The sequence below is a fragment of the Nonomuraea composti genome (genome assembly GCF_012034275.1).
Taxonomy (GTDB): domain Bacteria; phylum Actinomycetota; class Actinomycetes; order Streptosporangiales; family Streptosporangiaceae; genus Nonomuraea; species Nonomuraea composti.
On record NZ_JAATEP010000069.1, the window covers coordinates 1 to 52,373 of the forward strand.

General features: G+C 73.8%; 43 protein-coding genes and 1 pseudogene. 13 read left to right on the plus strand and 31 right to left on the minus strand.

Features of this window, described 5'->3' with window-relative positions:
- Window positions 1-550 (plus strand): response regulator (locus HCN51_RS50555; protein ID WP_168019922.1); only part of this gene is annotated, 550 nt, incomplete at its 5' end.
- Between the two features lie 11 nt (window positions 551-561).
- Here HCN51_RS50555 and HCN51_RS50560 read toward each other — a convergent pair.
- Window positions 562-972, minus strand: coding sequence for a winged helix-turn-helix transcriptional regulator (locus HCN51_RS50560; protein WP_206068857.1), 411 nt, complete (start codon window positions 970-972; stop codon window positions 562-564).
- Between the two features lie 54 nt (window positions 973-1,026).
- On the minus strand, window positions 1,027-2,415 hold the full coding sequence (locus tag HCN51_RS50565; RefSeq protein ID WP_168019935.1) for a sensor histidine kinase: 1,389 nt from the start codon (window positions 2,413-2,415) through the stop codon (window positions 1,027-1,029).
- 275 nt (window positions 2,416-2,690) lie between these two features.
- Between HCN51_RS50565 and HCN51_RS50570 the strand changes: the two genes are divergently transcribed.
- Entirely contained in the window at window positions 2,691-4,811 is a 2,121-nt protein-coding gene (locus tag HCN51_RS50570; RefSeq protein WP_168019941.1) for a SpoIIE family protein phosphatase, read from the plus strand.
- A gap of 5 nt (window positions 4,812-4,816) precedes the next feature.
- On the opposite strand, the gene HCN51_RS50575 is transcribed toward HCN51_RS50570, so the two are convergent.
- The 14 genes from HCN51_RS50575 to HCN51_RS50640 all read right to left on the minus strand — a co-directional run bounded on the left by HCN51_RS50575 (window position 4,817) and on the right by HCN51_RS50640 (window position 19,120).
- A complete protein-coding gene (locus HCN51_RS50575) occupies window positions 4,817-5,689 on the minus strand; it encodes an aldehyde dehydrogenase family protein (protein WP_168019943.1) in 873 nt (290 codons plus the stop codon).
- A complete protein-coding gene (locus HCN51_RS50580; RefSeq protein ID WP_346434100.1) occupies window positions 5,682-7,103 on the minus strand; it encodes an aldehyde dehydrogenase family protein in 1,422 nt (473 codons plus the stop codon). The genes HCN51_RS50575 and HCN51_RS50580 overlap by 8 nt, the downstream gene beginning before the upstream one ends.
- 23 nt (window positions 7,104-7,126) lie before the next feature.
- Complete coding sequence (gene deoC, locus HCN51_RS50585) at window positions 7,127-8,059, minus strand: deoxyribose-phosphate aldolase (RefSeq protein WP_346434097.1); 933 nt, start codon at window positions 8,057-8,059, stop codon at window positions 7,127-7,129.
- Entirely contained in the window at window positions 8,052-9,059 is a 1,008-nt protein-coding gene (locus HCN51_RS50590; RefSeq protein WP_168019947.1) for an ABC transporter permease, read from the minus strand. Before HCN51_RS50590 ends, deoC begins: the two co-directional genes overlap by 8 nt.
- Window positions 9,056-10,546, minus strand: coding sequence for a sugar ABC transporter ATP-binding protein (locus HCN51_RS50595; protein ID WP_168019949.1), 1,491 nt, complete (start codon window positions 10,544-10,546; stop codon window positions 9,056-9,058). The genes HCN51_RS50590 and HCN51_RS50595 overlap by 4 nt, the downstream gene beginning before the upstream one ends.
- Window positions 10,543-11,481, minus strand: coding sequence for a sugar-binding transcriptional regulator (locus HCN51_RS50600; RefSeq protein ID WP_168019951.1), 939 nt, complete (start codon window positions 11,479-11,481; stop codon window positions 10,543-10,545). Before HCN51_RS50600 ends, HCN51_RS50595 begins: the two co-directional genes overlap by 4 nt.
- Window positions 11,478-12,983, minus strand: a complete 1,506-nt coding sequence (locus HCN51_RS50605) for an FGGY-family carbohydrate kinase (RefSeq protein ID WP_168019953.1) — start codon at window positions 12,981-12,983, stop codon at window positions 11,478-11,480. Before HCN51_RS50605 ends, HCN51_RS50600 begins: the two co-directional genes overlap by 4 nt.
- A 2-nt stretch (window positions 12,984-12,985) precedes the next feature.
- The gene (locus tag HCN51_RS50610) at window positions 12,986-14,041 is read right to left on the minus strand and encodes a galactitol-1-phosphate 5-dehydrogenase (protein WP_206068858.1); all 1,056 of its coding nucleotides are present in this window, start codon (window positions 14,039-14,041) and stop codon (window positions 12,986-12,988) included.
- Window positions 14,042-14,071: 30 nt separating this feature from the next.
- A complete protein-coding gene (locus tag HCN51_RS50615; RefSeq protein WP_168019962.1) occupies window positions 14,072-15,061 on the minus strand; it encodes a substrate-binding domain-containing protein in 990 nt (329 codons plus the stop codon).
- Between the two features lie 202 nt (window positions 15,062-15,263).
- Entirely contained in the window at window positions 15,264-16,052 is a 789-nt protein-coding gene (locus HCN51_RS50620; protein WP_168019964.1) for an SAM-dependent methyltransferase, read from the minus strand.
- 10 nt (window positions 16,053-16,062) lie between these two features.
- The gene (locus tag HCN51_RS50625) at window positions 16,063-16,890 is read right to left on the minus strand and encodes a universal stress protein (RefSeq protein ID WP_168019966.1); all 828 of its coding nucleotides are present in this window, start codon (window positions 16,888-16,890) and stop codon (window positions 16,063-16,065) included.
- A gap of 37 nt (window positions 16,891-16,927) precedes the next feature.
- Window positions 16,928-17,782, minus strand: a complete 855-nt coding sequence (locus HCN51_RS50630; protein ID WP_168019968.1) for a universal stress protein — start codon at window positions 17,780-17,782, stop codon at window positions 16,928-16,930.
- A gap of 135 nt (window positions 17,783-17,917) precedes the next feature.
- Window positions 17,918-18,223 carry a TetR/AcrR family transcriptional regulator gene (locus HCN51_RS50635; protein WP_346434098.1) on the minus strand — a complete coding sequence of 102 codons (306 nt, stop codon included), beginning with the start codon at window positions 18,221-18,223 and terminating at the stop codon, window positions 17,918-17,920.
- A gap of 60 nt (window positions 18,224-18,283) precedes the next feature.
- Window positions 18,284-19,120, minus strand: coding sequence for an EamA family transporter (locus tag HCN51_RS50640; RefSeq protein ID WP_168019972.1), 837 nt, complete (start codon window positions 19,118-19,120; stop codon window positions 18,284-18,286).
- 118 nt (window positions 19,121-19,238) lie between these two features.
- On the opposite strand from HCN51_RS50640, the gene HCN51_RS50645 reads away from it, so the two are divergent.
- Window positions 19,239-19,820, plus strand: a complete 582-nt coding sequence (locus tag HCN51_RS50645; protein WP_168019974.1) for a helix-turn-helix domain-containing protein — start codon at window positions 19,239-19,241, stop codon at window positions 19,818-19,820.
- Between the two features lie 28 nt (window positions 19,821-19,848).
- On the opposite strand, the gene HCN51_RS50650 is transcribed toward HCN51_RS50645, so the two are convergent.
- On the minus strand, window positions 19,849-20,526 hold the full coding sequence (locus HCN51_RS50650) for an SDR family NAD(P)-dependent oxidoreductase (RefSeq protein ID WP_168019976.1): 678 nt from the start codon (window positions 20,524-20,526) through the stop codon (window positions 19,849-19,851).
- A 10-nt stretch (window positions 20,527-20,536) separates the two neighbouring features.
- The gene (locus HCN51_RS50655; RefSeq protein WP_168019978.1) at window positions 20,537-22,246 is read right to left on the minus strand and encodes an IlvD/Edd family dehydratase; all 1,710 of its coding nucleotides are present in this window, start codon (window positions 22,244-22,246) and stop codon (window positions 20,537-20,539) included.
- Window positions 22,247-22,447: 201 nt separating this feature from the next.
- Between HCN51_RS50655 and HCN51_RS50660 the strand changes: the two genes are divergently transcribed.
- Complete coding sequence (locus HCN51_RS50660) at window positions 22,448-23,461, plus strand: zinc-dependent alcohol dehydrogenase (RefSeq protein WP_168019980.1); 1,014 nt, start codon at window positions 22,448-22,450, stop codon at window positions 23,459-23,461.
- A 13-nt stretch (window positions 23,462-23,474) separates the two neighbouring features.
- Here HCN51_RS50660 and HCN51_RS50665 read toward each other — a convergent pair whose 3' ends face one another.
- The 4 genes from HCN51_RS50665 to HCN51_RS50680 all read right to left on the minus strand — a co-directional run bounded on the left by HCN51_RS50665 (window position 23,475) and on the right by HCN51_RS50680 (window position 27,295).
- Complete coding sequence (locus tag HCN51_RS50665; protein WP_168019981.1) at window positions 23,475-24,386, minus strand: dioxygenase family protein; 912 nt, start codon at window positions 24,384-24,386, stop codon at window positions 23,475-23,477.
- 126 nt (window positions 24,387-24,512) lie between these two features.
- Window positions 24,513-25,535 carry a DUF4331 family protein gene (locus tag HCN51_RS50670; RefSeq protein ID WP_168019983.1) on the minus strand — a complete coding sequence of 341 codons (1,023 nt, stop codon included), beginning with the start codon at window positions 25,533-25,535 and terminating at the stop codon, window positions 24,513-24,515.
- Between the two features lie 58 nt (window positions 25,536-25,593).
- On the minus strand, window positions 25,594-26,490 hold the full coding sequence (locus HCN51_RS50675) for an SDR family oxidoreductase (RefSeq protein ID WP_168019985.1): 897 nt from the start codon (window positions 26,488-26,490) through the stop codon (window positions 25,594-25,596).
- Between the two features lie 49 nt (window positions 26,491-26,539).
- Complete coding sequence (locus tag HCN51_RS50680) at window positions 26,540-27,295, minus strand: SDR family oxidoreductase (protein WP_080037916.1); 756 nt, start codon at window positions 27,293-27,295, stop codon at window positions 26,540-26,542.
- A gap of 199 nt (window positions 27,296-27,494) precedes the next feature.
- Between HCN51_RS50680 and HCN51_RS50685 the strand changes: the two genes are divergently transcribed.
- Window positions 27,495-28,250, plus strand: coding sequence for an SDR family oxidoreductase (locus HCN51_RS50685; RefSeq protein ID WP_168019987.1), 756 nt, complete (start codon window positions 27,495-27,497; stop codon window positions 28,248-28,250).
- Window positions 28,251-28,256: 6 nt separating this feature from the next.
- Here HCN51_RS50685 and HCN51_RS50690 read toward each other — a convergent pair whose 3' ends face one another.
- Entirely contained in the window at window positions 28,257-31,193 is a 2,937-nt protein-coding gene (locus HCN51_RS50690; RefSeq protein ID WP_168019989.1) for an ATP-binding protein, read from the minus strand.
- Between the two features lie 198 nt (window positions 31,194-31,391).
- On the opposite strand from HCN51_RS50690, the gene HCN51_RS50695 reads away from it, so the two are divergent.
- A complete protein-coding gene (locus tag HCN51_RS50695) occupies window positions 31,392-34,112 on the plus strand; it encodes an AAA family ATPase (RefSeq protein WP_168019991.1) in 2,721 nt (906 codons plus the stop codon).
- Between the two features lie 139 nt (window positions 34,113-34,251).
- Here the strand turns inward: HCN51_RS50695 and HCN51_RS50700 are convergent, their stop codons facing one another.
- The 4 genes from HCN51_RS50700 to HCN51_RS62780 all read right to left on the minus strand — a co-directional run bounded on the left by HCN51_RS50700 (window position 34,252) and on the right by HCN51_RS62780 (window position 39,969).
- Complete coding sequence (locus HCN51_RS50700; protein WP_168019993.1) at window positions 34,252-36,291, minus strand: SpoIIE family protein phosphatase; 2,040 nt, start codon at window positions 36,289-36,291, stop codon at window positions 34,252-34,254.
- Between the two features lie 74 nt (window positions 36,292-36,365).
- Complete coding sequence (locus HCN51_RS50705) at window positions 36,366-38,873, minus strand: histidine kinase (RefSeq protein ID WP_168019995.1); 2,508 nt, start codon at window positions 38,871-38,873, stop codon at window positions 36,366-36,368.
- Complete coding sequence (locus HCN51_RS50710; protein ID WP_168019997.1) at window positions 38,843-39,226, minus strand: response regulator; 384 nt, start codon at window positions 39,224-39,226, stop codon at window positions 38,843-38,845. Before HCN51_RS50710 ends, HCN51_RS50705 begins: the two co-directional genes overlap by 31 nt.
- 50 nt (window positions 39,227-39,276) lie before the next feature.
- Complete coding sequence (locus HCN51_RS62780) at window positions 39,277-39,969, minus strand: response regulator transcription factor (protein WP_206068859.1); 693 nt, start codon at window positions 39,967-39,969, stop codon at window positions 39,277-39,279.
- A gap of 179 nt (window positions 39,970-40,148) precedes the next feature.
- Here HCN51_RS62780 and HCN51_RS50720 point away from each other — a divergent pair, with 179 nt between their 5' ends.
- From HCN51_RS50720 to HCN51_RS50735, 4 genes are all read left to right on the plus strand, one after another.
- Entirely contained in the window at window positions 40,149-40,412 is a 264-nt protein-coding gene (locus HCN51_RS50720; protein ID WP_168019999.1) for a hypothetical protein, read from the plus strand.
- Window positions 40,390-41,097, plus strand: a complete 708-nt coding sequence (locus HCN51_RS50725) for a hypothetical protein (RefSeq protein WP_168020001.1) — start codon at window positions 40,390-40,392, stop codon at window positions 41,095-41,097. The genes HCN51_RS50720 and HCN51_RS50725 overlap by 23 nt, the downstream gene beginning before the upstream one ends.
- A gap of 426 nt (window positions 41,098-41,523) precedes the next feature.
- Window positions 41,524-41,952 (plus strand): nucleoside deaminase, encoded by a 429-nt coding sequence (locus tag HCN51_RS50730; protein ID WP_168020003.1) that lies wholly within the window; start codon window positions 41,524-41,526, stop codon window positions 41,950-41,952.
- A gap of 296 nt (window positions 41,953-42,248) precedes the next feature.
- Window positions 42,249-43,565, plus strand: a complete 1,317-nt coding sequence (locus HCN51_RS50735; RefSeq protein WP_168020005.1) for a family 43 glycosylhydrolase — start codon at window positions 42,249-42,251, stop codon at window positions 43,563-43,565.
- 3 nt (window positions 43,566-43,568) lie between these two features.
- Here the strand turns inward: HCN51_RS50735 and HCN51_RS50740 are convergent, their stop codons facing one another.
- Complete coding sequence (locus HCN51_RS50740; protein ID WP_168020007.1) at window positions 43,569-44,537, minus strand: EamA family transporter; 969 nt, start codon at window positions 44,535-44,537, stop codon at window positions 43,569-43,571.
- Window positions 44,538-44,613: 76 nt separating this feature from the next.
- Here HCN51_RS50740 and HCN51_RS50745 point away from each other — a divergent pair, with 76 nt between their 5' ends.
- Window positions 44,614-45,117: a MarR family winged helix-turn-helix transcriptional regulator gene (locus HCN51_RS50745; RefSeq protein WP_346434099.1), complete on the plus strand. Its 504-nt coding sequence runs from the start codon at window positions 44,614-44,616 to the stop codon at window positions 45,115-45,117.
- Window positions 45,118-45,400: 283 nt separating this feature from the next.
- Here HCN51_RS50745 and HCN51_RS50750 read toward each other — a convergent pair.
- The 3 genes and pseudogenes from HCN51_RS50750 to uppS all read right to left on the minus strand — a co-directional run.
- A pseudogene (locus HCN51_RS50750) lies at window positions 45,401-46,225 on the minus strand (pentapeptide repeat-containing protein); the annotation flags it as partial.
- Between the two features lie 21 nt (window positions 46,226-46,246).
- Complete coding sequence (locus tag HCN51_RS50755) at window positions 46,247-47,017, minus strand: GNAT family N-acetyltransferase (RefSeq protein WP_168020011.1); 771 nt, start codon at window positions 47,015-47,017, stop codon at window positions 46,247-46,249.
- A 67-nt stretch (window positions 47,018-47,084) separates the two neighbouring features.
- Window positions 47,085-47,804 carry a polyprenyl diphosphate synthase gene (gene uppS, locus HCN51_RS50760; RefSeq protein WP_240974106.1) on the minus strand — a complete coding sequence of 240 codons (720 nt, stop codon included), beginning with the start codon at window positions 47,802-47,804 and terminating at the stop codon, window positions 47,085-47,087.
- A gap of 633 nt (window positions 47,805-48,437) precedes the next feature.
- On the opposite strand from uppS, the gene HCN51_RS50765 reads away from it, so the two are divergent.
- Together HCN51_RS50765 and HCN51_RS50770 are read left to right on the plus strand one after the other, a co-directional pair.
- The gene (locus HCN51_RS50765) at window positions 48,438-48,794 is read left to right on the plus strand and encodes a CU044_2847 family protein (protein ID WP_168020036.1); all 357 of its coding nucleotides are present in this window, start codon (window positions 48,438-48,440) and stop codon (window positions 48,792-48,794) included.
- A gap of 43 nt (window positions 48,795-48,837) precedes the next feature.
- Window positions 48,838-52,373, plus strand: a 3,536-nt coding sequence (locus tag HCN51_RS50770; RefSeq protein WP_168020037.1) for an nSTAND1 domain-containing NTPase, incomplete at its 3' end; no start/stop codon positions are given.

Consider the following 52,373-nt stretch of genomic DNA (forward strand, 5'->3'; position numbering starts at 1 on the left):
CGAGGTGCTGGGCGAGGCCGGTGACGGCGCGGAGGCCGTGGCCGTCGCGGAGCGGCTGCGGCCCGACGTGATCCTCATGGACCTGCGGATGCCGCGCGCCGACGGGGTCAGCGCCATCAAGGAGCTGGCGCGGCGGGGGGTGTCGGCGCGGGTGCTGGTGCTCACCACGTACGACACCGACAGCGACGTCCTGCCGGCCGTGGAGGCGGGTGCCACCGGCTACCTGCTGAAGGACGCGACGCGGGAGGAGCTGTTCCACGCGGTGGAGGCGGCGGCGCGCGGGCAGGCGGTGCTGTCTCCGGCCGTGGCGACCCGGCTCATGGGGCAGATGCGCCAGCCGGTCTCGGAGCCGCTGTCGCAGCGCGAGGTGGAGGTGCTGGAGCTGATCGCGCGGGGCTCGACGAACCGGGAGGCGGCCAAGGCGTTGTTCATCAGCGAGGCGACGGTCAAGACGCACCTGCTGCACGTGTACGCCAAGCTCGGCGTCAACGACCGGGCCGCGGCCGTGGCGGCCGCCTTCTCCCGCGGCTATCTGTCACCCCGCCGCTGAGGAAGCGCCCTTCAGTCGAGGCCGGCCGCCTGGTCGAAGGCGCGGCGGTTGGCGCGGATGGTGCCCTCGTGGTCGGCCGCCCACCGGGCGAGCGCCAGGACGGGCTCCGACAGGGTGCGGCCGAAGGGGGTGACCTCGTACTCGACCCTGGGCGGGATCTCCGGGAAGACCTTGCGCGTGACGAGCCCGTCGCGTTCGAGGTTGCGCAGCGTGAGCGACAGCATGCGGCGGGAGATGCCGGGCGCCGTGCGCAGCAGCTCGGTGAAGCGCATCGGCCCCTTGTCGAGCAGCCCGATGAGGATGAGGCTCCACTTGTCGCCGACCCGGTCGAGCACGGAACGCAGCACGTCGGGGTCGTGCTCGATGCACGCGCTGTGGCCCAGCGAACGCAGCACCCGGTCCGCCTCGGTCTGGTGCGACATGACTCCCCTTCCTGGCTCTCGCATGCTACATCGGTCACCAAAGGTGACCGACACCTAGTCCGCCAGGGGCAGGCGCAGGACCAGGCACGTTCCCCGGCGCGGCAGGTCCTCGACGGTGAGCGAGCCGTGGTGCGCGTGGGCGATCTCGCGGCAGATGGCCAGGCCGAGCCCGGTGCCCTTGGGGTCGCGGGCGCGCGACTCCGGCAGGCGGGCGAAGCGTTCGAAGACGAGCTCGCGGTGCTCGGGGGCGATGCCGGCGCCGTCGTCGGCGACCACCAGCACGCCGCTGCCGTCCTCGGCCCTGACGGCGACGGTGACGGCGGTGGTGGCGTGCCGCTGGGCGTTGTCCAGGAGGTTGGTCAGGAGCCGGCCCATCAGCAGCCGGTCGCACGCGACGAACACCTCGGGCTCCAGGTCGGCGTGCACGGGGACACGGCCGGGCGGGCGGCGCCCGATCTCGGCGCGGGCCAGCGCAGCCAGGTCGGTGCGCTCGTGCTCGGCGGCGCGGTCGGCGTCGAGGCGGGCCAGGGTGAGGATGTCGTCGGCGATGGCCTGCTGCCGTTCCACGTCGTTGAGCAGGTCTTTCGCCATGCCGGGCCAGTCGACCACGTCCGGGTCCATCAGCGCCTCCTCCAGGCGCAGGCGGGCGCCGGTGATGGGGGTGCGCAGGTCGTGGGAGGCCTCGGAGGTGAAGCGCCGCTCGCGTTGCAGGGCGGCCTCGAGCAGCTCCAGGGTGTCGTTGACGACGGTGGCCAGGTAGCGGATCTCGTCGTGGTGGGGCGGGACGGGCACGCGGTGCCCGAGGTCGGTCGCGGTGATCTCGGCGAGCTCGGCGGTCATGGCCTCGACGGGGCGCAGGGTGCGGCCGACGAGGTGGTGCGTGGTCAGGCCCACGACGACGAGGATGATCGCCGAGGCGGTCAGGAGCTGGGCGAGCAGCGTCTCGCTGACGTACCAGGGCGGGTCGGGCAGCACGCTGTAGGCGATCAGGTCGCCGGTGTGGGTGGGCACCCACATGGCCGCGACGAGCATGCACCGGCCGGGGAAGCCCGGCACGTCGCACAGCCGCCGGTCGGTGAAGGACGGCCGACGCGACGGCTCGAACGTGGCCATCCGCGGCTGGCCGAGCACCCGCAGGCTGGCCGAGACCACCTGCCCGGACGGATGGACGAGCTGGGTCGCGGCCACCTCCTCGACCTCGATGACCGGTGGCACGGGGCGGTGCGCGAACCGGTGCACCAGCTCCAGGTCGGCCCCGTAGACGTGCCTGAGCCGGTGGTCGGTCTCGTGGTTGTGCCGGTGGCTGAGGATCAGGGACACCGTGATCGCGCACAGCACCACCCCGACCATGGTGGCCAGCATGGTCATCCGGGCCCTGATGGACCATTCCGCCCGCCTGAGGCGGCGGGCGAGGCGCAGGAGCGGCCGGAGCAGACCCTTCATGATCTGCCGTCCCCTCATCCGCCCCGCGGAAGCACCCCATCCCGCTCTCCTTCCCGCGACCTGCGGGAACACGCCCCAAGGGGAGGCCAGATCCGGTGCCCTCCGGTCATCGGACGGCCTCCAGGGGGCAAGCGCCTCCCCTCAAAGACCCCCAAAGAGGACAAATAACGAGATATGCCCCCATGGGGGCTGCGTACCGTTGACGTATGTCGCATCGGCTGACAGCGGAAGGGCCGACGCCGGACGTCCGTGCCGGTCGGGACGCACCCCGTCCCATGACCCCCGCAGGAGACGTGGCGGCCGTCGACGAGGCCCTGGTCGAGGCGGCGGCCGAGACGGGCGCGCACCTCGCCGTGCTCTACCTGCTGCACGACGGCGACGACGTGCTGCTCATGGAGGCCGGGCTCGGGCTGCCGGCCTGGGGCTCCAGGCCATGGACGCGCATCAGGCTCGGCGCCGACGCCCCGGTGGTCGCCGCGGTCCGCCGCGACGAGCTGATCTGGGTGCCCGGCCCCGACGCCATGGCCCGCGAGTTCCCCGGCACGGCGCTCGCCATCCCCTACCCCTACGCCGTCGCCGCCGCCCCGATCCACGCCGGCGGGCGCGTCCGCGGCGTGTGGGCCCTGACCTGGCCCGCCGCCCACCCCGCCGACCTTTCCCCCGGGGAGCTCACCGTCATCAACCGCACCAGCCACCGCATCGGCCGCGCGCTGGAGGAGGCGGAGGCGAACGGCCGCCCGATCCGCGCCGTGGGCCAGCCGCGCGCCCTCGCCCCGCTCCCGCCCGCCCACCAGGACGACCAGCGCGCCCCGGCCGCGCTCGACTGCCTCGACCGCTTCACCGACGGCGTGGCCGCCATCGACATCGAGGGCCACATCACGTTCTGCAACCCCGCCGCGGCCGAGCTCCTGGGCCTGGACGGCACGCCGATGCAGGGCTGCCTGCTGTGGGACCGGGTGCCGTGGCTGCGCGACCCCATGTTCGAGGACCGCTGCCGCGCCGCGTCGATCGGCCAGCAACCGGCCGACCACCTCGCGAGCCATCCCGACGGCCGCCTCATCCGGATCCGGCTGTACCCGACGCCGACCGGCATCAGCCTGCACCTCACCCCCGCCGAGCCGGGCGGGCCCGGGCACGGCGACCCGATGCCCGCCGACGGGGCGCCGCCGCTGACCGACTCCCGCAACCTCCTGCACGTGGCCTCCACCCTGACCCGCGCGCTCGACGTGGGCGAAGTCGTCGACCTGGTCGCCGACCACGTCGCCCCCGTCTACGGCGTGCGCGCCATGGCCCTGCTGGTGGCCGAGGGCGGCAGGATGCGCATCGCCGGCGCCCACGGCTGCGCCCAGGAGGTGCTCGACCACCTCGACGGCCGGCCCGTCACCGCGCCCACCCCCGTGGAGCGGGTCCTGCGGACGGGGCTGCCGCTGTTCTTCGGCTCCCCTGAGGAGCTGCGGCACGAGGACCCGGGCTTCGCCCGCTCCGACGACACCGCCGCCTGGGCGCTGCTCCCGCTCACGGTGTCCGAGCAGCGGATCGGCACGTGCGTGTTCGGGTTCGCGCACGCGCACCGGTTCAGCGCGGGCGAACGCGCGGCGCTGAGCGCGCTGGCCGGCCTGATCGCGCAGGCGCTGGACCGGGCGCTGCTGTACGAGTCGAAGGACCGCCTGGCCCACACCCTCCAGACCGCCCTGCTGCCGGTCGCGCTGCCCGAGGTGCCGGGGCTGCTCACGGCGGCCAGGTACGTGCCCGCCACCCGCGGCGTCGGCATCGGCGGCGACTTCTACGACCTCATGGCCCTGGAGGACGGGTCGATCGCGGCCGTCATCGGCGACGTCCAGGGCCACAACATGACGGCGGCGGCCCTCATGGGCCAGGTGCGCACCGCCGTGCGCGCGTTCACCGGCACCGGCGCCGACCCGGGCGAGGTGCTGCGGCACGCCAACCGGCTGCTGATCGAGCTGGGCACCGACCTGTTCACCAGTTGCCTGCTCGCCCACGTGGACCTGCGCCTGCGCACCTTCTGCGCGGCCAGCGCCGGCCATCCGCCGCCGCTGCTGTGCGTGCCGGAGCGGCACACGGACGTCATCGACGTGCCGGCGGGCCCGCTGCTGGGCATCGACCCGGACGCGGAGTACCCGACGCTGAACGCGCCGTTCCCGCCGGAGGCCATCCTCGTCCTCTACACCGACGGCCTGGTGGAGGTGCCCGGCACCGACCTGGAGCACCGCATCGACACGCTCACCGAGCACCTGGCGCGGGCCTGCACGGAGCCGCTGCCGCAGCTCACCGACACGCTGCTCGGCCTGGCCCCGTCGAGCCACCAGCGGCACGCCGACGACATCGCCGTGCTGCTGCTGAAGCACGACCCGTCGACGGCGGCGCCGCCTTCCTGAGCCGGTCAGCGGCCGATCGGATGCCAGACCGTCTTGATCTCCAGGAAGGGCCGGATCCGGGTGAGGCCCGGGTCGGGGTCGGTCCAGTCGTCGTCGGGCCTGGGGCGCAGGACACGTTTGAGCGTGGTCGCCGCCAGCTCCTCCAGCTCGGCCGCCAGGTCGCCGGCGCCGGCCAGGTCGAGGGCGTTGACGTCGGCGTGGCCGGCCAGCGGCGGGGCCAGCTCGGCCAGGCGGCCGGTGAGGACGTTGGCGACGCCGCCCGGCAGGTCGGAGGTGGCCAGCGCCTCGGCGAGCGTGATCGCGGGCAGCGGGGCGCGCTCGTCGGCGATCAGGACGGCCGTGTTGCCGGCGGCGATCACCGGGGCGAGCACCGCGACCAGCCCCAGCAGGGACGAGCCGGCGGGCGCGAGCACGCCCACGACGCCGGTCGGCTCGGGCTCGGACAGGTTGAAGAAGGGGCCTGCCACGGGGTTCGCGCCGCCGAGCACCTGGCCGATCTTGTCGGTCCAGCCGGCGTAGTAGACCCACCGGTCCACGGCGGCCGACACCAGGGCGCGCGCCCGCGCGGCGCCGACGCCGTCGGCCGCGGCGACCTCGGCGGCGAACTGCTCGCGCCGCCCCTCCATCATCTCGGCGATCCGGTAGAGGATCTGGCCCCGGTTGTAGGCGGTGCGGCCCGACCAGCCGGGGAACGCCTTGCGCGCGGCCACGACGGCGTCGCGCACGTCCTTGCGCGAGGCGAGCGCGGCGTTGGCCAGGTGGGTTCCGTCCGCGGACGTCACGGGGTAGGACCTCCCGGATTCGGAGCGCGGGAACGCGCCGCCGACATAGAGCTTGTACGTCCTGAGAACCTCGACACGCGGCAGGATTTCAGTCAAGGTAGGCCTCCAAGCCGAGCAGCCCGCCCTCGCGGCCGTACCCGGACTCCTTGTAGCCGCCGAAGGGGCTGGCGGGGTCGAACACGTTGAAGGTGTTGGACCACACGACGCCGGCCCGCAGCCGGCTCGCGGTCCAGAGCATCAGGGAGCCCTTCTCGGTCCACACGCCGGCCGACAGCCCGTACGGCGTGTTGTTCGCCTTGGCGACGGCCTCCTCGGGGGTGCGGAAGGTGAGCACCGACAGGACGGGCCCGAAGATCTCCTCGCGGGCGATGCGGTGCGCCTGGGTGACGCCGGTGAACACGGTGGGAGGGAACCAGTAGCCGCGCTCGGGCAGCAGGCAGGCCGGCGACCAGCTCGTGGCGCCCTCGGCCGCGCCGGCGGCGGCCAGCTCGCGGATCCGGGCGAGCTGGGCGGCCGAGTTGATCGCCCCGATGTCGGTGTTCTTGTCCAGCGGGTCGCCCAGCCGCAGCCGTTCGACGCGGGTGCGCAGCCGGGCCAGCAGCTCCTCGGCGATCGACTCCTGCACGAGCAGCCGCGAGCCGGCGCAGCACACGTGGCCCTGGTTGAAGAAGATGCCGGTCACGATGCCCTCGACGGCCTGGTCGATGGCGGCGTCGTCGTAGACGATGTTGGCGCCCTTGCCGCCGAGCTCCAGGGTGAGCCGCTTGCGGGTGCCGGCGACCGCGCGGGCGATCTCCCGGCCCACCTCGGTGGAGCCGGTGAAGGCGACCTTGTCGGCGCCGGGGTGCGCGACCACGGCCCGGCCGGTGTCGCCGGCGCCGGTGACGATGTTGACGACGCCGGGCGGCAGCCCGGCCTCCTGGCAGATCTGCGCGAACGCCAGCGCCGTCAGCGGCGTGGTCTCGGCCGGTTTGAGCACGACGGTGTTGCCGGTGGCCAGCGCGGGGGCGACCTTCCACGCGAGCATGAGCAGCGGGAAGTTCCACGGGATGACCTGCGCGGCCACGCCGAGCGGCCGGGTGCCGAGCCCGGCGTGCCGGAGCTTGTCGGCCCAGCCGGCGTAGTAGAAGAAGTGCGCCGCGACGAGCGGCAGGTCGATGTCGCGCGTCTCCTTGATCGGTTTGCCGTTGTCGAGCGACTCCAGGACGGCCAGCTCGCGGGCCCGCTCCTGGATGATCCGCGCGATCCTGAACAGGTACTTGCCGCGCTCGGCGCCCGGCAGCGGCGACCACACCCGCTCGAACGCGCGCCGGGCCGCGGCGAAGGCCCGGTCCACGTCGGCGGCGCCGGCGACGGCCACCTCCGACAGGGGCTGCTCGTCGGCCGGGTTGACGGTGACGATGCGCTCGCCGCTCTCGGCCTCGACGAACTCGCCGTCGATGAACAGGTCGTACGACGGCCGGACGGACACGATGGCCCGTGACTCCGGCGCGGGCGCGTACTCGAAGATCTCCACGCCTCTCCTCGATCGATCTAGTCGATGGTGTAGTAGTCGGGCCCGGAGTAGTGGCCGGTGCCGAGCTTGGTGCGCTGCATGAGCAGGTCGTTGAGCAGCGTCGAGGCGCCGAGCCTGAACCAGGCGGGGTCCAGCCAGTCGTCCCCGGCGATCTCCTTGACCAGCACGAGGTAGCGCAGGGCGTCCTTGGTGGTGCGGATGCCGCCGGCCGGTTTCACGCCGGCCTGGCGTCCGGTGGCGGCGCGGTAGTCGCGCACGGCCTCCAGCATCACGAGCGTGACCGGCAGGGTGGCGGCGGGGGTGACCTTGCCGGTCGAGGTCTTGATGAAGTCGGCCCCGGCGTGCAGCGCCAGCCAGGACGCGCGGCGCACGTTGTCGTAGGTGACTAGCTCGCCGGTCTCCAGGATGACCTTCAGGTGGGCGGCGCCGCACTGCTCCTTGACGGCCACGATCTCGTCGAAGACCTTGCGGTAGTCGCCCGCGAGGAACGCTCCACGGTCGATGACCATGTCGATCTCGCTCGCGCCCGCCTCGACCGCCGCCCTGGTGTCGGCCAGCTTGACCTCCAGGGACGTGCGCCCGGCGGGGAAGCCGGTGGCGACCGAGGCCAGCCCCACCCCGGTGCCCTCCAGCGCCCGCGCGGCCACGGCCACCATGTCGGGGTAGACGCAGAGCGCGGCGACCGGCGGCACGCTCGCGTCGGCCGGGTCGGGCCGCACGGCCTTGGCGGCCAGCGCGCGCACCTTGCCGGGGGTGTCGGCGCCTTCGAGGGTGGTCAGGTCGACCATGCGGATGGCCAGGTCGATGGCCTGCCGTTTGGCCGTCGTCTTGATCGACCGGGTGGCCAGGTCGGCGGCCCGCCGCCGGACGCCGACCTCGTCGACGCCGGGCAGCCCGTGCAGGTAGGCACGCAACGAGCCGGGGAACGAGCCGGGAAGGGTGTCAGGCACGTGCGCCACGCCTCTCGATGAGCAGGTTCAGTACGAGGGCGACCAGCAGGATGAGACCGGTCACCACCATCTGGAAGAAGGAGCCGAGGCCGAGCAGGTTGCACAGGTTGCGCAGCACCGACAGCAGCAGCACCGCCACGAACGTGCCGAACACGCCGCCCCGCCCGCCGAACAGGTTGGTGCCGCCGAGCACGACGGCCGCGATCGCGTCCAGCTCCAGCCCGTTGAACGCGGTGGGCTGGCCCACGGTCAGCCGGGAGGTGAGCAGCACCCCGGCCAGCGCGGCCAGCGCACCCGACACGGCGAACACGGTCGTGATCACGCCGCGCACGGGCAGGCCGGACAGCCGCGCGGCCTCCTTGTTGCTGCCGACGGCGTAGACGTACTCGCCGAACGTGGTGCCGCGCAGCACCAGCGCGGCCAGCACGGTGATGGCCACGAAGATGATCCCGACGATCGGCACGTACCCGACGAACCCGCCGCCGAGGAGCTGGAACCCCTCCGACGCGCCCGCCTCGGCGGGCTTGCCGTCCGTCAGCAGGTACGTCAGCCCGCGCACCGCCGTCAGCCCGGCGAGCGTGGTCATGAACGACGGCAGCGACAGGTACGCCGACAGCCCGCCCATGAACGCGCCGAACACCGCGCCGGCCGCCACGCTGATCAGGATCGCCGGCACGACCGGCACGCCGGAGCCGAGCAGCAGCGCGATCGTCATCCCGCCGAACGCGGCCACGCTGCCCACGGACAGGTCGATGCCGGCCGTCAGCACGACCATGGTCATGCCGATGGCCACGATGCCGGTCAGCGACGACTGCTGGAGCAGGTTGGCGATGTTGCGGCCGGTCAGGAACTGCGGCGCCAGCAGTGAGGCGGCCACGCACAGCGCGAGGAAGACCAGCAGCAGGTTGGACTTGACGATGAGGTCGGCGCCGCGGCGCGATCGGGCGGCGCGCTCCTGCCCGGCGGCTCCTGCCACCGTGGATCCGAGTGATGCGGTCATGGTGTGGCTCCTGTGATGACGGTGTGCGCGATGACGTTCTCGGGGCTGACCCGGGGGTCGAAGTGCGCGACGTTGCGGCCCTCGTACAGGACCTGGATCCGGTCGGCGTTGGCGGTCAGCTCGTTGAGCTCGCTGCTGGCGAGCAGGACGGCCACGCCCTGGCCGGCGAGGTGGCGCACCTGGCGGTAGAGGTCGGCCTTGGCGCCGACGTCGAGGCCGCGGGTGGGCTCGTCCAGCAGCAGGACCCTGATGCCGCCGCGGGTGATCCACTTGGCGAGCACGACTTTCTGCTGGTTGCCGCCGGACAGCTGGCCGACGAGCTGTCCGGGGCCGGCCGCCCTGACGCCGAGCCCGTCGAGGGCGGGCCTGGTCAGGCGGCGGCCGAGGCGTCCGGGGAACAACCACGGCGGCTTGCCGAGGGCGCCGATGGCGGCGTTGCGGCTGACGGACAGGCCCAGCATCAGCCCCTGCTCCTTGCGGCTCTCCGGCACCAGGGCCAGCCCGGCGCGGACGGCGGCGGCCGGGCTCGCGACCTTGAGCGGGCGGCCGTCGAGCCGGGCCGTCACCTGGGCCTTGATGTCGCCGAACAGGGCGCGCAGCAGGGTCGTGCGGCCGGCGCCGCCGAGCCCGGCCAGCCCGACGACCTCGCCGGGCCGCACGTCGAGGCCGCGCACGTCCAGCAGGCCAGGCACGTGCACCCGCTCGACGCGCAGCAGCGGCTCGCCCTCGGGCGCGGGCCGGCCGGTGGCGCCGACGAGCTCTCCTCCCGCCTCGCCGATCATCGCCGCGACGAGCTCGTCCGGGTCGGTCGTGGCCAGGTCGTAGACGCCGGCGGCGCGGCCGTCGCGCAGCACCGTGGCGCGGTCGCCGATCTCCATGACCTCGTCCATGCGGTGCGAGATGAAGATGACCGAGCGGCCCTCGGCGGTGAGCGAGCGGATGACCTCGAACACGGCGAGCAGCTCGCTCTCGCCGAGCGTCGCGGACGGCTCGTCCATGACGATCACGCGGGCGTCGGCCGTCAGCGCCTTGGCGATGGCGGTGAGCTGCTGCGCCGCGATCGGCAGGTCGCCGACCCGGGCACCGACGGGGAAGCTCGCGCCGACCCGGTCGAGTGCCGCGCGGGCCAGCCCGGCCCGCTGCCGGCGGCGCACGAACGGGCCCAGCCGGGGTGCGCGGCCCAGCAGCAGGTTCTGGGCCACGGTGAGGTCGGGCAGCAGGTCGAGCTCCTGGTAGATGACGGCGATGCCGGCCGCCAGCCCGGCGTGCGGGGTGGCGGGCGCGTACGGCTGCCCGTCCAGGAGGATCGTGCCCTCGTCCGGCCGGTAGGAGCCGGCCAGGATCTTCATCAGCGTGCTCTTGCCGGCGCCGTTCTCGCCCAGCAGGCAGTGCACCTCGCCGGGGCGCACGCTCAGGTCGACGCCGTCGAGGGCGACGGTGCCGGGGAACCGCTTGACGATCCCGGCCATGCGCAAGCGCTCGGTCATGCCGCCTCCAGCAGGTGTCGGGCGTTCTGGTCGTCAGTGATGAGCACGTCGCACAGGCCGCTCGCCACCACGGCGCGGCACACGGCCCGCTTGGCCGTGCCGCTGACCAGCGCGATCGAGGTGGTGGCGGCGCGCAGCACGTCCAGGGACAGGCCGAGGGTGCGGCCGTCGAGGTCGGGGTCGACGATCTGCCCGCGCGCGTCGATGAAGCGGCCCAGCACGTCGCCGACCGCGCCGGCCCGCGCGAGCCTGGCCAGGTCGCCCGCGTCGATCTGGCCGGAGTCGACGAGCACCGAGTCGCTGCCCATGCCGCCGGGGCTGAACAGGAACAGGTCGGCCCGCGCGGCCAGGGCCAGCACGTCGGCCACGGCCCGGTCGCTCTCCAGCACCGCGCGGGTGCTCTGCTGCTCCAGGATCGCGGGGGCGGCCAGCAGCGTCGCGGTGCCGCCGCCGTGGTGGGCGATCAGGCTGGCCATGCTGTGGGCGCTGGTGGGCTGGCGGGAGCGGCTGAGCGCGCCGTTGATCTGCACCACGTGCACGCCGGCGGCCCAGCCCGGGGTCAGCCCGCCGGCCAGCCGGTCGAGCGTGCGCCCCCACGACACGCCGATCAGGCGGGGCGCGGGCCGCAGCTCCATCAAATGGTCGGCGCCGGCCGCGGCCACCCGCTCGCGGGCCTGCTCGGGGTCGTCGCCGCCGACCGACACGACGACGGCGTCCCGCAGCCCGAACCGCTCCTTGATCGACTGCTCCAGCGTGCGCACCCGGGAGCGCGGGTGCAGCACCTCGATGCGCACGATGCCGACCTCGCGCGCCTCGGCCAGCATCCGGCCCACCTTCCAGCGGGTCAGGTGCATGGCGTGGGCGATCTGCTCCTGGGTCTCGCCGGACTCGTAGTAGCGCACGGCCACCTGGTACAGCTGGTCGTCGTCCGTCATGACCGTGACCTCGCACTCAGCGTGTGGGAGATGCCCGCCGTCGCCGCGGTCGCCTCCAGGTAGTCGGCGTAGCCCGCCTGGTAGGCCTGCGCGTGCGCGGCGACCGGCTCCACCGTGCGGACCTTCGGCGTGTGCGCGGCGGCGGCCTCGTCCAGCGAGGCGTGCCGGCCCGAGCCGGCCGCGGCCAGCATCGAGCAGGCGCGCAGCGTCAGGTTGTCGCCCGCGACCAGCCGGACCGGGCGGCCGAGCACGTCGGCGGTGGTCTGCAGCCACAGCTCGTTGTGCTGGATGCCGCCCGACAGGAAGATCTCCTCCACGGGCACGCCGCCGCCGGTGAAGGAGTCGATGACCTGGCGGGTGCCGTACGCGACGCCTTCCACGGCCGCCCGGTAGACCTGCTCGGGGGTGCTGGCCAGGGTGAGCCCCAGCACCGCGCCCCGCAGGCGCGGGTCGCGCAGCGGGGTGCGGTTGCCCATGAAGTAGTCGAGCACGATCAGGCCGTGCTCGACCGGCGGCAGGTCCGCCGCCGCCCTGATCAGGCCGCCGATCTCCGCGCGCGTGCGGCCGATCAGCCCCTCACCGGTCCAGGCCAGCACCGATCCGGCGCTGACCTGCCCGCCCTCCACGAGCCACCGTCCGGTACGCAGCGCGTCCGGGTACGGCCCCCACACCGTGGGCGGGAAGACCGGCTCGGCGATCTCGGTGACGAACGCGTTGGAGGTGCCGCACACGATCGACACGTGGCCCTCGCGGGCGCCGCCGATGGCCAGCAGCGACAGGTGCGCGTCGATGCCGCCGGACACCACCGTGGCCGGGCCGCGCACGCCGAGCTCCTGGCGGGCCGCCGCGGCCAGCGGCCCGACCGGGTCGCCGACGGGCACGATCTCGTCGGGCAGCTTGGCGACCAGGTCGGCGACGCCGAGCAGGTCGTACAGGTCGTGCGGGAAGCCGGCGCCGCGCGGGTCGAAGTTGCTCTTGCAGACGGCGTTCATGCGGGACCCGGCCCAGCGGCCGGTGAGCCGCCACACCATGTAGTCCACCGCCTCGACGACGCGCGCCGCGGCCCGGTACGTCTCCGGCTCGTGCCTGGCCAGCCACATCGCCTTGGGCACCAGCCACTCCACGGCGTCGCAGCCGCCGGCGTAGCGCAGGACCGGGTGGCCGCTCGCGGCGGTCAGCGCCGACTCCTCGCCGGCCCGGCCGTCCATCCACAGCAGCGCCGGGCGCAGCGGGCGGCCGTGCTCGTCCAGGACGGCCACCGTCGAGGCCGTGGTCGCCACCGCGACCCCCTCGACCTGCGGGCCGCCCGCCTCGGCCAGCGCCCGCCGGGCCGCCGACACGCTCGCCCGCCACCAGTCGTCCGGGTCCTGCTCGGCCCAGCCGGGCCGGGGGAAGCGGGTCGGGTACGGCTGCGCGCCCGACCCCAGCAGCGCCCCCTCCGCGCCGTAGACCGCCGCGCGGGCGCCTTCGGTCCCCAGATCGAGGGCGAGGAAGGCCGTCATGCTCACTCCTCGTTCGGCAGGAAGAGAACCTTGGAGCTGAAGATGGACCGCTCCCCCAGGCCGGCCATGGTCTGCGGCAGGGCGTCCAGCCCCAGCTCGTGCGTGATCATGAACTTCCACGCCAGCTCGCCCGACGCCAGCGCCCGCGCCGCCACCCGCCACTCCTCGCCGGGGAACGGCGCGGAGAAGGAGTTCCAGGCGCCGTGCAGGGTCACCTCGCGGCGCAGGAACGAGCTGAACGTGGACTCCGGCAGCACCACCGGGTCGTGCGGGATGCCGATGAACACCGCCTCGCCGTGCCGGCCGGCCAGCGCCACCGCCTGATCGACGGTCGCCGGCACGCCCGCCGACTCGATCACCACGTCGTAGCCCTCGCCCACGAGGTCGGCGGCGGCCTGCGCGCCGGTCGCCGTGTGGGTGGCGCCCGCCTCGGCCGCCATGGCGGCCTTCTGCTCGTTCAGCTCGATGACCAGCACCTCGGCCGCCCCGGCGAGCCTGGCCCACTGGACGGCGAACAGCCCGATCGGGCCGGCGCCCACCACCGCGACCCGGCGCCCGCCGCGCATCTTCGTGCGCCACAGGGCGTGCAGCGCGATCGCCGCCGGGTCCAGCATGGCCGCCGCCCTCGGGTCGAGGCCGGCCGGCAGCACCATGAGGTTCCCGTCCGGGACGGTGACGTACTGGGCGTACGCGCCGTCGCGGCGGCTGCCGAAGTAGCCGTAGTTCTTGCACAGGCTGAAGTGGCCCTGGCTGCACGGGGCGCACTCGCGGCACGGGATCAGCGGCGGGACGGTGACCAGGTCGCCCTCCCGCACCCGGCCGGTCGCGGCCAGGCGGGCGCCGAGCCGGACGACGTGGCCGGAGAACTCGTGACCGCAGATGATCGGGAAGTGGTAGGCCACCCCCGGGTGGAGCATGCGGGCGATGTCCGAGCCGCACACGCCGCAGGCCGCCACGCGGACGAGTGCCTCGTCCGGGCCCGGCTCGGGCACGGGCACCTGCTCGACCCTGATGTCGCCGGGCGCGTGCAGCACCGCCGCCTTCATGGTTTCCGCCATGGTCGTACCTTTCGTTGGGAGCGCCTGGTCCTACTGCTTGAGCGCCTGGGCGAACTCGCCGTCCCCGACGTACTGCGCCGCGTTGTCCTGGTCGATCAGCGCGGTGCCGGCGTCGATGGACGGCTCCACCTGCTCGCCCTTCTGGACCTTCAGCACGGTCTCGACGGCCTTGGCGCCGAGGGAGATGGGGTCGTTGAGCGCGGTGGCGACGTACTGGCCGTCGGGGATCTGCTTGACGGCCTCCATGAGGCCGTCCACGCCGGAGACCAGCACCTTGTCCTTGCCGTTCTCCTTGAGCACCTGCAGCGCGCCGAGCGCCATGTCGTCGTTGTGCGCGTAGACGGCGGCGACGTCGGGGTGGACCTGGAGCAGGTCCTGCATCGCGGTGACGGCCTTGGAGCGCACGTAGTCCGAGTACGGGCCCTCGATGATCTTGATCTTGGGGTTGGCGGCGACGGCCTCGTGGAACCCGGCGCTGCGGTCGCGGGCCACCGCGCCGCCGGCGTCGCCGCGGATCTCGATGACCTTGCCGCCCTTGTCGCCGAGCTGCTCGGCCAGCCGCTTGCCGACGAGCGCGCCCATCGCCTTGTTGTCGCGGCCGACGTGCGTCACCGCGCCGTCCGGCACCGGCCGGTCCACGGTGACGACCGGCACGCCGGCCGCCTTGGCCGCCGCGATGCCCGGCTGCACGCCTTGAGGGTCGACCGGGTTGACGAGCAGGACGTCGACCTGGCGGGTGATGAGGTCCTGGATGTCGTTGTTCTGCTTGGTGACGTCGCCGCCCGCGTCGGCGAAGTAGAGCGTGGCGCCCGCCTGCTTGGCGGCGGCCTCGGCGCCCTCGCGGAGCTGGACGTAGAAGGGGGACTGCTGGGTCGCCTGGCTGAAGCCGATGGCGATCGGGCCGTCCTGCTTCTGCTCGCCCGCGGCGGTCGAGCCGCCGGGGGTGGTGGAGACGGAGCAGGCGGACAGAGCGGTGATCAGGAGGAGAGCGGGGATGTTGAGCAGCCGAAATCTACTCATAGGGGCCTCCGTATGTGACGTAGGTAACGCACCGTAAGTCGGGAATTAACCCCGTCGCAACACTTGAGCCCAAATTTGCTCATATGAGCAGTTCTCTGCCGACCTCTTACGTTTCCCCAGCTCACAGCCGTAACAGGAGGTATGGAGCGTTCCAAGTCGGCGGGTCAGCCCGTCCGGCGCCGAGCCGGACGGCGACCGAGCGTCAGGGTTTCCGGCCCACCCCGCAGAACGCCGCCATCCCCGCCATGAGGTCCAGCGCCGGGACGGAACCGTCCGGGCGCCACTCCGGCAGCGGCACCACGCCCGGCGGGACGAGCTCCAGCCCGTCCAGGAACCGCGCGATCTGCTCGGCCGAGCGCAGCACCACCCCCGTGCCGGAGGCCCGGTAGAACTCGGCCGCCTTCCTGAGCTGCGGCGAGTCGCCGATGTGGCTGATCACCAGGTACGACCCGGAGGGCACCGCGTCCAGCACCGTGCGCACGATCCGGCCGGCGTCCTCGTCCGGCACGAAGTGCAGCATCGCCAGCATCATGACCGCCACCGGCCGGTCGAGGCCGATCAGGGCGTCCGCCTCGGCCAGGATCGGCTCCGGGCGGTAGAGGTCGCCGTCCACCACGTGCGTGTTGCCGGTCGTGGCCAGCAGCGCCCGCGCGTGCGCCAGCGCCACCGCGTCGTTGTCGACGTAGACGACCTCGGCGTCCGGGCGCACCTTCTGTGCCACCTCGTGGACGTTCTCCATCGTCGGCAGCCCCGCCCCCAGGTCCAGGAAGCGCCCGATGCCCGCCTCGCCGGCCAGGAAGCGCACCACCCGGCCCAGGAACAACCGGTTGTGGTAGGCCATCAGCGGCAGCTCGGGCACGACCGCCTTGACGCGCTCGCCCATCTCCCGGTCGGCGGCGAAGTTGTCCTTCCCCCCGAGCCAGTAGTCGTAGACGCGGGCGATGCTCGGCACATTCGGGTCGACACCGGAAGGGGGTCCATCGAAGGTCATGATCATGACATTAGTGGATACAGGCGGAGGTCATGCCGATCACGGCCACCGGGCAGTGCGCCCGGTGCAGGACTCCGTGGCTGACCGAGCCGAGCACCAGGCCGGTGAGCCCGCCGATGCCGCGCGACCCCACCACCACCAGCTCGGCCGTCCGTGACGCCCTGGCCAGGGCGGGCACGGGGTGGTCGCGAACGACCGACTCGGTCAGGCGGGCCCCCGGGTGCCGCTCCCGCCAGGCGTCCAGGCGCAGCCGGAGCTCGGGTGTCTCGTCCACGGGCAGCGGGCCGTAGCCGACGGGATGCGGGGTCATGATCGGGTAGCGGTCGCCGTGCAGCACGCGGAGGGTGGCGTGGCGGGCGGAGGCCTGCGTCAGGGCGTACTCCAGGGCCAGGTCCGCGCACGGGGAGCCGTCGTAGCCGGCCACGACCTCGCCGCCGCCACCACGGGCGAACGTCCGGACGACGACCAGGGGGCAGCCCGTGTGCCCGGCCAGCCCCAGCGCGACCGGGCCGGGCGCCGCCACGACCAGGGTCTCGGCCCGCTCCGACTCGTCCTTGAGCCGTTCGAGGATCGCGCCCGTGATCAGGGCCGTGGAGATCGGCGTCCCCGGGGCCAGGGCGCGGGCCCGCTCGGCCGCGCCGGCGAGCATCCGGTCGCAGCGGACGGTCGTGCACTCCTCGTCGGTGGAGGTGCTGAGCGCGTGCTCGGCCTTCCAGGGCTCGCGGACGTGGACGACGCGCAGCGGCAGGCCCCTGCGCGCGGCGTCGTCGGCCGCCCAGTCGAGCGCGGGGCACGCGGCGCGGGAGCCGTCGATCCCCACGACGATCGGTGCGTTCATGATCGGCCTCCTTCCCCTGCCGGCGAGCCGCGGGTTCTCAGGGCTCGTGCTCCCGGATCACCGCGACCGGGCCGCGCGCGTGGTGCAGCACGCCCCTGCTGACCGAGCCGAGGAACAGCGCGCCGAGCGCGCCCCGGCCATGGGTGCCGACCACCAGCAGGTCGCAGGCGGTGCCGGTGAGCGCGGCCACCGGGTGCGCGTTCTGGACGTCCGCCACCACCGTCACGTCCGGATACCTCGACGCCCAGCCGGCGGCCCGCTCGCTCAGCATGCGGAGGTGGCCGGCGCGGGTCTCCTCCACGTCGAGGAAGATCTCGGGGGCGAACGCGTGCACCGGCAGCTGCCAGGCGTGGATCAGGCGCAGGACGGCGTGCCGCAGCCGGGCCTGCTCGAAGGCGTAGCCGAGGGCGGGCTCGCAGGTGCCGGAGTCGTCGACGCCGACCGCGACCACGCCGACCGGCTCCCGCGGGTCGGCCCGCACCACGACGACCGGGCAGTGTGCCCGCCCCGCCACCCGCATGGTCACGGAGCCGAGCAGCGCGCCGGTGAAGCCGCCCATCCCGCGGTTGCCGATGACCAGCTCGCCGGCGCGGCGGGTCCGCTCCTCCAGCACGGCCGCGGGCGGGCCCTCGGCGATCTCCGTCGCCACCGGCAGCGCGGGCTGCCGGGAACGCGCGGCCGCCTCGGCCGCCTCCAGCACCTTCGTCGCCTCGCACAGCGGAAGGTCCTCCTCGGCCAGCGCGGCGACCCCGACCGGGTTGTGCGGCAGCCGCTCCAGGGCGTAGACGATCCGCAGGCCGGCGCCGGTGCGCGCGGCGTCGTCGGCGGCCCAGGCGACGGCGGCGGTGGCCGGAGCCGAGCCGTCGGCGCCCACGATGACCTGACCGGTCATGGCAACCCCCTCGCACGTCATCGTGCCCTCCACTCCCCCTCCCCCGGCCGCCCCCACCTCAAAGCCGACGAATCGGACAAGAGGCGAGGATTTTCCGCCCCCGTGGGGCGGGCGTTACCTGCGCTGGGAAGCGGCTCAGGCGGTGTCGCCACCGTCGGCGAGCAGGGTGCTGCCCGTCATGAAGGGGCGGGGGCCGGGCAGGGACTCGATCAGCTCGTCGATCATCGCCGTGCAGGCGTCCTCGGCCAGCTCGTGCACGTCGCCGTAGTGGTAGGAGAACGGCGAGCGGCTCACCTCCGCCCGCTCGGCCACGTCGGAGACGCCGGTCCTGGACTGGTCGCGCTCCTCGGCCAGCTCGATCAGCGCCCGCGCCAGGGCGAGCCTGGTGCGGCGCACGCGCCGGCCGCTCGACGGGGCGGTGCTCTTTCTGGTGGTCGCCACCCGGGCCATCCTAGCCATAAAACGACAGGTGTAAGTTTTCTTGCATGTGTCGTTTTATGGTCAGGTGAGGGCGAGGAGGGTGACGGCGAGGGCGGCGGTGCCGAGGCCGAGGAGCTGGCCGTGGCCGATGCGCTCGGCGAGCACGCCGCGGGCGAGCAGGACCGTGCCGGCCGGGTAGAGGGCGACGATCACGGCGACGACGGCGAGGTCCCCGCCGCGGGCCGCGAGCAGGAACAGCAGGTTCGCCAGCGAGTCGAGCACGCCCGCCGAGGCGGACAGCACGTACGCGGGCCGCTCGGGGCCGAGCCTGCGGCGCAGCAGGCCCGCCGCGGCGAGCGTCAGCGCGGAGGAGACCGCCCGGCCCACGATCAGCGGCGCCACGCCGCTCTCGGCCGGCGCCTGGTGCAGGAAGACGAGCTGCAGGGCGATGGCGGCACCCGCGCCGAAGGCGAGCAGCAGCGCGGTACGCGAGGCGCGCGCCGAGCCGGCCCCGTGCCCGGCGCTGACCAGCACCACCGCCACGAGCGCGAGCGGCAGCCCGGCCAGCCCGGCGGCGGACAGGTGCTCGCCTTGCAGCAGCCCCACGCCGACCGGCAGCACGGCCGAGACCAGCGCGGTGATCGGCGACAGCACGTTCATGGGCCCGATCGCCAGCGTGCGGTAGAGCAGGGCGAACGCGGCGGCCGAGGCCACCCCGGAGGCGGCGCCCCAGGCGAGGGCGCCCGCGCTGAACGAGGCGCCGAGCAGGGGCCACAGCAGCAGCTCGACGGCGAGGCTGGCCGGAGCCGCGATCATCACGGTCCGCAGCACGTGTGCCTTGCGGGCGCCGAGGCCGCCGAGGAAATCGGCGCACCCGTAGGCGAGCGAGCTGCCCATGGCCAGCAGCAGAGCGATCACAAGTCCTCCCCGTATCGGTACATCGACCAGAAAGTACACTGAAACGACCGATTAGAGTTAACCAGAACGACCGCACGGTGCACTGAAGTGGTCTGAACGTGAGGACTGGTGATCACAGATGGCCGAGACGGCCACCGCCCTGCGGACGGTCGCGCACAACGTCCGCGCCGCCCGTACCCGCGCCGGCCTGACCCTCGACGAGCTCAGCCGGCGCGCGCAGGTCAGCAAGGGCGCCCTGGTGGCGCTGGAGAAGGCCCAGGGCAACCCCAACCTGACCACGCTGGTACGGCTGGCCGACACCCTCGGCATCTCGGTGTCCGCCCTGATGCAGGGGCCGACCGAGGGCCGCGTCCGGATCGTCGCGGCCGATGAGGTGACGCCGCTGTGGACCGGAGAGAAGGGCGGCGAGGCCCGGCTCATGCTGACGACCTCGGGCCAGGCCCCGGTCGAGGTCTGGCGCTGGCGGCTCGAACCGGGCGAGGAGTACGCCAGCCAGCCCCACCAGGCCGGCGTGGTGGAGACGGTCAGCGTCACCGCCGGCCGCCTGACCCTGGTCCTCGACGGTGCCGAGCACACCGTCGAGGCAGATCAGACCGCCACCTTCGACGGGAACGTCCCGCACTCCTACCGTGGCTCCGGCCCCGGCACCTGCACCATGATCATGACGGTGCAGCTCCCGCCCGGCGCCGCGTCGTCGTAAGGCGCTCAGCACGTGAGCCGAAGCACGCTCAGTACGTGGCCCGGCCGCCGCTGATGTCGTAGACGGCGCCGGTGGAGAAGCTGACCTTGTCCGAGGCCAGCCAGGCGATCAGCTCGGCCACCTCCTCCGCCTTCCCGGCCCGCCGCATCGGGATGAGGCTCGTGATGTGGGCCAGGGTGTCGGGCGCGGTGCCGGCGTTCATCGGCGTCTCGATGACGGCGGGCGCGATGGCGTTGACGAGCACGCCGCTGGTGGCCAGCTCCTTGCCGAGCGACTTGGTGAGCCCGATGACGGCGGCCTTGGAGGCGGAGTACGCGGCCATGTTGGGGTTGCCGTCCTTGCCGGCCATGCTGGCGAGGTTGACGACGCGCCCCCAGCCGCGCTCGCGCATGCCGGGCACGAAGGCGCGGCAGGTGTGGAAGGTGCCGTTGACGTTCACCTCGAACGTGCGCCGCCAGCCGTCGATCGGCACCTCCCACAGGGGCACGTTGGGCCCGACGACGCCGGCGGAGTTGACGAGGACGTCGATCGGGCCGGCCGCGTCGGCGGCGGCCTGGACGGCGTCCGGGTCGGTGACGTCCACGACCAGGTCGGCCCCGTCGGCGACGTCGAGCGTGATGACCTTGACGCCGTCGGCCTCCAGGCGGACGGCGGCGGCCCTGCCCAGGCCGCTGACGCCGCCGGTGATGAGGGCGGTGCGGGGCATGCGGGTCCTTTCAGTGGGATTCGCGGGCCACGTGGTCGCCGCTGGAACCGGTGAGGAAGTCGAGGTCGGCGCCGGTGTCGGCCTGCTGGACGGTCTCGACGTAGAGGCGCTGCCAGCCGCGCGCCGGGCGGGCGAACGCGGCGGTCATCTCCGGTGACGGCTCGCGGGCGGCCAGCTCCTCGGCGGGGACGTCGAGCTCCAGCCGCCGGGCCGGCACGTCCAGGATGATCATGTCTCCGGTGCGGACGCGGCCGAGCGGCCCGCCGGCGGCGGCCTCGGGGGCCACGTGCAGGACGACGGTGCCGTACGCGGTGCCGCTCATCCGGCCGTCGCAGATGCGCACCATGTCCCGTACACCCTGGGCGAGCAGCTTGGGCGGCAGCGGCATGTTGGACACCTCCGGCATGCCCGGGTAGCCCTTGGGGCCGCAGCCGCGCAGGACCAGCACCGAGTCGGGGGTGACGTCGAGGTCGTCGATGCGGGCGTGCAGGTCCTCGATCGAGTCGAACACGACGGCGGGCCCGCGGTGCCGCAGCAGGTGGGGCGAGGCGGCGGCGGGCTTGATGACGGCGCCGTCGGGGGCGAGGTTGCCGTACAGGACGGCGATGCCGGCGTCCTGCTGGAGCGGCTGACTCCTGGAGCGGATCACGTCGCGGTCGTGGACCGTCGCCTCGCCCAGGGTCTCGACGAGCGGGCGGCCGGTGACGGTGATCGCGGCCGGGTCGAGCAGGTCGCGCACCTCGTTCAGCACGGCGTGCAGGCCGCCGGCCCGGTACAGGTCCTCCATGAGGTGGCGGCCGGCGGGCTGCAGGTCCACCAGGAGGGGGACGCCGGAGCCGGTGCGGTCGAAGTCGTCCTGGGTCAGCTCGACGCCGAGCCGGCCGGCGATGGCGAGCAGGTGCACGACGGCGTTGGTGGAGCCGCCGAGCGCGGCCAGCGCGACGATCGCGTTGAGGAACGAGCCGCGCGTCATGACGTCGGACGGGCGGCGGCCGTCGGCGATCATCGAGACGATGAGGCGGCCGGTCTCGTGGGCGCCTTCGAGCAGGCGGCTGTCGGGGGCGGGGGTGCCGGCCAGGCCGGGCAGGGTCATGCCGAGCACTTCGGCGAGCAGGCCCATGGTGGAGGCGGTGCCCATCGTGTTGCAGTGGCCCTTGCTGCGGATCATCGACGACTCCGAGCGCAGGAAGTCGGCCTGGCTGAGGGTGCCGGCGCGGACCTCCTCGCTGAGCTTCCACACGTCGGTGCCGCAGCCGAGCGGCGCGCCGCGGAACGTGCCGGTGAGCATCGGGCCGCCGGGCACCACCACGGCGGGCAGGTCGACCGAGGAGGCGGCCATGAGCAGCGCGGGGATCGTCTTGTCGCAGCCGCCGAGCAGCACCACGCCGTCGATGGGGTTGGCGCGCAGCATCTCCTCGATGGCCATCGCCGCCATGTTGCGCCAGAGCATCGCGGTGGGGCGCACGTTCGTCTCGCCGAGCGAGACCACTGGGAGGTTCAGCGGCACGCCGCCCGCCTCCCACACGCCGTGCTTGACGTGCTCGGCCACCTCGTTCAGATGCAGGTTGCAGGGGGTCAGATCGGAGGCGGTGTTGGCGATCGCGATGTGCGGGCGGCCGTCGAACGCGTCGGAGGGCAGGCCGCGCCGCATCCACGCCCGGTGGATGTAGGCGTTGCGGTCGGTGCCGCGATACCACTGAGCGCTCCGGCTCGCCGTCATGAGGACCACCACGCTTCCCGTCGGTCAGCACATACGTATGAGCCCAAGCTCGCTGCGAGACTAGCCGACCCGTTCCACCGGGGGAAGCCCTTCAAGAGGATAACTTCCGTTTGACGGAACGATGGTCTAATCTCCGGAATACCCCCTGCTTCGCTGGACGGAGGAACCATCGTGCCGCTCCCCCACCCCGGGCCGCGCTGAATGCGCGCCCTCGTCCTGACCGGCCCGGGCCAGGCCGCGGTCCGCGAGGTCGAGCCGCCCGCCGCCGCGCCCGGCGAGGTGATCGTCGACGTCGAGCGGGCCGGCGTGTGCGGCACCGACGTCGAGCTGTTCACCGGCGCGATGAGCTACCTGCACACCGGCCGCTCCTGGTACCCGCTCCGGCCCGGCCACGAGTGGTGCGGGGTGGTCGGCGCCACGGGCGACGGCGTGGACCCGGCGTGGCTCGGCCGCCGCGTCACCGCCGACACCATGCTCGGCTGCGGGCGGTGCGAGCGCTGCCGCCACGGCCGGCGCCACGTCTGCGCGGAGCTGGCCGAGATCGGCATCAGCCGGGGCCGCCCCGGCGCGCTGGCCGAGCGGATCGCGGTGCCCGCCACGGCCCTGCACCGGCTGCCCGACAGCCTCGACCCCGCGCTCGGCGCGCTCGCCGAGCCGGGCGGCAACGCGCTGCGGGCCGTACGCGCCACCGCGCTGGAGCCGGGCGAGCGGCTGCTGGTCCTCGGCACGGGCACGATCGGGCTGCTGGTGGCGCTGTTCGGCCGCGCCCAGGGGCTCGACGTGCACGTCATGGGACGCGACGCGGACGCCCTGCCGCTGGCCAGGAGCCTCGGCCTCGGCAACGCCTGGACCCGGGAGACACTGCCGTCACTGCCCTGGCACGCCGTGGTGGACGCCTCCAACGCGGCCGAGCTGCCCGCCCTCGCGCTCGACCTGGTCGAGCCCGCCCGCCGCGCCGTCTACATCGGCCTGGCCGGCGCCCCCTCCACCCTCGACTCGCGCGACCTCGTGCTCAAGGACGTCACCGCCGTCGGCATCCTCGGCGGCTCGGCCGGGCTGGCGGGGGCCATCGCCGCGTACGCCGACGGCTCGGTGGACGCGCGCCCGCTGGTGGCCGCCACGGTCGGCCTGGCCGGCACCGCCGCCGTCCTTGCGGGGCGCCGCCCCGAGGGCGCGGGCCCCGGCCCCAAGATCCACATCGACCCGCGCCGCTGAGGACCCCCGGCGCTCAAGCCGCCTGGAACGAGCGCCGGGACAGCCCGACGCCGTACCCGTCGAGCCTGGTCACCACCGGCGCGGTCGGGTCGGTGGCCGCGCCGAGCGTCACGAACAGCGGGGTGAAGTGCTCCACCGTCGGGTGCGCGTACGGCATGCCGGGGGCGGCGGTGCGGAAGCGGGCCAGCTCGGCGACGTCCCCGCGGGCCAGCGCGTCGGCGGCCCAGGCGTCGAAGTCGGCCGACCAGCCCGGCACCTTGTTCTCCTGGAACATCTCCCGCGTCAGGTACGGCAGGCCGTGCGTCATGTGCCCGGACCCGATCACCAGCACGCCCTGCTCGCGCAGCGGGCGCAGCCGCTCGCCGATGGCCAGCAGCCGGTCGGGGTCCTCGGTGGGCAGGCTGAGCTGCAGCACCGGGATGTCGGCCGCCGGATACATGATCTTCAGGGGCACCCAGGCGCCATGGTCGAGGCCGCGGCCGGCGTGCCGGTGCACCTGCTCGGTGTCCGGCATGAGCCCCACCACCTGCCGGGCCAGCTCGCCGGCGTCGGGGGTGTCGTAGCGGAAGGTGTAGTAGAGCGGGTCGAAGCCGCCGAAGTCGTACACCAGCTCGGCGGGCCGGTCGGCGCTCACCGACAGCGGCGCCGACTCCCAGTGCGCGGAGACGACCAGGATCGCCTTCGGCTTGGGCAGGGAGCGGGCCCAGTCGTGCAGCGGGGTGAGCCATTCGGGGCTCTCGAACGGCAGCGGGCCGCCGCCGTGCGACAGGTAGAGGCTGGGCAGCGGGCCGTCCTGCGGCGTCCACGGCCGGTGCGGCTCCAAGGCGTCGAGCGCGGCGGCCCACCGCAGGTGCGCGGAGAAGGGATGCGCGGCGGGGATGCGGGCGTCCGCGATCTCGGTCGGGGACGGGTCGGGCAGGATCATGGCGACTCCTTGGCGCTGGTGTCGCTTCAGTGTGCCCGAGACCCGTACCCGACGTGACAGTGGTCCCCGCCGACGTGCCGGGTCAGGCCGGGATCACGTACGGGAAGGCCCCGCTGCGCCGCCCGGTCAGGCCGGGATCACGTAAGGGAAGGACCCGCTGCGCTGCCCCGCGGCGACGGCCGGCGTCAGCCCTGAGGGCACGGCCGTGCCGGTGACGAGCGACAGCATGACCTCGGGCGCGTTGTCGGCCAGCGGCCGGCCGTTGCGCCCGGCGAAGCCGTACGTCGCCGGCGCGCCCACCACGTACGGCAGGACGTCGGGCAGCAGCTGCCCGGCCACCGTCTCGCCGTACCCGTCGGGGTCGCCGGCCCGGCCGGAGGCGCGGACGACGGCCGCCACCTGGCCGGCGAGGTGCGCCCCGTCGGCCGCGAAGTCCTGCGACGGGTGCCGGGTGTTGGCCGGGTTGGTGAAGTGCGTGTCGCCCGGCCAGAAGATCGGCCACATCATGGGGTGGCCGCCCCGGTTGACCTGCCGCCAGCCGCCCGCGTCGGTGGCCAGCTTCGTCGCGCACCACACGCCGGTCCGGGCGCCGGGGCGCAGCAGCGCGTCCGTGTGCGGCACCTCCAGCACGATCGACTGCACCGTCGTCCCGGCGAAGCTGTTCTGGGCGCCCTCAGGGTCCCAGGAGGCCAGGTCGGGCGCGGTGCCCTTGGCGACGGCGCCGTTGACGACGGCCAGCAGCGACAGGTCGATGTAGAACGGGTCCACGGCGCGGCCCGCCCACAGCCGCACGCCGTTGCCGGCGCACGGCTCCCCGGTCCTGCCCTCCAGCAGCGTCTCCCCGGGCGCGGCGTCGTCGCGGGCGGCGGCTCCGGTCAGCACGTCCAGGCGCAGCGGCTGCCGCCCGTCCCCGTCAGGGGCGCCGAACGAGATGCGGTAGGTCAGCTCCTCCTCGGCGGCGCCGTCGACGTGCACCTTGAACTCGTAGCGCCCCTCCGGGTGGAAGCCGGGCTGCGCGTGGAAGCCGGTGATGTCGGAGTTGACGTCCATGACGAGCACCGTGCCGCCCTGCCCGGGGAACACGTACAGGTCGTCGATGAAGAGCTGGCCGGTCCGGGCCGCCAGCGGCGTGTCGAGATGGTGGGACATGGGATGCTCCTTCGCTGTGTCACTGCCCCGTGTTACTGCGCGGTGTCACTGTCCGGTGTCACTGCGCGGGGCCGAGCAGGTCCTCCAGTTCGACCCGCCGGTAGAAGTCGCGCCGCACCAGGTCGCCGACGCGGTTGACGGTCTCGGCGCCGTCGTCGGCCGGGTCGATGTGCACCCGGAACGGCCGGCGGCCCTTCTCCGTGCCGACCACCCGCACGATCGAGCGGGCCACCTCCGCCGGGTCGGCGTCGGCCGGGGCCAGCTCGGCGAGCTTGCCGGCCACCTGGCCCATGAGGTCGCCGTACACCGCCTCGTAGGCGGCGGCCACCTCCGGGTCGGCCGGGTGGCCCGCGTTGGCGAAGTGGTTGGTGCCGGTGGTGAACGAGCCCGGGACGATGATCACGGTGTCGATGCCGAAGCGGGCCAGCTCCGCCGCGTACGAGACGGCGAGGGAGTCCTCGGCGGCCTTGGCCGCGAAGTACGGCCCCAGGTAGGGCGGGGTGCCGCCCCTGGTGCTGCTGGAGCCCACCCACACCACCAGCCCGTCCCGCTGACGGCGCAGGTGGGGCAGCACGGCCCGGTTGACGCGCTGCGTGGAGACGGCGTTGGTGTCGTAGACGCTCGCCAGCTGCTCCGGCGTGAACGCCTCCAGCGGACCGAGCACCATGTGCCCGGCGTTGTGCACCACGACGTCGATGCGGCCGTGGTCGGTGACGACGGCCGCGACGGCGGCGTCCACGGACTCCTGGCTGGACACGTCCATCTCGATGGGGCGCAGGTCCACGCCGTGGGCCTGCCCGTACTCGGCGGCCTCACCGGCGGCGGCGGTGTTGCGGCCGGTGATGTCGCGCATGCCGGCGTAGACGACGTGCCCGGCGTCGGCCAGGCCCCGGACGGTCATGGCGCCGAAGCCGCTGGAGGCGCCGGTGACGAGGATGATCTTCTTGGACGGCATCGTGCTGCTCCTTCTGGTGTGGTTCGTGGTCGTTTGAGGGGGCGGCGGCTCAGATGACGCCGCCGTTGGCGTACAGCACCTGGCCGTTGACCCAGCGGGCCGGGCCGGCCAGGAACGCGACGACCTCGGCGATGTCGCCGGGGACGCCGAGGCGCTCGAGGGGCGCCATCGCGGCCAGGCGGTCGACGGCCGCCTGGTCCTTGCCGTCGAGGAACAGCGGCGTGGCGGTCGGGCCCGGCGCGACCGCGTTGACGGTGATGTCCCGGCCGCGCAGCTCCCTGGCCAGGATCAGCGTCAGCGCGTCCACGGCGCCCTTGCTGGCCGCGTAGGCCGCGTACGTCGGCAGCGCGATCTTGACCATCGACGAGGAGAAGTTGATGATCGCGCCGCCGGCGCGGACCCGGCGGGCCGCCTCCCTGGCCACGACGAACGTGCCGCGGATGTTGATGCGGTGCATGCGGTCGAGGACCGCGAGGTCGAGCTCGGCCACCGGCGCGAGCAGCATGATGCCGGCCGTGTTGACCACGACGTCGACGCCCCCGAAGGCCGACGTGGCGGCCTCGAACAGCGCGGCGACGTCGTTCTCGTCCCCGACGTCGGCCCGCACCGCGACGGCCCGGCCGCCGCCCTCGTTGATCGCCGTGGCCAGCCTGTCGGCCTCGGCCGGCCGGCCCGCGTAGTTGATCACGACGGCGTGCCCGTCGGCGGCCAGGCGGCGGCAGATCGCCTGCCCGATCCCGCCCGAGCCGCCCGTCACCACCGCCACCCGGCCTCCTGCCGGGCTTGCTTCCTGCTGATCGGCCATCGGTCGCCTTCCTTCGTCGCTTGCGAACCCGTCCATCGTGTTCCGGCAGGTCACGAGCCTTCTTCTGTCATATGACCGGGTCGGGCACCGGTGGGGTGAGGCGCGCCGCGAACAGGTCGGACGACGGAAGAGGACGCGGCGGCGGCCCGGCCACGATGAGGCCGGATCTGCAGGCAACACGAAGGAGGGGGCACCTCCCATGTCCGACACCACGCTGAAGGGCAAGGCCGTCCTCGTCACGGGCGGGGCGAAGAATCTCGGCGGCGCGATCTCGCGCGACCTCGCCGCCGCCGGGGCGAGCGTCGCCGTCCACTACCACAGCCGCGCCGGCAAGGGCCTGGCCGAGGAGACCGTGGCCGCGTGCGTCGCCGCCGGCGGCGACGCCTTCGCCGTCGAGGCCGACCTGACGTCGGTGGCCGAGATCCGCCGCGTCCTCGACGCGGTGCTCGGCCGGTACGGCGCCCTGTACGCCACGGTCAACACGGCGGGCCTGGCCAGCGGCAACCCGATGACCGAGGTCAGCGAGGACGAGTACGACGCGCACTTCGCGGTCAACGCCAAGGCCGCGTTCTTCCTCATGGCCGAGACCGCCAGGCGGATCGACGACGGCGGCCGGATCGTCACGTTCGTCTCGTCCCTGCTGGCCGCCTACACCGGCCGCTACTCGGTGTACGCCGGCAGCAAGGCGCCCGTCGAGCACTTCACCCGGGCCCTGTCGAAGGAGCTGGCGGGGCGCCGGGTCTCGGTCAACAACCTGGCGCCCGGCCCCATGGACACCTCGTTCTTCTGGGACGCGGCGGCTCCCGGCGAGGCCGAGTACTCCCGGGCGCAGACGCCGTACGGGGAGCTGACGAAGGTCGAGCACGTCGTCCCGTGGGTGCGGTTCCTGCTCACCGACGGCTGGTGGCTCAACGGCCAGACCGTCTTCCTCAACGGCGGCTTCTCCACCCGCTGACCGGTCTCAGTCGCCGCCCAGGTCGGCCAGGCGGAGCTGGTTGCGCGAGGTGATGCCGAGCTTCGGGAAGATCCGCGACAGGTGGAAGCCGACGGTCCGGTGCGACAGGAAGAGCTGCGTGCCGATCTCGCGGTTGGTCAGCCCTGTCGCGGCCAGCCGGGCGATCTGCAGCTCCTGCGGGGTGAGCCGGTCGAGGGTGTCGGGCGCCGGCCGGGCCACCGCCTCGCCCGCCGCGCGCAGCTCCGCCCGCGCGTCCTCGCCGAACGCCCTGATGCCGAGCGCGTCGAAGCTCTCCATCGCGGCCCGCAGCGGCGGGCGCGACTCCACCAGGCGGCGCCGGCGCCGCAGCCACCGGCCGTAGGCCAGCAGCAGCCGCGCGCGGTGGAACGGCCAGCGCGACAACCCGCCGTCCAGCGCCCGCCGGTAGAGGGGCTCGGCCGCGTCGTCGGGCGCGACCAGGGGGTGCGCGTAGGCGGCCATGGCCTTCAGGTACGGCGAGCCCGTCCGCCCGGCCAGGGCGTCGAGCCGGGCGAGGTGGTCGCGGGCCGCCTCGTCCCGGCCGGTGCGCACCGCCGCCTCGATCAGGTCCGCGATGCCCAGGTAGCCCACGTGCGGGTGATGGGCGACGTCCGACGGGTCCAGGACCCTCGCCAGCTGCTCGTACGCGTCGCCGTGCTGGTTGCTGACCAGGGCGTGCCTGGCCCGCGCGAACTGGGCGAAACCGAGGATGGACTGGGCGCCCACCGACAGCAGCTCCGCCTCCGTCGCCCGGATCAGCTCGTTCGCCCGCTCCTGCTCGCCGCGCTCGCTGGCCAGCGTCGCCAGCGCCAGATCGGCCACCAGCGCCCACCGGAGCCGGCCCGTGTCGCGCGACAGCCGCGCGGCCTCGTCCGCCGCGGCCGCCGCCAGCCGGTGCTTGCCCAGGTGGATGGCCGCCCACGCCTGCGAGGCCAGCGCCTCGCCGAGCAGCCCGAGCCGCCCCTGCCCGCGCAGCCCCTCCACCGACGCGCACAGGAACGGCCACGACAGGTCGAACGCCCAGATGGCCGTCAGCGAGGCGCCCAGCGCGTGCTGCTCCGCCGGGTCGGCGACCGACTCGGGAACGACGTCCCGCAGCTCGCCCAGCACCCACGCCGCCTCCTTCACCGGGTCCGCGCAGGCCGCGACCGACAGCACCATCGGGTCGCCGTCGCCCCGCTGCAGGCGCCGCGCCGTCTTGACGACCAGGTCACGCGTCTCCTGCGCGGGATTGCCGTACCAGCAGCCGATCGACAACGGCCACAACGCCCGCAACGCCAGCGCGGCGCCGTCGCTCTGGCTGCCGGCCAGCTGGTCGGCCACGTCGGCGAACACCCGCACCCGCTCCGGGCTGTACCAGCTCTCCTCGTTCAACGCCTCCGTCCACAGGATCAGGCGCAGCCGCTCCCCCTCCTCCAGCCTCGCGGACCTCGCCTCGGCCAGCTGGCGGCGCGCCGCGTCCGCGTCGCCCAGCTCGAAGTCGATCTCCGCGGCCCGCAGCAGGAAACGGCCCCTGTTCCCGTCGTCCGCGCTCAGCCGCGCCGCCCGGCGCAGCGCCTCCGCCGCGGCGCGCGGGGCGCCGCGGCCGAGCGCCTTCCGCGCGGCCGCCTCCAGCTCGACGGCCACCGCGTCGTCCTGGCCCGCGCAGGCGGCCGCCCGGTGCCAGGCGCGGCGTTCCCGGTGGCCTTCCAGCGCTGTGGCCAGGGCGGCGTGCGCGGCCAGCCGCCGCGACGGGGCCGCCGCCTGGTAGATCGCGGAACGGATGAGAGGGTGGCGGAACCGCACGTCGTACCCGTGCACCTCGATCAACCCGGCCTTGACGGCGGGCTCCAGAGCGCCGACCGTCAGGTCCGTGCCGTCGAGGAGCTGCGCCGCCTTGAGGATCTCGCCCAGGTCGCCCTCGTCGTCGGCCGCGGCGACCAGCAGCATCGTCCGGGCCTGGGCGGGCAGGCCCGCGGCGCGCGACAGGAACGTGCGCTCCAGACGGCGCGTCACGGGCAGCCACGGCGCCGCCGCCTGCCCGGCACCGTCCCCGCTCAGCGCGGCGGGCAGCTCCACCAGCGCCAGCGGGTTCCCCGCCGCCTCCGCCAGCAGCCGCTCCCTGACGGCCTGGCCCAGGCCGGGGGCGTGCGCGGCCAGCAGCTCGCCCGCCGCCTCGTCACCGAGCCGCCCCAGCTGCAGCTCGGGCAGCCCCACGTCACCCAGCACGCCGTCGTGGCCGTCGCGCGCCGCGAGGAGCATGACCGCCCGCTCGGGGCCCAGCCGCCTGGCCACGAACGTCAGGACCTCGCCGCTCGGCCGGTCGATCCACTGGGCGTCGTCGATGACCAGGACCACCGGCGCGCTCTCGGCCAGGCCGCTGATCAGCTCCAGCGAGGCCAGCCCGACCGCGAACAGCTCCGGCGCGGTGTCCTCCCCCATGCCGAACGCCGCGAGCAGCGCCTGCCGTTGCCGGGTCGTCAGGGCCGAGGCGCGATCGAGGACCGGCCGGAGCAGCTGGTGCAGGCCGGCGAACGGCACCGACGCCTCCGACTGCACGCCGACCGCCGACAGCGCGCGTGCCCCCTGCGCGACGGCGGCGTCCCTGGCCGCGCCGAGCAGGGCGGTCTTGCCCATGCCGGCCTCGCCGCGCAGCAGCAGCGCGGCCCCTGCGCCGGCCAGGCCGCGGGCGACGAGGTCCGCCAGCACGCCCAGCTCGGCGTCCCGCCCGTAGAGCCGCCGACCCTCCCCCGCCCCGCCCGCACCCGGCCCGCCGCCGTGCGCGACCAGGGCGGCGACGTGCGAAGACGACGCGCCAGCAGGAGCGGCCGGAGCCGTGGCGGGCGGGACCGTGACACGCGAGGCAGGAGCGGGTGAGGTCGGGGTTTCGGGACGCGGCGCGGGGCCGTCCGGGGTGGCGGTGGTCGTGCCGGTGGTCGCGGGCATCGCAGTCCTCCTCTTCCGCCCTGCCAGGAATGTGCCGGAACGCGCGTCCCGGACATGGCATCGACGCTACGGCCGGGCGGCCCTCCAGGGCATCGGTCATGTGACCATGCCTGGGCCGCCCCCGCAGGACGCGGCCCCGTATCGGGCCAGCTCAGGGCGGATCGGGGCGGATCGAAGCAGCTCGTTAGCCTGTGCACTGTGGGACTGATCGGAAGGGACCGGGAGATCGGCCGGCTCGAAGGGCTGATCGGGGCGCTCCCGGAGCGTGGTGCGGCGCTGGTGCTGCTGGGTGAGCCGGGGATCGGCAAGTCGGCCCTGCTCGGCCAGGCCGCCGCGATCGCCCGCGGGTCCGGTCTGCGGGTGCTGGCGACGGCCGGGGTGGAGGCCGAGGCGCACCTTCCGTACGCCGGGCTGCACCAGCTCCTGCGGCCGATCCGGGACCACTTCGACGTGCTGCCGCCCAGCCAGCGCCAGGCGTTGCGGGCCGCGCTCGGCCTCGTCGAGTCGAGCGGGCCGGACAACTACCTGGTCGCCCTGGCCGTGCTGAACCTGCTGGCCGAGACCGCCGAGTCCGGCCCGATCGTGCTGATCGCCGAGGACGCGCACTGGCTCGACCCGTCCACGGCCGGGGTGCTGGCGTTCCTGGGGCGGCGGCTGGAGTCGGAGCCGATCCTGCTGCTGGCCTCGGCCCGCACCGGCATGGCGACGTGGCTGGACGGGGCGGGGCTGCCGGACCTGGTGGTGCCGCCGCTGTCGGAGCAGGACGCGGCCGCGCTGCTCGACGCCCACGCGAAGAACCTGCCGGCGGCGGTGCGCCGGCGGCTGCTGTCGGAGGCGCGAGGCAACCCACTGGCCCTGATCGAGCTGCCGGCGGCCGGGCCTGATGTCGTGACCGGGCCGGACGTCGTGGCCGGGTCGTGGTTGCCGTTGACTGCCAGGCTGGAGGAGGCGTTCACGCGGCGGTTCGCCGTGCTGCCCCCGGTCACGAGGGCGGTGCTGGAGGTGGCCGCGTTGAACGACAGCGCCGACCCGCACGAGGCGCTGGCGGCCGCGCGGGCGCTCGTGGGCCGGCCCGTCACGGCTGCCGAGCTCGTGTCGGCCGTCGATGCCCGCCTGGTGACCGTGAGCGAGAGCCGGTTGGCGTTCCATCATCCGCTCATCCGCTCCGCCATTCACCAGGCGGCCGGTCCCGTGCGGCGGCGTGAGGTGCACCGTGCGCTGGCGGCGGTGCTGGCCGAGCGGCCCGATCGGCGGACGTGGCATCTGGCGGCGGCCAGCGACCGGCCGGACGAGGGCATCGCGACCGCGCTGGAAGCGGTCGCGGCCCGGGCGCAGCGCCGGGGCAGCGGCGAGGCGGTGGTGGCGGCGCTGGAGCAGGCGGCGCGGCTGAGCGAGGATCCGGACCGGCGGGCCGACCGGCTGCTGCGGGCCGCGGACGGCGCGGTCGAGCTGGGCCGTCCGGAGATCGTCGACCGGCTGCTCGGCGAGGCCGGCAAGCTGGAGCTGTCGCGCCAGCGGCGGGCCCGGGTGGCGTGGGTGCGGGCGGCGTTCGACGACGGGCTGCGCGGCGGCGGCATGGATGCCTCGGCGCTCGCGGACCTGGCCGAGTCCGTCGCCGCGGACGGGGACGTCGATCTCGCGGTCCGCATCCTGTGGAGCGCGGCGCTGCGGTGCTTCTGGACGGAGCCGGGGATGCCGGCCAGGGACCGGATCGTCGGCGTGGCGGAGCGGCTGCCGCTCGATCCGCTGGACGCGCGGTTGATCGCCATCCTGGGGTACGCGGCTCCGGTCGCGCGGGGGGCGGTGGTCATCGAGCGTTCGCGGCGGCTGCTGGCGCGGGCCGTCCTCGACTCGCGGACGGCGCGGCTGGTGGGCAGCGTCGCGGTGCTCGTCGGCACGTTCGACGTGGCGATCGAGCAGTCGGCGGCGTCCCTGGCGGGGCTGCGCGACCAGGGCCGCCTGCAGCTGCTGGCCCGCGCGCTGGCGGCGCAGGCGTGGGCGGCGGCGCAGCTGGCCGATCTGACGGTGGCGCTGCCGGCGGCGGAGGAGGCGGGCCGGCTGGCCGAGGAGACGGGGCAGCCGTTCCTGCTCGGCCTGGTGCTGGCGACGCAGGCGAAGATCGCCGCGCTGCGCGGCCAGGTCGACCGGGCGGGCGAGCTGGCGGCGGAGGCGGAGCGGCTGGGCACGCGGGTCGGGGCGCGCAACGTGCTGGCCACCGCCCAGCACGCGCGCGCTCTGGCGGCGCTGGCGGAGGGCGACCATCCGCAGGCGCTCGCCCGGCTCCTGCGCATGCACGACGTCACCGATCCCGCCTACCAGCTCGCGCTGAGCTGCCACACGGTCGCCGACCTGGCGGACGCGGCCCTGCACAGCGAGCGGCCCGGGGACGTGGCGGGCGTGCTGGCCCGGCTGGAGGCGGCGGCGCTGGCCACGACGTCGCCGTCCCTGCACGACGGGCTGCGGCTGGCCAGGGCGGTGCTGGCGGGCCACGACGAGGCCGAGGAGCTGTTCCGTACCGCGCTGGCCGCGGACCTGACGCGGCGGCCGTTCATGCGGGCGCGCACGGCGCTGGCGTACGGCGAGTGGCTGCGCCGGCAGCGGCGGGCCACGGAGTCCCGCGAGTACCTGCGCGCGGCCCGTGACCTGTTCGACGCGCTCGGCACCTCGCCGTGGGGCGAGCGGGCCCGGCGGGAGCTGCGCGCGGCCGGCGAGCGCAGCAGCGAGCGGCAGGCGGCCACGAGCGAGCTGCTGACCGCGCAGGAGCTGCAGATCGCGCAGATGGCGGCCGAAGGGCTGACCAACAGGGAGATCGGCAAACGGTTGTACATCTCGCACCGGACGGTGGGCGCCCACCTGGCGAAGATCTACGCGAAGCTGGGCGCCACGTCCCGGGTCCAGCTGCACAACGCGCTCGGCTGACGCGCCAGGTCAGGGCGGCGAGAGCGGCCTCGACGAGGGTGGGCTCGGGCAGGGGCGCGTTGGGCGAGGGCGCGGGCTCGGCAGGGGGCGGGTCGGCGAGGCGCGGGCTCGGCAGGGGCGCGTTGGGCGAGGGCGGGCTTCACGACGGTACGCGCAGGGCCATCACGGCGATGTCGTCCAGGCCGCTGGTGGGCAGGCCGCTGACCACGGCGTCGCAGAACCGGTCCACCGGCTCGCCGGCCAGCGACTCCGCCAGGTGCAGCAGCCGGCCGAGGCCCTCGTCGAGGTGCTCGCCGGGCCGCTCGACGAGGCCGTCGGTGTAGAGGAGGAGGGTGCTGCCCGGCGGCAGCGGCTCCACCGCCGACAGGCGCGCCCCGGAGTGGGGGAAGCCGAGCAGCGGGCTGACGCCGCCCTCCAGGAAGCGGCCCCCGTCGCCGGGGGTGACGAGCAGGGGCGGCGGGTGGCCGGCGGTGGCGTACTCGAGGCGGTAGCCGTCGCCGACCGCTTCCACGCGGGCGTACACGCAGGTGGCGGTCACGTCGTCCGACAGGGACTCCATGGCGACGTTGAGGCGGGTGAGGATCTCGCCGGGCGGTTCGCGGCGGTCCATCGCGAGGGCGCGCAGCATGTTGCGCAGCTGGCTCATGGCCACGGCGGCGCCGAGGTCGTGGCCGGCGACGTCGCCGACGACCATCACGGGGACGCCGTCGGGCAGGATGAAGGAGTCGTACCAGTCGCCGCCGACCTCGGCGGCGGCGGGGCTGGCGCGGTAGCGGGCGACGATGCGCGGGCCGGGCAGGCGGGGCGGCTCGGCGAGCAGGCTGTACTGCAGGGCGAGCGCGATCTGCTGGGCGCGCTGGTAGCGGATGGCCCGGCTGAGGGCGTCGTGGGCGTGGTCGAACATGCGGTTGAGCAGGCCGATGTCGGCCTGGCTGATCGGCGGCCGGTCGCCGCACGTCACGGCGCAGACGACGGCGGGCACGGTGCCGTCGACCACGACCGGCAGCACCAGCACGCTGTTGGCGTCGTTGGCCGTCAGCCACGGCAGCGTGCCGGCGGGGGCGACGTCCGGCGGCGGCGAGCCGGCCGGGAACCTCTTCTGCACGGGGCGGCGGCGCCGCACGGCCTTGACGAAGGTGTTGCCGGCCCGCAACTGCTCCTCGCTGTAGGGGGGCAGCCGTTTCAGGCCGGGGCTGGCGGCGGTGGCCAGGCGTTCGACGATGAACGGCGCGCCGCTGTGCCGCTCGTCGGTGAGGTCGGTGACGAGGTAGACGCCGCAGCCGTCGGCCAGCTCGGGCACGATGACGCCGGTCAGCGCGCCGAGCATCTCGTCGAGGCCGCGCAGCTGCGCGGTGGCGGTGGCGGCGCGGTCGAGCAGGCGCTGGCGCCGCTGCTCCTGCCACTGCTGCTCGATGTCGATGCTGGCGCCGACCCACTCGACCACCTGGTCGTCCTCGCAGATCGGTACGGCGCGGAGCTGGAAGTGCCGGTAGCTGCCGTCGGCGGTGCGCAACCGGTAGACGTGCTCCCACATCTCGGTGACCCGTTTGACGGCCCGCGCCCAGGACCTCACGGTGGCCGGGCGGTCCTCGGGGTGGACCGCCCGCAGCCAGCCCTGCCCCTGGTACTTCTCCCAGGGCATCCCGGTGACCCGCTCCCAGCTCGGGCTGGGCTCGGACACGAAGCCGTCCCCGCTGGTCACCCAGACGATGTCGGCGCTGACGCGGATGAGGCTCTCGTAGCGGCGCAGGATGCGCAGGCGCTCCTCGGCGACGGCCGTCAGCCGGCGGGCGGCGTGGGTCTGCTCGGTGACGTCCATCACGACCACCAGCACGCCGTGCTCGCCGGGGCCGAGGACGACCCGCGACAGGCTGAAGGAGAAGAACCGCTCTCCCGGCGCGCGGCTGCCGGGGATCGCCATGGACGGCTGGGCGCTGCTGGTGGCCGGCTCGCCTGTGGCGTACACGTGGTCGAACAGGGCGCGGTAGTGCGGCAGCACGCTTTCCGTGAACGCCTCCTCGACGGGCACCCCGCCCCGTGGGCCGCTGACCATCGACCGGTACAGCGCGTTGCTGTAGATCAGCCGGTGCTCCGGGCCCTGTGTCACGGCCACCGCCACCAGCGCCGGATCGAGCATGCCGAACGTGAGCCCGCTGCTCCCGCGATCTGCGACCTCCATCGTGACCTCCCCCGACGGTCACAAGCTCTCTCTGGCCTACCCAGGGATGATGCGGCACGAACTCGGAGCCGCTTTCAGGGGCGGTGGGCCGCGGCCGGGACGCGGCCGTGCAGGCGCAGCCCCGCGCCGGGGCTGGTCTCGATGGTGAGGGTGCCGCCGATGGCGCCCACGCGGTCGTACATGTTGGTGATGCCGTGCCCGGTGGGCATCAGGCCGGGGTGGCAGCCGATGCCGGTGTCGGCGAAGTCGAAGCAGAGCCCGTCCCGCTCGTGCAGGTCGATGGTCACGGTGGCCTGCTCGCCGGCGTGCTTGCTGGCGTTCTGCAGCGCTTCCAGCAGGCAGAAGTAGACGTTGATCTCGATCTCGGGCGGGTACCGGCCGAGGCCGGCGGCGCGGATCTCGGCCGGCAGCGGCGAGTGCCGGGTGGCGGCCCGCAGCGCCGCCTCCAGCCCCGACTCGGCGAGCTGCGGCGGGTAGATGCCGTGCGCCAGGTCGCGCAGCTCGGCCTGCGCCTCGCTCAGGTCGGACGAGAGCTGCGCGAGCACGGGGACCGCCTGGCCGGGGTCACCGTCGACCAGCCGCTGGGCGACCCTCGACTGCACGGCCGCGGCGACGAGCCGCTGCTGGGCGCCGTCGTGCAGGTTCCGCTCGATCTGGCGGCGCTCCCGGTCGGCCGCCGCGACCAGGCGGGCCCGCGACTCCTGCAGCGCCTCCGCCCTGGCCACCAGCATCACGTGGTTGTGCCAGGCCAGGTACGAGGCCCGCGTCAGGGCCAGCAGCACCAGGGCGGCGACGACGGCGGTGACCGGCCATGTGGGGGTGAGGCCGATGCCGGGGCTCAGGCGGCCGGCGAGCGTGACGGCCACGGCGACGGCGACCGTACAGGCCATGACGACTTTGAAGCGCCGGCGCGGCAGGAACGCCACCGACAGCAGCACCGGCGACACGCTCACCAGCGTCGCGTACGGCAGCGCGGCCGGCACCATCGCGGTCAGCGTCAGCGCGTAGCACCAGGTGATCGCGGCCGACAGGCCGATGGCGTGCTCGATGCGGTGGCGGCGCACGATCCGCAGCGCCGCCACGGCGAGGGCGGTCACCAGGCAGCAGCCGCCGGCCAGGGCGAGCAGCCAGATCCGGTGCGCGCCGGCGTAGGCGGCGGCGGCGACCGCGCCGGCGCCGAGCGCGACGCCCATGATCGCCAGCAGGCCGGTGACGATGTACTGGTGGGGGTGCGGGTGGGTGCTGCGTTGCAGGGTCGTGTAGAGGCGGGCGATGAGGTGCCAGACGGCGTGCAGCGCGCCGCGCAGCGCGCTGCCGCGCTCCTGGCTGGAGCGCTCCACGCCGGCGCTCTCCAGCACCGATCGCGGCAGGTGCCCGTGCAGGCGCAGCCCGCCGCCCGGCCTGGTGTCGACGGTCAGGGTGCCGCCGATGGCGCCGAGACGGTCGTTCATGTTGATCATTCCGGCGCCGGTGTGGACGAGGCGGGGGTCGCAGCCGGCGCCGGTGTCGCGGAAGTCGAACGACAGGCCGTTGCGGTCCTGGAGGGTGATGACGACCGTGGCCCGCTCCCCCGCGTGCTTGACGGCGTTGCGCAGGGCCTCCAGCAGGCAGAAGTAGATGTTGATCTCGATCTCGGGCGGGTAGCGGCCGATGCCGCTGGCGTGCACGGTGGCGGGGATCGGGGCGTGCTGGGCGGCCGCGCGCAGCGCCGTCTCCAGGCCGTACTGGCCGAGCTGGGGCGGGTAGATGCCGTGTGCCAGGCCGCGCAGCTCGGCGCTGGCCTCCTGGAGGTCGTCCGACAGGCGGGCCAGCAGCGGGCCGGCCCGCCGCGGGTCGTCGTCCAGGAGCCGGCGGGCCTCGCGCGCCTGCTCGGCGGCGGCGGCCAGGCGCTGCTGGGCGCCCTCGTGCAGGTTGCGCTCGATCTGGCAGCGCTCGCGGTCGGCCGCGGCGACCAGCCGGGCGCGCGACTCGCGCAGCGCCTCCGTCCTGGCGACGAGCATGCCGTGGTTCTGCCAGGCTGCCAGCGACACCAAAATCGTGATGAACGGGATGAACGCGATCGCCAGCGCGTCCGTCACCGACTTCGGCATCAGCCGCTCCAGCCCGACCCCTGGCGTCGCGCTGCCCACGACCACCAGCACCGTGCCGACCAGCATCGTCGCGCCGAGCATGGCCGACAGCCGCTCGTGGTTCATGTGCTGCACGGCCACCAGCACCGGCAGCAGCACCGCCAGCGCCAGCGTGCCCAGCGCGAACGGCACCGCCGACGTGACCGCCACGGCCACGATCCAGTTCGCCAGCGCGAAGACGACGACGGCGGCGAAGCGCCGGTAGCGGTGGATGAGGTGGATGGCGCGCAGCAGGAACGCCGCCAGCGTGAGCAGCAGCGCGGCGATGGCGAGCAGCCATCCCTCCCTCCGGACCCCCGCCCACAGGGCCGCCATCCAGACGGCGGCCACCACGACGCCGACCAGGTCCGCCTGGATGTAGGTGCGCAGCCGCTCCCACTCCGGTGCGCCGATCTCGATGATCTCGTGCCCCCGCAGGCCGGCTACGAGCCCGCGTGCCCCCCGTCGCTCCACAACGCCTCCAGTTCGTCGGGGCCGAAGCGGTCCTTGTGCCGATAATGAGCGCCCATCACCATCGCGTCACGAGGCAGATCCTCTGTGTTGTTGACCGACAGCAGCACCACCGTGACGTCCGGATGGCGGCACCTGATCGTCCTGGCCGCCTCCAGGCCGCCCATGCCGGGCATGTTCACGTCCATCAGCACCATCCCGACGGCGTGGTTCCGGAGGAAGTCGAGCGCCTCCTCGCCGCTGGCCGCCTCCCCCGCCAGCTCGAAGCCGTCCACCACCGCGATCACGCCGGTCACGGCCCGGCGGAACGAGGGCAGGTCGTCCACCACCAGAACGCGCACGAGGTGTTGCTCCACACCGCTGATCGTCGCACTCGACCGGCGCCGTGTCGGTGGTGCCACCATCACTATCGCGGCCGGATTTCCCCTCCGCCCGGGCCCGAGTCGAGGAACATGAGGACCGCCTTGACCCTCCGGTTGGTGTCGCGGTCGCCGCGCAGGCCCAGCTTGACGAAGATCGAGTTGATGTACTTCTCCACCGCGCGCTCGGAGACGTTGAACGCGGTCGCGATCGCCAGGTTCGACCGGCCGGCGGCCACCTCGGCCAGTGTCTCGCGCTCGCGCGGCGTCAGGTGCCGCAGCAGGCCGGCGTCGTTGCGGGCCTTGGCCGCCACCAGCGACTCGACCACCACCGGGTCGATGAACGAGCCGCCCGACGCGACCGTGCGCACCGCAGAGATCAGCTCGCCGGGCGCCGCGATGCGCTCCTTCAGCAGGTAGCCGCGCCTGCTGCTGCCCTGCTCGATCAGGGCCAGCAGGTACGTCGGGTCGAGGAACTGCGACAGCACCAGCACCGCCACGTCCGGATGGCCGGCCCTCAACGCCGTGGCCGCCCTGATGCCCTCGTCGCTCATCGTCGGCGGCATGCGGATGTCGGTGACGACGACGTCGGGCTTCTCCTGGTCGACGCACTCCATCAGCGCCTCGTAACCCGAGCAGACGCCGACCACCTCGGCCCCGGACTCGGTCGCGATCAGTGCCTCGATCCCGGCCCGTACCAGCAGGTGATCCTCGGCGATCACCACCCGGAAGGACGTCACGTGGCAAACGGTAGCCCGCCGCCCCACGCCCGCTCAACGGGTGCGGAAAACCGAACCATCGACTCGGGAGCCAGCTTTATCGCCGCAATGCCGGGGGCGGCGCAAACTGGCCCTATCGGCAGCGAACCTGCGAACGGATATGAGGGGTTTCACACAAGAACAAAAACGGAGGGGGAGTGGTGGCCGAAATGCTTCACGTCACCGAGCGAGTATCGCGAATCAGGTCCTGCGTCAGCGGCTGGCTGGCGCGCGCCGACCGGGCGTTGTGCGCGGACCAGGACGAGCGGGCCCGCCAGTACGGGTGGACGGTCACCAAGACGGGGTTCGGCTCGCGGCGCTACCGCGACCCGCGCTTCGACGCGCTGAAGGCGGCCCGGCTCGCCGAGTTGCGGACCGCCAGGAGGCCGGCAGGGGTGGGAGATGATCGCCATGTTCCCGCGTAATCCGCGCCACAACCCGTACCTGCCGGTCGACGACCTGCTCCTGGAGCCGGGGCCGGGGCCGCTCACGCGGCTGTGGCGGTGGCGTACGGAGATCGTGCTGCTCGTGCTCGCGGTGGGGGCCGCGGTCACGATCGTCACGGCGGCGGGGCAGGGCATGTGGTGGGCCACGGCCGCGTTGGCGGGCACCGTCTCCGTGCCCGCCACCGTGCCGGCCGGGCGGAAATGGATTGTGCGGCACTTCTGGTGCCTGTTCTCGCGGCACCGGCTGCAGCGGGTGTGCTCGGAGACGTCCATGCACACGCGGGCGGGGAGAATTCCGCTGATCCTCTGGATAACGCCGACCGCGTTCGGGGAAAGGGCCTACATTCTGCTCCGGGCCGGGATTTGCGCGGACGACTTCGAGGCGTTCGGGGCGGAAATAGCGGCGGCGTGCTGCGCGGCTTCCGTGCGGGTGCGGCGGCACCCGCACCGGGCGCAGTTCGTCACGGTGGACATCGTGCGGCGGGGCACCGCGCCGGACCCGGGCGCGATGGAGGGCGCGCCGGACCCGGGCGCGATGGAAGGCGCGCCGGACCCGGGCGCGATGGAAGGCGCGGGAGACGTGTCAGCAGGACCTGGGGCGGGGACGTGGGGCGACGACGGCGAGCAGGGCGGGAAGCGCCCGCTGGAGCGGCTGCCGGGCTGACCCCGCCCCATCACTCGCGGCGGAGGGGCTCACGCCACCCGAGCCTCCCGCCGCTCCCAGCCTCAGGGCACTCCGGGGCCACCGGGCCGCCCCGGGCCCTGGGGCTCCGGCCACCCGGACGGGTGCGGTTCCGTCCGGGTGGCCGGCGTTTCCCGGACGAAGAGGTCGATCCGGTTCGGCTGTGGATGGAACCGGTGGGCGGGGATGTGCTGTCCAAGCTATGGGCGACGTTCACGCCAGTGTCCCGCCCGCCGCTCGCCTCGCGGGGTGAGCCGCGGTGGCGCAGGAGCCGGCTGACGCCGCGGACGGCCCTTCCCGTCCGCCGCGATTGCTGGGCGTCGCCCCCCGCCAACCCTCCCTGGCCGTGCCCGACATGTACGGATAACGTGGCGTTTTCACCGCGAAGACCGCGCGAACGGAGCCACGATGACCGACGACGACGAACGCTTCCTCCGCAGGGCCATCGAACTCGCTGCCAAGGCGCGGGCGGGCGGCAACCCGCCGTTCGGCTCGCTCCTGGTGGGCCCGGACGGGACGGTGCTGGCCGAGGCGGGCAACACCAGCCTCACCGACGACGACATCACCGCGCACCCGGAGCTGAAGATGGCCCGCTGGGCGGCCCGCGAGCTGGATCAGGATACGGCGGCGCGGACCACCATGTACACGAGCTGCCAGCCCTGCGGCATGTGCGCGGGGGCGATCGAGCGGTCGGGGCTCGGGCGGGTGGTGTTCGCGCTGTCGTCCGAGCAGCTCAACGCGCTCAAGCCGGCCGGCTCGGGCTTCCCGCGGGTGCCGGCGGAGGGGCCGGCCCTGTGGGAGGAGGCACGCGTGCCGGTCGAGGGCTACTACCAGTGAGCCTGATCACGGACGTCATCTGACCGCGCGGCGGCCCGCCCTGGCAAGCCCGTTACGCGAACGTTACGGCGCGTGCACGGCGCCGAACGCGTTCGCGACCACTTGACCTGCGCTTTCACCTTTCCCTGCCTGCTCGCGGGGTTGGCGCGAGATTTCTTCCGGGTTATTGACGAAATAAAGCCGCCTGGGCAGACTCTCCGCATTGCCGCACAACGGCGACCCCCCAGCCGTTGGCAGGGACGCTCCGTCCTGCCCTGGGGCGCGCCCGGCTGCGCCGACGTGGAAGGACATGATTGATGACGGGTTCCGACAACGGGTCGTTCGACCGGCGATCCCTGCTGACCGGCGCGGCGGGCCTCCTGGGAGCGGCGGCGTTGCCCGCGGGCGCCGCCCAGGCCGCCACTTCAGAGACGGCGGGGCGCTATCCGGCCAACTGGCCCGAGCTGGAGCCGTACGGGCTCGCCGACACCCGGCAGGACCTGTGGCCGCGTGCCGACAACTCCTTCGTCCTGCCTCTGGAGCCGCGCCCGCAGGACGAGGAGCTGGGCCGGGTCTGGATGCGCGACACCTACGTCAACTGCTTCCGCGTCGGCGGCCGGCCCCTCTACGTCGCCACCGGCACCACCCGCGTCGCCGGGCTCCCCGCCGCCGCCCCGTGGAACGACGGCATCTACGTGTGGACCGCCAGGTCCCTGCGCGGGCCGTGGCGGCTGGCCGACACCACCCGGATCCGGCCGGACGCCGCCAAGGGCAAGGTGTGGTCGCCCGAGTTCGCCGGCGAGAACCGGCCGGGGCGGATGGTCGTGGCACCGTGGCAGGAGTACTGGACCGACGAGGGCCAGTTCGGCAAGCGCGGCAACGCGTGGGCGCCCGAGGTGCACTACTTCCGCGGCACGTGGTACATCGTGGCCTGCATGGGCGACCACTCGCAGAAGGTGGGCTCGTTCATGCTGGTGAGCGAGGGCGGGGTGGAGGGCCCGTACCGGCTGGTGGAGGGCAACCACGACAAGCCGTTCGGCGACCCGTTCATCGGCGGGCCCGGCTGGATCAAGCCGGGCGCCTACCACCACATCGACGGCAGCCTCTACACCGAGGGCGACGACGCGTGGCTGGTGCTGCACAACAACCTGTACGCCAAGTTCAGGGACGACATGGAGGACATCGTCCCGGCCACGAACCTGCCGGCGTTCCGGCAGACGCCGTACGCGCCCGAGCCGTACCTCGAAGGGGCTTACGTCTTCAAGTACGGCGGCAAGTACTACCTGCTGCACGCCGCCTGGAACCGGTCGTCGGTCAACGCCGACGGCAGCACGCGCTACGCCTACGACCCGGCCGGCGCGGGCCGGACGCAGTACCAGTACGACGCCGTCGTGGCCGTCTCGGACACGTTCGAGGGGCCGTACTCCGAGCGCTGGACCGCGGGCGTCGGCGCCGGACACAACAACTTCTTCGTCGACCACAGCGGTCACCTGTGGGCCACGTTCTTCCGCAACCCGAACTTCGGCTACTGGGCGGACCCGGCGCGCGTCGGCGACGCCGCCGTGGCGGGCGTGGTGCGGCTGGAGTGGACCGGCCCGCAGGGCAACCGCCTGTACGTGCAGCGCCGGAAGTAACGGTCAGGTCGCCTTCCCGGCGAGCTCGGGCTGCTCGGGCTGCTCGGGCGGCACGGCTGCGGCGGCCCGCCGTCGCTCCTTCGCCGGTACGGGTGGCGCGGCTGCGGCCCGCCGTCGCCGGGAGGGCTGGAGCTGGGCGGCGACCAGGGCGGCCAGCACGACGACCGCGCCGAGCGCCTGCGCTGCGGTCAGCTCCTGGCCGAGCACGATCCACCCCAGCGCGGTCGCCACGACCGGGCTGAGCAGTCCGAGGAAGGTGACCTTGGTCGCCGACAGCGCCCGCAGCCCCCTGAACCACAGGGCGTAGGCCAGCGCCGCCCCGACGAGCGAGAGATAGGCGTACCCGGCGAGGTTCGCGCCGCTCAGCGTCGCGAGCGGCGCCCCTTCGACGGCGAGCGCGACGGGCACCAGCAGCAGCCCGCCGGCGACGAGCTGCCAGCCGGTGGTGGCCAGCAGCGGCGCGGGCGACTGCCACCGCTTGCTCAGCACGACCCCGGCCGCCATGACGGCGGCGCCGCCGAGCGCGGCGGCCACCCCGAGCGCGTCCAGCCGGGCGTCCGCGCGCAGCACGAGCAGGCTCACCCCGGCCACGCCCGCCACCGCGGCCACCATGGTCCGCACCGTCAGCCGCTCCCCGAGCAGCCCGGCCGACAGCAGGGCGACCAGCAGCGGCTGCACGGCGCCGACGGTGGCCGCCACCCCTCCGGGCAGCCGGTACGCCCCCACGAACAGCAACGCGAAGAACACCCCGATGTTCAGCGCGCCCAGCACCAGCGCCCGCCACCACCAGCTGCCCTGCGGCAGGCGGCGGGTGAGGGCGACGAGCAGCAGGCCGGCGGGCAGCGCCCGGAGCACCGCCGCCAGGAGGGGGCGGCCGGGCGGCAGCAGCTCGGTGGTGACGAGGTAGGTGGTGCCCCAGATGGCGGGGGTCAGCGCGGTCACGAGGACGAGGCCCAGGCGATTTCTTAGCACTAAGACAAAGTATCTCAACGCTAAGGTATTTGTCACGCGATTTACCTCACCGCTAAGACATCGGTAGGCTGGGGCGGTGGCCGATCATGTCGAACTCGTCCTGAAGCAGTGGCACGACCAGCGCCCCGACCTCGACGTCTCCCCCATGGGGGTGATCGGGCGGCTGTCGCGGCTGCACCGGCTCATCGACGCCGAGCTGTCCCGGACGTTCGCGGCGCACGGCCTCGACCGGGCCTCGTTCGACGTCCTGGCCACGCTGCGCCGCAGCGACCCGCCGCACCGGCTGACACCCGCCGAGCTGATGCGCGCCTCCATGATCACCTCGGGTGCGGTCACGCAACGCCTCGACCGGCTGGAGGCACGCGGCCTCGTGACGCGCAGCCCCAGCGCGTCGGACAAGCGCGTCGTTCACGTGACACTCACTGAGGAGGGGTACGCGCTGATCGAACGCGTGCTCCCCGATCACATCGAAACGGAGCACCGGGTGCTGGCCGCGCTGGCCCCGGAACGGCGCGAAGCCCTCGCCGGAACGCTGCGCGACCTGCTGGAATCCCTGGGCGACACGACGGACCCGATCTGACGCGCCGCATGACGGGCGGCGGGCCGGCGGCGTCGCGGGGACGCTGCCCGTGGCGCCGCGTTCGGCGAGGTGGGGTCAGCTCGGCCGACGGCCCCTGGCGTCGCGGGTCGGCGACGTGGCGTCAGCGCGATCGGCGCCCCGTACCCCGGCCCTGGTCCCCGCCCTGGCCTCGGCCCCGCCCCTGAGCCCGGCCCCCGCTCGCGCCCTTGCCTCGGCTCGCGCCTTGGGCGGGCCGTCCGGTGCCGGCCGGTCGGCGCTGCCCCGCGCCCCCGCCGCCGTCCGTCCAATGGGCGGGCCGGGACAGCGAGCCGGGCAGCCGGGTGGCGGAGTCGCCCCGGGCCGCGTTCACCTGCGCCTGCGTCAGGAAGACGGAGCCCGTCAGATCGGCCCCCGACAGGTCCGCGCCCCGCAGGTCGGCCCCGATGAGGTCGGCCTGCCGCAGGTCGGCGCCCCGCAGGTCGGCCCCGATGAGGTACGCCCCGCGCAGGTTGGCCCCGCGCAGGTCAGCCCCCTTCAGCCGGGCGCCGATCAGGTCGGCCCCCCGGCGTTCCTTGCCCTTGAGCCCCGCCCGCGCCAGCTCGCTCGCCCGCAGCAGCAGCTCGTTGACCTCGCCCCGGTGGGCGGCGACGTCGAGCTTTTCCAGCGCGTCGGCGCCCTGCCGGGTGAGCCGCTCGGTCTCGTCGAGCGCGGCCCGCAGCGCGTCGTGCAACGGCCGCGCCGCCTCCAGGGTCAGCGCCTCGGCGAGATACCACAGCAGCTCGTGGAGCTGCCGCATGACGGGGAAGACGGCGTACATCTGCCGCGCCGTCGCCGGCTCCTCGCGCCAGCTGCGCCCCTCGTACGTGACCTGCGAGACCTTCTGCCCGGCCCCGAAGCAGTCGAAGACGGTGCAGCCGGGGAACCCGCGCTCCCTGAGCTGCGCGTGGATGGAGCAGCGGAAGTCGTCACGCAGGTTGTGGCAGGGCTGCCCGCCGGCCTTGTCCACGGCGAAGTCGGCCGAGGCCGCGAACGGCAGCGCGACGCAGCACAGGCCGAAGCAGCTCTCGCAGTCGGCCAGCAGGCCGAGCTCTCGCGGGTTCGTGACGTGCTCCTTCTCGCTCCTTCTCACGGACGGGCAGATCAAGGGTACTCAAGGATGGACGTACGGCGTCGTCGTGGTGAGCTCGGCGAAGCCCAGCCGCAGCAGGATGGGGCGGCTCTGGTCGGAGGCGTCCACCTGCAGATACTCGTAGCCGCGCGCCACCGCCTCGCGGGCCCGGTAGGCGACCAGCGCCCGGTAGACGCCCCGGCCGCGCCACTCCGGCACGGTGCCGCCGCCCCACAAGCCGGCGAACCGGGTGCCCGGGTGCAGCTCCATGCGGGCGGCGCTGACGGGCACGTCGCCGGCCATGGCGACGACCGCGACGACGGTCCCGGCGGCGAGCTGGGCGAGCAGCCTTTCCCTGATGCGGACGCGGGCGGCGCCCCCGAAGGCCGCGTCGTGCACGTCGGCGACCAGCTCGACGCCGTCCTGATCGGTCACCGGGACGAGCCGGATCCCCTCCAGGGCGGGCGCGGCGGGCAGGTCGGCCGCCCTGGCCACCATGAGCGTCTCGGCCGGCTCGGGGACGAACCCGGCGGCCAGGAGGCGGTCACCCAGGTCGGCGGGCCGGTCGTGGCCGTACAGCTTCCACTCGAACGAACGCCCCAGCGCCCCGAACCGCCGCACCTGCGCGGCGATGGCGGCGTCGGCGTCCTGCCCGGTGCTCAGGCCGGACCAGAGGACGCCGTTCCAGCCGTCCTCGGGCCCCACCTGCCGGACCACGCCCCCGTCACGCTCGACCACCGCCCCCGGCTCGCCGGCGACGGCCTCGCGCCGCAGCTCCCGATCGAACGCGGCCAGCACCTCATCACGATTCACCGGGACACCCCACCACCGGCGCCACTCCCCCGGCAACCGGTTTTGTCCCTTGTGAGGGGCTCGCCTCTCAGCTCCCGTAACGCCGCTGCCGGGCCGCGAAGCTGCGCAACGCGCGCAGGAAGTCGATCTCCCGGAACGCCGGCCAGAACGCCTCACAGAAGTACAGCTCGGAATAGGCGGACTGCCAGAGCAGGAAGTTCGACATGCGCTGCTCCCCGCTGGTCCTGATGACCAGGTCGGGGTCGGGCTGCCCGGCCGTGTAGAGGTGGCGGGCCACGTCGTCCACCGTCAGGGTCGAGGCCAGCTCCACCATGGACTGGCCGGCCTCGGCCCGCTCGTACAGCAGCTCGCGCAACGCCTCGATGACCTCCTGCCGGCCGCCGTACCCGATGGCCAGCGTGAGATGGAAGCCGGTGTCGCAGGTACGGGTGGCCTCGACGGCGCTCTTGAGCGCGCGGGCGGTGGTGTCGGGCAGGATGTCGAGCATCCCGGCCACGTGCACCCGCCAGCGCGCGTCGGGCCGGTCGAAGTGGTCGGCGACCATCTGCTCGATCACCCTCAGCAGGAACGCCACCTCCTCGTCGCCGCGCCGCTGCAGGTTCTCGGTCGAGCACAGGAACACGGTCAGATGCTGGATGCCGAGCCCTTCGCACCAGGTCAGCACGTGTTCGATGTGGTCGGCGCCGTACTTGTGGCCCATGCTCGGGTTGGCCATGCCCATCTGCTTGGCCCAGCGCCGGTTGCCGTCCATGATCAGGCCGACGTGGCGGGGCAGGGGGCCCGCCATCACCTGACGGCGCAACCGCCGGGCGTAGAGGGAGTGAAGGAGGTCGATCGTCTGCACCTTCCAAGGATGGCGCGGACGGCGCCCCGGAACCTGATCTTTCCCGATTTCTGACCCATAAGCTCTCCGGCGTCCTCCCTGCCGAGCCATGACGGACAGGGACCCGCTCGACCGGCGTGCCGAGGTCCCGCACGGGCCCGTTCCCCCGGCCCTGACCGCCCGCCCCGCGCGAAAGTGTCCAGTGAAGTGGCCCTCGCTCCCGGCAAATTACGGAATGTCCATGTGCTGGCGGGACATCTCTTTCACCCGGATTAGTGAAGTGGAAAGGAATTCAACGGCGGACACCCCTGGAAAAAGGAGGTACGGCACGAGCACACGCCAGGGCCCGTCCACGCCACGACGCCACGACGGTGGGGCGGGACGGCCGAAGCCGCTGGTGGAATCGCGCTGATTCCGTGAACTCGACATTCTCGACAAGCCCTGCCGGTCGCACTGCGGTTCGGTAAACTGCGACATCCGTCTGCGGGAATTAAACCGTTCCGGCGCCGAACCATCGGCTCTTCTCGCAGTCAACTCACCATGTGGAAGTGTGTGGCCGCGCCGTTGTCACACCGGCCGCGGGAAAGTGAGGATGCTGTGAGTGTTCGTCCGGTGCACACGGTCGAGGTTCCCGTGGGTGACGACGGCGATGACGTGGTCCGGGTGCAGATCCGTGAGGTGGACGAAGCACTCGTCCGGGTCGGCAGGGGCGGCGGGACCGTCGTACGGGCCGAACGCTCGCTCGGCCGGATGCTGGAGACCGTGCGGCCCGTGGCGGAGAGTTTCGTCACGCGGTTCCAGGGGCTGGTGAACGCGCCGGACGAGATGGTGCTGGAGTTCGGGGTCTCCCTGTCGGCCGAAGCGGACGTCGTCATCGCGAGTACGGCAACCGAGGCCAACTTCTCGGTGAGCTTGACGTGGAAGCGCGAGCGGCCGGGCACGCCGGGCGAGTGACCGCCGGCGGCCGGCAGCGGCCCCGGGGGGTTGGAGGAGGCTGATGGCGGAGACGGCGTGGGCCTGGCCGGGCGGCCCGCACGAGGCGCTGGCCGCGGCGGTCGTCCGGATCATGGGGCGGCACGACGCCCTGGGCGGCGCGGGCTTCGTCATCGCGCCGAGCCTGGTGCTGACCTGCGCCCATGTGGTGTCGGACGCGCTGGAGCGGCCCCGGCAGGAGCCGGTCGCCGAGGGGACGCCGGTCGTGGTGGAGTTTCCGCTGTCCGAGCCTCCGGCCGGCGGTGACGCGCGCCCGAGATGGCCGGCCGTGGTCGAGACCTGGGTGCCCATCAGGGCCGACCGGACCGGCGACCTCGCCCTGCTCCGCCTGCCGGAGCCGGTCCCCGGCGCCCGCCCGCTCGCCATGGCCGATCCCGGCGCGGTGGGGGGCGGCCAGGTACGCGTGGTCGGATTTCCGCGTGACGCGCCGGGCGGCGACTGGTTCGAGGGCAGGCTCGGTGGCCCGACGAGTGAGGGCTGGATGCAGCTGTCCAGGGCACACGGGCAGACCGTGCACGTCCGGCCGGGCTTCAGCGGCAGCCCCGTCTGGGACGACGCGCTGAGCGCGGTGATCGGGCTGGTGGTGGCCGCGCAGCCGGTGGGCGACGCGCAGCAGGCGTACGCGCTGCGGACGAGGACGATCGTGCGGGAGATCCCGGCACTCGGCCACTTGATCCGCCCGCCCTCCCCGTTTCGCGGGCTGAAGCCGTACGAGGAGGGCGACGCCGACGTCTTCTTCGGCCGGAAGGAGGACGTCGACACGGTCGTGACCGTCCTTTACCAGGCGCGCACCGTCACGATGTACGGGCCTTCGGGCTGCGGCAAGTCGTCGCTGGCCCTGGCCGGTGTGGTGCCCCGGGTCCGGGCGGATGGGCACGACGCGCTGGTGTTCAACGCGGGGCGGATCTCGTCGATGCGCTCCGCGCTGGCCACCGAGCTGTACGAGGCCGTCAGGTCGGGACGCTACGGTCCGGCCCGCGTGGACGGCGCCGGCCAGATCGAGAAGTGGCTCGCGGACAAGGGGCTCGCGGACACGCTCCACGGCGTGCGCGGCACCACCGCCGGCGAGCTGATCGTCGTCCTCGACCAGGCGGAAGCACTGCTGAACCGTACCCCGGCCGAGCTCGACGAGCTGACCGACCTACTGTTCGCCCGCGACGGCGGCGCCCGCGTCCTGGTCATGTTGCGCTCCGACCTGGTGGACGCGGTGCTGCGGCATCCTCGCCTGGGGCCGGCGCTGCTCGGCGGACGGACGTTGCCGCTCACTCCCATGTCGGCCGGGCAGCTCGAGGAGGTGATCACCAAGCCCGTCGAGCGGCTCCCTGCCGTGCGGTACGAGCCGGGGCTGGCCCGCCGCATCCTGGACGACGCGGGCGGCGAGCCGGGCGTCCTGCCGCTCCTCGGTTTCGTCCTGCAGCAACTGTGGGACCAGCAGGACGGCGGTTACCTGCGCAACGCGGCGTACGAGCGGCTGGGGCGGGTGTCGGGCGCGCTGGAACAGCACGCCAAGCAGACGTGGAGCGGCCTGTTCACGGGCCGTCCAGAGCAGGAGGAGGCGGCTCGGCGGCTGCTCACCAAGCTGGTGCGGATGCTGCCCGACAGCCAGATCCTGCTGCGTCGCAGGCTCACCCGTGACGAGGTGGACGAGACCCAGTGGGAGATCGCGGCGGCGTTCGCCAAGGAGCGGCTGCTGGTGCTGCACGGCGGCGAGGGCCGGCCGGAGAGCGCCGAACTCGCCCATGAGGCGTTGATCACGGCCTGGCCCATGCTGCGTGACCAGGTGGACAGGGACAGGAGGTTCCTGGCCGGGCAGGCGGAGCTGGAGCAGGACGTGCGGCGCCGGCAGCGTGGCGGGCCGTTGCTGACCGGCGCCCAACTTGCGGCGATCGATCAGTGGGCGGGCGGGCGCGAGGACGACCTGACCGAGGAGCAGCGGCGGTTCCTGGCCTCGTCCCGTGAGCAGGCCCGCACCGAACGGCGGCGCAGGCGTACGGCGTGGTTCACCCTGGCGGTGGTGCTCGTGCTGATCGTCGCCCTGGCCACCTTCGGTATCGTCCAGCGGCAGGTCAGCGCCGTGCAGGCGGGCGAGAACGCGTCCCGGATGCTGGCGAGCTCCATCGAGGACATGCTGGAGGGCGACCCGGGGCTGGCCGCCCTGGCGGCCGTCGCCGCCTACGAGGTCGCGCCCACGCAGGAGGCGACGAACGCCCTGCTGCAGCGGTACGACCAGCTCAAAGATGCCGCCTGGATGCTGGCGGGGTTCGAAGGGCTGATCATGAACACCGCGATGAGCGCCGACGGCAAGGTCCTGCTGGGGACGTCCGTGGGCGGCCGCGGAACGCTGTTCGTCCGCCACGCCGGCGGCAGGGTGCTGCGCAGGCATCTCGGCCTGCCGGGCAACCTGGCCTTCCCGCTGATCAGCAGGGACGGCCGGCGCATCGCTTACGCGCGGGACGGCAGCGACTCGATGTTCTGGCATGACATACGCCATGCCGAGAACGACATCATCGTGGGGCCGGCTCACCAACTGCCCGGTGCCGCACCGCAGAAGTTCGCCAGCGGAGGGCGGGACGGCAGCCTGAACATCGTCTCCTTCTCACCGAGCGCCGAGCGGATCGCGACGGTGACGTTCGACGGCCGGCTGCGCGTGTGGGACCTGAGGACCCAGCGGCTCCAGAACCTGCCGAAGCGCTTTCCCGGCCTGCTGCAGGTGTGGTTCGGCCCTGATGAGCACACCCTCGTGGGCGCGCGGCTTCATGGCCCGAACTCCCTGGTCTCCCTCGACCTGCGCACCGGGGCCGTGCGCGAGTTCGAAGATCGGCGCGGCAGGTCGGTGCCGAGTTCGGTGGAGACCGCGCTGTCGGGTGACGGCGGCGTCCTGACCGTGTGCCGCAAACCCTATGACGGCGGCAAGGCCGTCTACCGGGTCATCCGGGTGTCCGACGGGCGGGAGCTGGCCCGTTACGTGTCCACCGCCGCCTACAGCTCGTGCCGGCGCCCCGCCATCTCTCCGACCGGTGATCACGTCGCCGTCAACGAGGGAGACGGCGTGTGGATGCTCGTCGGGGCCGGGAAGGGCACGCCACCGCGACGGCACACAGGGCCTGTCATCTCCTACACCGGCGTGGTCGGCCCCTTGCTGGGCACGCCGGCCGACCCTGTCGTGGTGCACCGCGACCGGGTCAGCGTGACCGGCTGGGAGCTGCGCGCCGATGACGGGCTGGCCGCGTACAGCCCGCCGGCGCTGCTCGGTGCAGGGCGCTCCATGGTGGTTCGCATCGGCAAGGTCGACGGCAAGGCCGCCGACCGGCTGGCCGTGCTGGAGACAGAGGGACGAGGGAGAACGCTGGCCGAGGTGCCCATCCCTCCCGCGCCCCGTGACCGGGATCGGCTGCTGGCCGTCAACCAGGCCGAGACTCTGGTGGCCGACGTGTCCGACCTCAACAAGATCACTGTTTACGCTCTCCCGGACCTGCGCGAGGTCATCTCGTTCACCGCCGGTACGCCTCCGCGTGGCGAGGACGGGCTCCAGGAACCGGT

What these genes read in the sequence shown, in the direction of transcription:
- HCN51_RS50630 (WP_168019968.1), bottom strand. Translation starts at nt 17,782, where the DNA reads ATGACCGGTCAGGTCATCGTGGGCGCCGACGGCTCGGCTCCGGCCACC.
- HCN51_RS50725 (WP_168020001.1), top strand. Translation starts at nt 40,390, where the DNA reads ATGATCGCCATGTTCCCGCGTAATCCGCGCCACAACCCGTACCTGCCG.
- HCN51_RS50620 (WP_168019964.1), bottom strand. Translation starts at nt 16,052, where the DNA reads ATGACCTTCGATGGACCCCCTTCCGGTGTCGACCCGAATGTGCCGAGC.
- HCN51_RS50615 (WP_168019962.1), bottom strand. Translation starts at nt 15,061, where the DNA reads ATGAGTAGATTTCGGCTGCTCAACATCCCCGCTCTCCTCCTGATCACC.
- uppS (WP_240974106.1), bottom strand. Translation starts at nt 47,804, where the DNA reads ATGGCGGGCCCCCTGCCCCGCCACGTCGGCCTGATCATGGACGGCAAC.
- HCN51_RS50685 (WP_168019987.1), top strand. Translation starts at nt 27,495, where the DNA reads ATGTCCGACACCACGCTGAAGGGCAAGGCCGTCCTCGTCACGGGCGGG.
- HCN51_RS50680 (WP_080037916.1), bottom strand. Translation starts at nt 27,295, where the DNA reads ATGGCCGATCAGCAGGAAGCAAGCCCGGCAGGAGGCCGGGTGGCGGTG.
- HCN51_RS50625 (WP_168019966.1), bottom strand. Translation starts at nt 16,890, where the DNA reads ATGAACGCACCGATCGTCGTGGGGATCGACGGCTCCCGCGCCGCGTGC.
- HCN51_RS50655 (WP_168019978.1), bottom strand. Translation starts at nt 22,246, where the DNA reads ATGACGGCGAGCCGGAGCGCTCAGTGGTATCGCGGCACCGACCGCAAC.
- HCN51_RS50670 (WP_168019983.1), bottom strand. Translation starts at nt 25,535, where the DNA reads ATGTCCCACCATCTCGACACGCCGCTGGCGGCCCGGACCGGCCAGCTC.
- HCN51_RS50610 (WP_206068858.1), bottom strand. Translation starts at nt 14,041, where the DNA reads ATGGCGGAAACCATGAAGGCGGCGGTGCTGCACGCGCCCGGCGACATC.
- HCN51_RS50700 (WP_168019993.1), bottom strand. Translation starts at nt 36,291, where the DNA reads ATGGAGGTCGCAGATCGCGGGAGCAGCGGGCTCACGTTCGGCATGCTC.
- HCN51_RS50565 (WP_168019935.1), bottom strand. Translation starts at nt 2,415, where the DNA reads ATGAAGGGTCTGCTCCGGCCGCTCCTGCGCCTCGCCCGCCGCCTCAGG.
- HCN51_RS50730 (WP_168020003.1), top strand. Translation starts at nt 41,524, where the DNA reads ATGACCGACGACGACGAACGCTTCCTCCGCAGGGCCATCGAACTCGCT.
- HCN51_RS50675 (WP_168019985.1), bottom strand. Translation starts at nt 26,490, where the DNA reads ATGCCGTCCAAGAAGATCATCCTCGTCACCGGCGCCTCCAGCGGCTTC.
- HCN51_RS50605 (WP_168019953.1), bottom strand. Translation starts at nt 12,983, where the DNA reads ATGACGGCCTTCCTCGCCCTCGATCTGGGGACCGAAGGCGCCCGCGCG.
- HCN51_RS50660 (WP_168019980.1), top strand. Translation starts at nt 22,448, where the DNA reads ATGCGCGCCCTCGTCCTGACCGGCCCGGGCCAGGCCGCGGTCCGCGAG.
- HCN51_RS50560 (WP_206068857.1), bottom strand. Translation starts at nt 972, where the DNA reads ATGTCGCACCAGACCGAGGCGGACCGGGTGCTGCGTTCGCTGGGCCAC.
- HCN51_RS50665 (WP_168019981.1), bottom strand. Translation starts at nt 24,386, where the DNA reads ATGATCCTGCCCGACCCGTCCCCGACCGAGATCGCGGACGCCCGCATC.
- HCN51_RS50570 (WP_168019941.1), top strand. Translation starts at nt 2,691, where the DNA reads ATGACCCCCGCAGGAGACGTGGCGGCCGTCGACGAGGCCCTGGTCGAG.
- HCN51_RS50735 (WP_168020005.1), top strand. Translation starts at nt 42,249, where the DNA reads ATGACGGGTTCCGACAACGGGTCGTTCGACCGGCGATCCCTGCTGACC.
- HCN51_RS50690 (WP_168019989.1), bottom strand. Translation starts at nt 31,193, where the DNA reads ATGCCCGCGACCACCGGCACGACCACCGCCACCCCGGACGGCCCCGCG.
- HCN51_RS50650 (WP_168019976.1), bottom strand. Translation starts at nt 20,526, where the DNA reads ATGCCCCGCACCGCCCTCATCACCGGCGGCGTCAGCGGCCTGGGCAGG.
- HCN51_RS50590 (WP_168019947.1), bottom strand. Translation starts at nt 9,059, where the DNA reads ATGACCGCATCACTCGGATCCACGGTGGCAGGAGCCGCCGGGCAGGAG.
- HCN51_RS50645 (WP_168019974.1), top strand. Translation starts at nt 19,239, where the DNA reads ATGGCCGAGACGGCCACCGCCCTGCGGACGGTCGCGCACAACGTCCGC.
- HCN51_RS50595 (WP_168019949.1), bottom strand. Translation starts at nt 10,546, where the DNA reads ATGACCGAGCGCTTGCGCATGGCCGGGATCGTCAAGCGGTTCCCCGGC.
- HCN51_RS50600 (WP_168019951.1), bottom strand. Translation starts at nt 11,481, where the DNA reads ATGACGGACGACGACCAGCTGTACCAGGTGGCCGTGCGCTACTACGAG.